51 protein-coding genes, 1 other RNA gene and 2 pseudogenes are annotated in these 56,106 nt (G+C 71.0%); 29 read left to right on the top strand and 25 right to left on the bottom strand.

The genetic code is table 11. The features are described 5' to 3' along the window. Positions 1-189 precede the first annotated feature (189 nt). Positions 190-2,292 carry a HelD family protein gene (locus tag ACYVK7_RS15980; protein WP_460888709.1) on the top strand — a complete coding sequence of 701 codons (2,103 nt, stop codon included), beginning with the start codon at positions 190-192 and terminating at the stop codon, positions 2,290-2,292. Between the two features lie 142 nt (positions 2,293-2,434). Next, positions 2,435-3,235 (top strand): helix-turn-helix domain-containing protein, encoded by an 801-nt coding sequence (locus ACYVK7_RS15975; RefSeq protein WP_460888708.1) that lies wholly within the window; start codon positions 2,435-2,437, stop codon positions 3,233-3,235. 86 nt (positions 3,236-3,321) lie between these two features. On the opposite strand, the gene ACYVK7_RS15970 is transcribed toward ACYVK7_RS15975, so the two are convergent. Then, entirely contained in the window at positions 3,322-3,984 is a 663-nt protein-coding gene (locus tag ACYVK7_RS15970) for a histidine phosphatase family protein (protein WP_460888707.1), read from the bottom strand. Between the two features lie 105 nt (positions 3,985-4,089). Here ACYVK7_RS15970 and ACYVK7_RS15965 point away from each other — a divergent pair, with 105 nt between their 5' ends. Both ACYVK7_RS15965 and ACYVK7_RS15960 read left to right on the top strand, forming a co-directional pair. After that, the gene (locus ACYVK7_RS15965; RefSeq protein ID WP_460888706.1) at positions 4,090-4,893 is read left to right on the top strand and encodes a C40 family peptidase; all 804 of its coding nucleotides are present in this window, start codon (positions 4,090-4,092) and stop codon (positions 4,891-4,893) included. Between the two features lie 432 nt (positions 4,894-5,325). After that, a complete protein-coding gene (locus ACYVK7_RS15960; protein WP_460888705.1) occupies positions 5,326-5,757 on the top strand; it encodes a roadblock/LC7 domain-containing protein in 432 nt (143 codons plus the stop codon). Positions 5,758-6,151: 394 nt separating this feature from the next. Here the strand turns inward: ACYVK7_RS15960 and ACYVK7_RS15955 are convergent. Both ACYVK7_RS15955 and ACYVK7_RS15950 read right to left on the bottom strand, forming a co-directional pair. Next, positions 6,152-6,703 (bottom strand): annotated as a pseudogene (locus ACYVK7_RS15955) (pyridoxamine 5'-phosphate oxidase family protein); the annotation flags it as partial. An 81-nt stretch (positions 6,704-6,784) separates the two neighbouring features. Next, positions 6,785-7,189, bottom strand: coding sequence for a pilus assembly protein CpaE (locus ACYVK7_RS15950; protein WP_460888704.1), 405 nt, complete (start codon positions 7,187-7,189; stop codon positions 6,785-6,787). A 36-nt stretch (positions 7,190-7,225) separates the two neighbouring features. Between ACYVK7_RS15950 and ACYVK7_RS15945 the strand changes: the two genes are divergently transcribed. The 4 genes from ACYVK7_RS15945 to ACYVK7_RS15930 all read left to right on the top strand — a co-directional run bounded on the left by ACYVK7_RS15945 (position 7,226) and on the right by ACYVK7_RS15930 (position 10,712). Continuing rightward, positions 7,226-7,726 carry a dihydrofolate reductase family protein gene (locus ACYVK7_RS15945; protein ID WP_460888703.1) on the top strand — a complete coding sequence of 167 codons (501 nt, stop codon included), beginning with the start codon at positions 7,226-7,228 and terminating at the stop codon, positions 7,724-7,726. A gap of 68 nt (positions 7,727-7,794) precedes the next feature. Continuing rightward, a complete protein-coding gene (locus tag ACYVK7_RS15940) occupies positions 7,795-8,706 on the top strand; it encodes a TrmH family RNA methyltransferase (RefSeq protein WP_460888702.1) in 912 nt (303 codons plus the stop codon). A 53-nt stretch (positions 8,707-8,759) separates the two neighbouring features. Continuing rightward, positions 8,760-9,692: a MerR family transcriptional regulator gene (locus tag ACYVK7_RS15935; protein ID WP_460888701.1), complete on the top strand. Its 933-nt coding sequence runs from the start codon at positions 8,760-8,762 to the stop codon at positions 9,690-9,692. Positions 9,693-9,737: 45 nt separating this feature from the next. Continuing rightward, entirely contained in the window at positions 9,738-10,712 is a 975-nt protein-coding gene (locus tag ACYVK7_RS15930) for a phosphotransferase (RefSeq protein ID WP_460888700.1), read from the top strand. Positions 10,713-10,747: 35 nt separating this feature from the next. Here ACYVK7_RS15930 and ACYVK7_RS15925 read toward each other — a convergent pair whose 3' ends face one another. Beyond that, complete coding sequence (locus ACYVK7_RS15925; protein ID WP_460888699.1) at positions 10,748-11,983, bottom strand: DUF1684 domain-containing protein; 1,236 nt, start codon at positions 11,981-11,983, stop codon at positions 10,748-10,750. Between the two features lie 108 nt (positions 11,984-12,091). On the opposite strand from ACYVK7_RS15925, the gene ACYVK7_RS15920 reads away from it, so the two are divergent. Continuing rightward, a complete protein-coding gene (locus ACYVK7_RS15920; protein WP_460888698.1) occupies positions 12,092-12,682 on the top strand; it encodes a helix-turn-helix domain-containing protein in 591 nt (196 codons plus the stop codon). Positions 12,683-12,924: 242 nt separating this feature from the next. Beyond that, complete coding sequence (locus ACYVK7_RS15915; protein ID WP_460888697.1) at positions 12,925-14,352, top strand: MDR family MFS transporter; 1,428 nt, start codon at positions 12,925-12,927, stop codon at positions 14,350-14,352. Between the two features lie 279 nt (positions 14,353-14,631). On the opposite strand, the gene ACYVK7_RS15910 is transcribed toward ACYVK7_RS15915, so the two are convergent. Beyond that, entirely contained in the window at positions 14,632-14,898 is a 267-nt protein-coding gene (locus ACYVK7_RS15910; RefSeq protein ID WP_460888696.1) for a hypothetical protein, read from the bottom strand. A gap of 201 nt (positions 14,899-15,099) precedes the next feature. Between ACYVK7_RS15910 and ACYVK7_RS15905 the strand changes: the two genes are divergently transcribed. Both ACYVK7_RS15905 and ACYVK7_RS15900 read left to right on the top strand, forming a co-directional pair. Continuing rightward, positions 15,100-15,234 carry a hypothetical protein gene (locus tag ACYVK7_RS15905; RefSeq protein ID WP_460888695.1) on the top strand — a complete coding sequence of 45 codons (135 nt, stop codon included), beginning with the start codon at positions 15,100-15,102 and terminating at the stop codon, positions 15,232-15,234. A 69-nt stretch (positions 15,235-15,303) separates the two neighbouring features. Next, positions 15,304-16,536 (top strand): cytochrome P450 family protein, encoded by a 1,233-nt coding sequence (locus ACYVK7_RS15900; protein WP_460888694.1) that lies wholly within the window; start codon positions 15,304-15,306, stop codon positions 16,534-16,536. A 194-nt stretch (positions 16,537-16,730) separates the two neighbouring features. Here the strand turns inward: ACYVK7_RS15900 and ACYVK7_RS15895 are convergent, their stop codons facing one another. After that, complete coding sequence (locus tag ACYVK7_RS15895) at positions 16,731-16,901, bottom strand: hypothetical protein (protein WP_460888693.1); 171 nt, start codon at positions 16,899-16,901, stop codon at positions 16,731-16,733. 271 nt (positions 16,902-17,172) lie between these two features. Here ACYVK7_RS15895 and ACYVK7_RS15890 point away from each other — a divergent pair, with 271 nt between their 5' ends. Together ACYVK7_RS15890 and ACYVK7_RS15885 are read left to right on the top strand one after the other, a co-directional pair. Further along, complete coding sequence (locus ACYVK7_RS15890) at positions 17,173-19,200, top strand: cytochrome P450 (protein WP_460888692.1); 2,028 nt, start codon at positions 17,173-17,175, stop codon at positions 19,198-19,200. 526 nt (positions 19,201-19,726) lie between these two features. After that, positions 19,727-20,538 (top strand): IS5 family transposase gene (locus ACYVK7_RS15885; RefSeq protein WP_460888691.1). Its coding sequence is split into 2 segments (ribosomal slippage): positions 19,727-20,066 and positions 20,066-20,538, totalling 813 coding nucleotides; the frame shifts between segments, so codons are not numbered across the junction. 15 nt (positions 20,539-20,553) lie between these two features. On the opposite strand, the gene rnpB is transcribed toward ACYVK7_RS15885, so the two are convergent. Then, an RNA gene (gene rnpB / locus ACYVK7_RS15880) (RNase P RNA component class A) lies at positions 20,554-20,952 on the bottom strand. Positions 20,953-20,993: 41 nt separating this feature from the next. Next, positions 20,994-21,119 carry a hypothetical protein gene (locus ACYVK7_RS15875; RefSeq protein ID WP_460888690.1) on the bottom strand — a complete coding sequence of 42 codons (126 nt, stop codon included), beginning with the start codon at positions 21,117-21,119 and terminating at the stop codon, positions 20,994-20,996. Positions 21,120-21,203: 84 nt separating this feature from the next. On the opposite strand from ACYVK7_RS15875, the gene ACYVK7_RS15870 reads away from it, so the two are divergent. After that, on the top strand, positions 21,204-22,031 hold the full coding sequence (locus ACYVK7_RS15870) for a YaaA family protein (RefSeq protein WP_460888689.1): 828 nt from the start codon (positions 21,204-21,206) through the stop codon (positions 22,029-22,031). A gap of 78 nt (positions 22,032-22,109) precedes the next feature. Next, positions 22,110-23,345 carry an MFS transporter gene (locus ACYVK7_RS15865; RefSeq protein WP_460888688.1) on the top strand — a complete coding sequence of 412 codons (1,236 nt, stop codon included), beginning with the start codon at positions 22,110-22,112 and terminating at the stop codon, positions 23,343-23,345. A gap of 36 nt (positions 23,346-23,381) precedes the next feature. On the opposite strand, the gene ACYVK7_RS15860 is transcribed toward ACYVK7_RS15865, so the two are convergent. The 3 genes from ACYVK7_RS15860 to ACYVK7_RS15850 form a co-directional block, all read right to left on the bottom strand. Next, complete coding sequence (locus ACYVK7_RS15860; protein ID WP_460888687.1) at positions 23,382-24,134, bottom strand: histidine phosphatase family protein; 753 nt, start codon at positions 24,132-24,134, stop codon at positions 23,382-23,384. Next, the gene (locus tag ACYVK7_RS15855; RefSeq protein WP_460888686.1) at positions 24,131-24,889 is read right to left on the bottom strand and encodes a zinc ribbon domain-containing protein; all 759 of its coding nucleotides are present in this window, start codon (positions 24,887-24,889) and stop codon (positions 24,131-24,133) included. The genes ACYVK7_RS15860 and ACYVK7_RS15855 overlap by 4 nt, the downstream gene beginning before the upstream one ends. 118 nt (positions 24,890-25,007) lie before the next feature. Continuing rightward, complete coding sequence (locus tag ACYVK7_RS15850) at positions 25,008-25,988, bottom strand: Nif3-like dinuclear metal center hexameric protein (RefSeq protein ID WP_460888685.1); 981 nt, start codon at positions 25,986-25,988, stop codon at positions 25,008-25,010. A gap of 133 nt (positions 25,989-26,121) precedes the next feature. On the opposite strand from ACYVK7_RS15850, the pseudogene ACYVK7_RS15845 reads away from it, so the two are divergent. Both ACYVK7_RS15845 and mtnN read left to right on the top strand, forming a co-directional pair. After that, positions 26,122-26,571, top strand: a pseudogene (locus ACYVK7_RS15845) (S-ribosylhomocysteine lyase); the annotation flags it as partial. Between the two features lie 137 nt (positions 26,572-26,708). Next, positions 26,709-27,437 (top strand): 5'-methylthioadenosine/S-adenosylhomocysteine nucleosidase, encoded by a 729-nt coding sequence (mtnN, locus tag ACYVK7_RS15840; RefSeq protein ID WP_460888684.1) that lies wholly within the window; start codon positions 26,709-26,711, stop codon positions 27,435-27,437. Here mtnN and ACYVK7_RS15835 read toward each other — a convergent pair. Further along, positions 27,406-28,344, bottom strand: a complete 939-nt coding sequence (locus tag ACYVK7_RS15835; protein WP_460888683.1) for a LysR family transcriptional regulator — start codon at positions 28,342-28,344, stop codon at positions 27,406-27,408. The two genes, mtnN and ACYVK7_RS15835, sit on opposite strands and share 32 nt — an antisense overlap. A gap of 162 nt (positions 28,345-28,506) precedes the next feature. Here ACYVK7_RS15835 and ACYVK7_RS15830 point away from each other — a divergent pair, with 162 nt between their 5' ends. After that, positions 28,507-29,823 carry an aspartate aminotransferase family protein gene (locus tag ACYVK7_RS15830; protein ID WP_460888682.1) on the top strand — a complete coding sequence of 439 codons (1,317 nt, stop codon included), beginning with the start codon at positions 28,507-28,509 and terminating at the stop codon, positions 29,821-29,823. On the opposite strand, the gene ACYVK7_RS15825 is transcribed toward ACYVK7_RS15830, so the two are convergent. Next, entirely contained in the window at positions 29,802-31,781 is a 1,980-nt protein-coding gene (locus tag ACYVK7_RS15825; RefSeq protein WP_460888681.1) for a bifunctional 3'-5' exonuclease/DNA polymerase, read from the bottom strand. The two genes, ACYVK7_RS15830 and ACYVK7_RS15825, sit on opposite strands and share 22 nt — an antisense overlap. Before the next feature lie 229 nt (positions 31,782-32,010). On the opposite strand from ACYVK7_RS15825, the gene ACYVK7_RS15820 reads away from it, so the two are divergent. Then, entirely contained in the window at positions 32,011-33,666 is a 1,656-nt protein-coding gene (locus ACYVK7_RS15820) for an HNH endonuclease signature motif containing protein (RefSeq protein WP_460888680.1), read from the top strand. A gap of 53 nt (positions 33,667-33,719) precedes the next feature. On the opposite strand, the gene aspS is transcribed toward ACYVK7_RS15820, so the two are convergent. From aspS to ACYVK7_RS15800, 4 genes are all read right to left on the bottom strand, one after another. Continuing rightward, the gene (aspS, locus tag ACYVK7_RS15815; RefSeq protein ID WP_460888728.1) at positions 33,720-35,024 is read right to left on the bottom strand and encodes an aspartate--tRNA(Asn) ligase; all 1,305 of its coding nucleotides are present in this window, start codon (positions 35,022-35,024) and stop codon (positions 33,720-33,722) included. Between the two features lie 452 nt (positions 35,025-35,476). Beyond that, entirely contained in the window at positions 35,477-36,559 is a 1,083-nt protein-coding gene (locus tag ACYVK7_RS15810) for a hypothetical protein (protein WP_460888679.1), read from the bottom strand. A 169-nt stretch (positions 36,560-36,728) separates the two neighbouring features. Continuing rightward, the gene (locus tag ACYVK7_RS15805; protein WP_460888678.1) at positions 36,729-37,316 is read right to left on the bottom strand and encodes an NADPH-dependent F420 reductase; all 588 of its coding nucleotides are present in this window, start codon (positions 37,314-37,316) and stop codon (positions 36,729-36,731) included. A gap of 96 nt (positions 37,317-37,412) precedes the next feature. Then, entirely contained in the window at positions 37,413-38,291 is an 879-nt protein-coding gene (locus ACYVK7_RS15800) for an alpha/beta fold hydrolase (protein ID WP_460888677.1), read from the bottom strand. Positions 38,292-38,465: 174 nt separating this feature from the next. Here ACYVK7_RS15800 and ACYVK7_RS15795 point away from each other — a divergent pair, with 174 nt between their 5' ends. Both ACYVK7_RS15795 and ACYVK7_RS15790 read left to right on the top strand, forming a co-directional pair. Beyond that, the gene (locus ACYVK7_RS15795; protein ID WP_460888676.1) at positions 38,466-39,149 is read left to right on the top strand and encodes a biliverdin-producing heme oxygenase; all 684 of its coding nucleotides are present in this window, start codon (positions 38,466-38,468) and stop codon (positions 39,147-39,149) included. Positions 39,150-39,222: 73 nt separating this feature from the next. Beyond that, on the top strand, positions 39,223-40,959 hold the full coding sequence (locus ACYVK7_RS15790) for an L-aspartate oxidase (protein ID WP_460888675.1): 1,737 nt from the start codon (positions 39,223-39,225) through the stop codon (positions 40,957-40,959). An 85-nt stretch (positions 40,960-41,044) separates the two neighbouring features. Here ACYVK7_RS15790 and ACYVK7_RS15785 read toward each other — a convergent pair whose 3' ends face one another. Together ACYVK7_RS15785 and ACYVK7_RS15780 are read right to left on the bottom strand one after the other, a co-directional pair. Beyond that, positions 41,045-41,725 carry a cytochrome b/b6 domain-containing protein gene (locus tag ACYVK7_RS15785; RefSeq protein WP_460888674.1) on the bottom strand — a complete coding sequence of 227 codons (681 nt, stop codon included), beginning with the start codon at positions 41,723-41,725 and terminating at the stop codon, positions 41,045-41,047. Beyond that, positions 41,715-42,047 carry a hypothetical protein gene (locus ACYVK7_RS15780; protein ID WP_460888673.1) on the bottom strand — a complete coding sequence of 111 codons (333 nt, stop codon included), beginning with the start codon at positions 42,045-42,047 and terminating at the stop codon, positions 41,715-41,717. The genes ACYVK7_RS15785 and ACYVK7_RS15780 overlap by 11 nt, the downstream gene beginning before the upstream one ends. A gap of 352 nt (positions 42,048-42,399) precedes the next feature. Here ACYVK7_RS15780 and ACYVK7_RS15775 point away from each other — a divergent pair, with 352 nt between their 5' ends. From ACYVK7_RS15775 to ACYVK7_RS15750, 6 genes are all read left to right on the top strand, one after another. Continuing rightward, the gene (locus ACYVK7_RS15775) at positions 42,400-42,963 is read left to right on the top strand and encodes an RNA polymerase sigma factor (RefSeq protein WP_460888672.1); all 564 of its coding nucleotides are present in this window, start codon (positions 42,400-42,402) and stop codon (positions 42,961-42,963) included. Continuing rightward, positions 42,960-43,892, top strand: a complete 933-nt coding sequence (locus ACYVK7_RS15770; RefSeq protein ID WP_460888671.1) for a zf-HC2 domain-containing protein — start codon at positions 42,960-42,962, stop codon at positions 43,890-43,892. Before ACYVK7_RS15775 ends, ACYVK7_RS15770 begins: the two co-directional genes overlap by 4 nt. A 47-nt stretch (positions 43,893-43,939) precedes the next feature. Then, positions 43,940-44,416, top strand: coding sequence for a group III truncated hemoglobin (locus ACYVK7_RS15765; RefSeq protein ID WP_460888670.1), 477 nt, complete (start codon positions 43,940-43,942; stop codon positions 44,414-44,416). Continuing rightward, positions 44,413-45,087 carry a helix-turn-helix transcriptional regulator gene (locus ACYVK7_RS15760; RefSeq protein ID WP_460888669.1) on the top strand — a complete coding sequence of 225 codons (675 nt, stop codon included), beginning with the start codon at positions 44,413-44,415 and terminating at the stop codon, positions 45,085-45,087. Before ACYVK7_RS15765 ends, ACYVK7_RS15760 begins: the two co-directional genes overlap by 4 nt. A gap of 149 nt (positions 45,088-45,236) precedes the next feature. Further along, complete coding sequence (gene gdhA, locus ACYVK7_RS15755; RefSeq protein ID WP_460888727.1) at positions 45,237-46,574, top strand: NADP-specific glutamate dehydrogenase; 1,338 nt, start codon at positions 45,237-45,239, stop codon at positions 46,572-46,574. An 86-nt stretch (positions 46,575-46,660) separates the two neighbouring features. Continuing rightward, complete coding sequence (locus ACYVK7_RS15750; RefSeq protein ID WP_460888668.1) at positions 46,661-47,674, top strand: LacI family DNA-binding transcriptional regulator; 1,014 nt, start codon at positions 46,661-46,663, stop codon at positions 47,672-47,674. A 14-nt stretch (positions 47,675-47,688) separates the two neighbouring features. Here the strand turns inward: ACYVK7_RS15750 and ACYVK7_RS15745 are convergent, their stop codons facing one another. From ACYVK7_RS15745 to ACYVK7_RS15725, 5 genes are all read right to left on the bottom strand, one after another. Continuing rightward, positions 47,689-50,073, bottom strand: a complete 2,385-nt coding sequence (locus tag ACYVK7_RS15745; protein ID WP_460888667.1) for a glycoside hydrolase family 31 protein — start codon at positions 50,071-50,073, stop codon at positions 47,689-47,691. A gap of 71 nt (positions 50,074-50,144) precedes the next feature. Further along, positions 50,145-50,966 (bottom strand): carbohydrate ABC transporter permease, encoded by an 822-nt coding sequence (locus ACYVK7_RS15740; RefSeq protein WP_460888726.1) that lies wholly within the window; start codon positions 50,964-50,966, stop codon positions 50,145-50,147. Positions 50,967-50,971: 5 nt separating this feature from the next. Beyond that, positions 50,972-51,904, bottom strand: coding sequence for a carbohydrate ABC transporter permease (locus tag ACYVK7_RS15735; protein ID WP_460888666.1), 933 nt, complete (start codon positions 51,902-51,904; stop codon positions 50,972-50,974). A 61-nt stretch (positions 51,905-51,965) separates the two neighbouring features. Beyond that, positions 51,966-53,261: an ABC transporter substrate-binding protein gene (locus ACYVK7_RS15730; RefSeq protein ID WP_460888665.1), complete on the bottom strand. Its 1,296-nt coding sequence runs from the start codon at positions 53,259-53,261 to the stop codon at positions 51,966-51,968. Between the two features lie 325 nt (positions 53,262-53,586). Continuing rightward, positions 53,587-54,555: a squalene cyclase gene (locus tag ACYVK7_RS15725; RefSeq protein WP_460888664.1), complete on the bottom strand. Its 969-nt coding sequence runs from the start codon at positions 54,553-54,555 to the stop codon at positions 53,587-53,589. A gap of 108 nt (positions 54,556-54,663) precedes the next feature. On the opposite strand from ACYVK7_RS15725, the gene ACYVK7_RS15720 reads away from it, so the two are divergent. Then, positions 54,664-55,281, top strand: a complete 618-nt coding sequence (locus ACYVK7_RS15720; RefSeq protein WP_460888663.1) for a VOC family protein — start codon at positions 54,664-54,666, stop codon at positions 55,279-55,281. Positions 55,282-55,537: 256 nt separating this feature from the next. Here ACYVK7_RS15720 and ACYVK7_RS15715 read toward each other — a convergent pair whose 3' ends face one another. Continuing rightward, entirely contained in the window at positions 55,538-55,828 is a 291-nt protein-coding gene (locus tag ACYVK7_RS15715) for a helix-turn-helix domain-containing protein (RefSeq protein WP_460888662.1), read from the bottom strand. Positions 55,829-56,106 lie beyond the last annotated feature (278 nt).

Genomic DNA, 56,106 nt, shown 5'->3' with positions numbered 1-56,106 from the left:
TGTCCTGAGTGGCCTGCCCGCGGCCGAAAAAGTGCCGCCCCGTCCGGCCGCTGAGCACTAGACTCGCCCGTCCGTTCCCACGAACCGCCGTGCCACCGTCACCGTCACCGTCACCGCAGAGCCACCCGCGGAGTCACCGCGGAGCCAACTGCGGACTCACCCGACACCCACACCCCTGGAGGGTTCCCCATGCCTGCCGACGTGTCCGAGCTCGACCAAGAGCGGGAGTTTCTCGCCGAGGCCCGGTCCCAGCTCGGCCGCATGCGGGAGCGGGTCGCGGCGCTGGACGGGCGCTACGCGGGCGACCGGGTCAGCGCCGAGGTGCTGGAGGCCACCCTCGCACGGCGGATGGAGCAGCTGACCGACGACCCCGAGATCCCACTCTTCTTCGGCCGCATCGACGTCGGCCGCAACGACACCGCGGAGGTAGGCGAGACCTTCCACATCGGCCGACGCCACGTCTCGGACCCCGACGGCGAGCCGATGGTCGTGGACTGGCGCGCCCCGGTGAGCACGCCGTTCTACCGCGCGACGCCCAAGGAGCCCATGGGGATCACGGCCCGACGCCGCTACGGCTTCGCCCGCGGCCACCTGACCGGGTTCGAGGACGAGCCCCTGGAGCACACCGACCTCACCGACGGCGACACCGCCCGCTCGGCGATCCTCGAGGCCGAGATCGAGCGCCCGCGCACCGGCCCGATGCGCGACATCGTCGCGACCATCCAGCCGGAGCAGGACGTCATCGTGCGCATGCCGCTCGAACGCACGCTGGTCGTGCAGGGTGCTCCCGGTACGGGCAAGACGGCCGTCGGGCTGCACCGCGCCGCCTACCTCCTGTACGCGCACCGGGAGCAGCTCACCCGTCGTGGCGTGCTCGTCGTCGGACCGAACAAGAGCTTTCTGCGGTACATCCGTGACGTGCTGCCGGCCCTCGGCGAGATCCATGCCACGCAGGCGACCATCGAGGAGCTGGTCGGCACCCACGCCCCGGTGCGCGCCACCGACCCGGCCGACGTGGCGACCCTCAAGGGAGACGGCCGGATGGCGGCCGTGCTGCGACGCGCCGTCTGGTCGCACGTCGGCACACCGCAGGACACGCTGGTGCTGCCGCGCGGCTCGTACCGCTGGCGCGTCCCCGCGTACGAGGCGCGCGAGGCCATCGATCAGATCAGGGCGCGGGACGTGCGCTACTCGCTGGGCGCGTCCCAGCTGCGGCACGCGCTCGCGCACCGCGTGCTCGTCCAGATCGAGGAGACCGGCGACGCGCTCGACGACAAGGCCTGGGACGTCCTGGCCCGGACCAGGCCCGTGCGCGACTACGCGGCGGCGGTGTGGCCGGCGGTCGAGCCGCGCAAGCTGCTCTTCCGCCTGTTCTCAGATCCGACGTTCCTCGCCGAGTGCGCCGCAGGAGTGCTCTCCGAGCCCGAACAGCTCCTCCTCGCCTGGGACCGGCCGCCCCGCACGGCCGGTTCGGCGCGCTGGACGACGGCGGACCTCGTGCTGCTCGACGAGCTGGCCGACCTCCTGGACCGGACGGAGTCGATGGCGCACATCGTCGTCGACGAGGCACAGGACCTGTCAGCGATGATGCTGCGCGCCCTCGGGCGGCGTGCCGCGACGGGCTCGCTCACCGTGCTCGGTGACCTCGCGCAGGCCACCACCCCGTGGGCGTCGAGGGACTGGGCGGACGTCCTGGACCACCTCGCCAAACCCGACGGGCACGTCGAGCAGCTGACGGCGGGCTTCCGCGTGCCCGCCGACGTCATCGAGCTCGCCGCCCGGCTCCTGCCCAGCATCGCGCCCGGGCTGGAGCCCCCGACCGCCGTCCGGCGCGCCCGCGGCCGGCTCACGATCACCTCGGCACCGCTCGACGACGTGCTGGCGGACGCCGTCCACCGGGAAGGCTCGGTCGGACTGATCGTGCCCGACGCCGCCGTGCCGCACCTCCGCGGCATGCTCGCGGCGGCCGGCCTCACCTTCGCGGTGGTCGGTGAGCGGGACGACACCCCGGATCTGACGGCCGAGGAGCTCGACACCGGGGAGCTCGATGCCTCGGAGTTCGATGCCTCGGAGTTCGACGCGCACCTCGACCTGGTGCCTGCATCGTTGGCGAAGGGCCTCGAGTTCGACCACGTGGTGCTGAACGACCCGGCGGGGATCGTGGCGGCCGAGCCCGACCACGCCACCGGCCTGCGCCGGCTCTACGTCTGCCTCACCCGCGCGGTGTCGTCCCTCGCCGTCCGGCACGACGACGATCTGCCGCCGGAGCTGGGTCTGGCCGCCTCCTCTTGAGGGACCGGATCGCGCGGTCGCCGTCGGCACGCTTGACTGTGTGCCAAGAACATGGTTTCCACTTCAGGTGTGCCGGCCACCCCGACCGGTACGCCGGCGGCCACGGGCTGACCGGCAGACCGGCCGACCGACAGGAACCGACGTGGCGTGGAGCACTCGGCAGATCGCGGAACTCGCGGGCACCACCGTCAACACCGTGCGGCACTACCACGAGTCCGGCCTGCTCGACGAGCCGGAGCGCAGGTCGAACGGCTACAAGCAGTACGGCGTGCCGCACCTCCTGCGGCTCCTGCAGATCCGACGGCTCCGCGACCTCGGCGTCCCCCTGGTCCAGATCGAGTCGATGGGGCGAGCCGACGAGAACCCGGTCGAGGCGTTCCGCGCGCTCGACGCGGAGCTGGCGGGGACCATCGAGCGGCTGCAGCGCGCGCGGAAGGAGCTCGCCCTGATCCTGCGGCACAGTGCGTCGGTCGACCTGCCCTCGGGCTTCGGCTCCGTGGCCCGGACGCTCCCGGAACGGGACAGGTCGCTGATCATGATCTATTCGCAGATCTACGACCAGTCGGCGCTGAGCGACCTCCGGCAGATCCTGGACGAGACGCCGCGCACCGACGCCGACCGCGAGTTCGACGACCTACCTGCCGACGCCGACAAGGCCACCCGGCGCCGCCTCGCCGAGCACTTCGCCCCGATCATCGCGCGGCTGCAGGAGGCCTACCCGTGGCTCAGCGACCCCGAGACCCGGTCCGTGAAGGCCTCGGGCACGGTCGAGACCACGATGATCGAGTCCCTGCGGGAGCTGTACAACCCTGCTCAGCTCGAGGTCCTGTACCGCGCCGACCTCATCATCCGGGGCAGGACGGACGAGCGGCTCGACGCCGACGACCTCGACGAACCTGACCAGCTGCACGGACCGGACGACGACGAACGGACGGAGCCATGACCGGACCGTGGCGAGCCTGATCGCGTCCACCCTCTTCATGACCACGTTCGTCGCCACGAACTGAGGCCCGCGGGCGGGGCCGGGCCTCAGTCCTCGACCGGCTCCCCCGTCGGGTCCTCGGCGGCCGGCGAGTCCAGCTCGGGTCCGCCGACCGGCCCGGCGGACCACGCGACGAGCCGCCAGCCGTCGTCCGGGTCACCGTCGATCTCCACCAGGCCCGTGTTGGCCAGCGCGGTCCGCTCGACGTGGTCGATGTCCACACCCGACACCCGGGCGCTCACCCAGGCGCGGATGGCAGCGCCGTGGGAGACCGCGACGACGTTGTCCTCGCCCCGCCCGGCGATGGCCGCGACGGCGGCGTCGTACCGGGCGAGAAAGGCGCGGCCATCCGGCCCGCCTGGCACGGCCCGGCCCACGTCGCCGCGCGCCCACGCGAAGGCGGTGCCGAGGTAGCGCTGGTGCGAGTCGTGGTCACCGGCCATCTCGAGCTCACCCGCCTCGATCTCCTGCAGTCCGTCCACGACGAAGGGCTCGATGCCACGCGCCCTGGCCAGCGGCGCGGCCGTGAACGATGTCCGGACCAGCGGTGACACCGCGATCGCGTCCACCTTGCGGTCACGGAGCGCCTCCGGGACGGCGGCGGCCTGACGGTCGCCGAGCGGGGTGAGCCCCGGGCCGGGGTGCGCGGTGTCGAGCAGCCCGCCGACGTTCGAGGGTGTCTGTCCGTGGCGAAGGAGCAGGAGTCTCATGGGCAGCATTCTCTCCGACCGGCCGAGCTGCCCGGCATCCGGTCTCTCGAGACGGTTCCGCCCACCGTGGCCGTTCCGTTACTCTTGGCTCGCCAGGAGCCTGATATGTCGTCTTCGATCGGAAAGGTCCCCGCTTTCATGGATCCCCAGTCCATCTCGGCCACGTCCCGACCTGTGCGTGGCCGTCACCGGGCAGCACGCGGCCCCGTCCTGACCCAGATCGCGCGAGCAGGCTCCGGACAGGCCGGCGCGATCACCGGTCGCGGTGCGGTCATCGCCGCGGCGGGCGGCGGCGTCCTGCTGTCGCTGATCGCTCCCCCCGCGCAGGCGGCCCCTCTCCCCGCGGTCAACACTGCGCTGGCCGGCAAGGCCGTCCAGGGCACGCTCAACACGGCCGACCTCAACGCCCTGACCACCCAGGCGCGCCAGAGCATGGCCACCGCGAACGTCGTCGCCGTCACTCCCAACGCGGAGCTGAAGGTCGAGAAGGCCGCGGTGTCGGTCGTCTCGGCCGCCGAGAACGAGGCGTACCAGGCGGAGCGTGCCGCCGAGGCCGAGGCCGAGGCCATCGCGCAGCGTGGTTCGGCAGTGGTGTCCATCGCCATGCGGTACCTCGGCGTCCCGTACGTCTGGGGCGGGACCACACCGGCGGGCTTCGACTGCTCCGGCTTCACGTCCTACGTCTACGCCCAGGTCGGCATCGACCTGCCGCGCACCTCGTCCGCGCAGCGCTACGCCGGAACCCCGGTGTCGTGGGCCGACGCGCAGCCCGGCGACATGATCTGGACCCCGGGACACATCGCGATCTACGCGGGCGACGGCATGCAGATCGAGGCTCCGGTCCCCGGCAAGAGCGTGCGGTACACCAGCATCTGGCAGTCCAACCCCACGTTCATCCGCGTCGGCTGAGCGACACCCGGCCACGGGCGTTCGACGCCCCGGCCTCGCACCGCCTGGCGCCGGGCGTTCGCCCGGGCGCCGGTTCCGGCCGCACCTCGCCATGTGTCGTGGCCCCTCGGAGCGCGTGATCAGTGCCGATCACGCGCTCCACACCCTGTGTCCGGCGCCCTGCCCCTCGTCTCCCGCGTCGATGCCGACCTGGCAGACACGGATTTCGGGATGAACGTGCGAGACTGCATCGTTTCCACCACCGCCCAGAGGGCTATCGTGGCCGCAGCGGCGGATCCCAAGCCGACGCCGCGACACCCCCGCCGACCCGTTGACCGGACGCGCCAGCATGCTGCACCGCGTCGCACGCATGTCCTTCGCCCCAGTTCCACAAGTTCAACCGGTCGCCTGACCGAACCCGTCCGCGGGAAGCAGGCGCCAGAGGAGCAAAGAGTGACCCTCAGTACCGAAGCAACGAATTTCGGGTGGCTGCTCGACAACTTCGTGCGCACCGTCCCGGGTAGCCGGCACACGCTCGTGGTCTCAGCAGACGGCCTGCTCATGGCGATGTCCGAGCGGCTGGACCGCACCAGCGGCGACCAGCTCGCCGCGATCGTCTCGGGCATGTCCAGCCTCACCCGTGGAGCTTCCCGGCAGCTCAACGGCGGCAACGTCCGGCAGACGATCATCGAGATGGACAAGGGGTTCCTGTTCCTGATGAGCGTCTCGAACGGGTCGGTGCTCGGCGTGGTCGCCGAGGGCAACTGCGACATCGGCCTCGTCGGCTACGAGATGGCGCTCCTGGTCTCCCGCACCGAGGGCACACTCACCCCGCAGCTCATCTCGGAGATGCGGGGCAGCCTGCCCGTCGACCGGCAGGTCTAGCTGCGACGTCCGGCGTGCCCGGGTTGCGGTTCGCGCGCCGAACCGCAACCTGCCCCGTCCGGGTTTCCGCTGCCCCTCGCCGAACCGCAACCTGTCCGTCCGGATGGCCGCTCGGCCTCGCCGAACCGCAACTTGTCCGTTCGGATGGCCGCCAGCCGAAGGTTGCGAGTCCATACGGGCCCCGACGCACGTGTTCCGTGCGGCTCGGCACCGTCGACGACCCACAACGTGCGGCTCGACGTCATCGCGCCGGGCGCTGCCTGCCTCAGCGCGAGCCGACGCCGTCCGACAGCTCCACGGCCTCGGGCTGCTCCGCCACTTCCGACAGCTCCACAGTCTCCGACAGCTCCACATCTTCCAGCAGATCAGCGTCGTCCAGCAGATCAGCGTCGTCCAGCGGGTCGACGTCGAACGCGGGCAGCCCGTCGATGCTCGTCCGGTTCTTGGTCCGCCGGAACTCCCGCTGCCCCGTCTCACCCTTGCGCTCGAAGTACGGCCCGATGATGTCCCGCTCCCCGTCGTACGACATCAGGGGCACTCCCCAACCGCAGCTGTCCGAGACGCGAGCGACGTCGACGACGATGACGGCGCGGGCACCCGGCACGTCGGTGAACCGGCTCGCCAGTGCGGCGTACCCGTCGTCGTACCGGGTCACGACGCGGCCGGTGCCGTGGAAGCGGACGATGTTCGGCGCACCCTCGAACGCGCAGAACATGATGGTGATCCGGCCGTTCTCCCGAAGGTGCGCGACGGTCTCGCTCCCGCTCCCTGTGCCGTCGAGCCACGCGAACGTGTGATCGTCGAGCACGGCGAAGGTGCCCGGAACCCCGCGCGGCGAGACGTTGACGTGCCCGTCCGCGCCGAGCGGCGCCGTCGCCACGAAGAACACATGCTGCCGTTCGACGAACTGGCGCAGCCGACCATCGATCCGCTCGTGCAGCTTCATGCCCGCATGCTGTCAGATCGTCGTCGCGGATCGTGCCCTGATCAGCACCTGGACGCGGTACGGGTCACCAGGCGGTACGGGTCAGCGGCTGAGGTCGATGAGGGCGAGCAGGGCCTGGCCGTACGCCTCGGCGGGCTCCGGCTCGGCGAAGACGTGCGTCCGCCCCAGCAGCTCGACCTCGACCTCGTAGCCGCCGTCGCCGCGGCGGAGCGCCCGGAAGCTCGAGCGCAGGAGGGCACGCAGCTGGTCCTCGCGCGGCAGCCAGAGCGCGTCCTCGATGGCTACCGAGTCCAGTGCCCACTCGGTGGTGCCGTTGAAGCCGAGGATCGTGCCCGTCGGGTACTCGTGCGCCTCGATGGTCATCGTGCTCACGGTGAAGACGTCACTCGTGAGCTCGGGCGCCTGGACCTGGAACTGGTCGCCGTCCGCCGGTGTCCAGACCAGGCCGGCGGCACGCAGCCTCGTCGCGAGCTCGGTGGAGATCATCGGCCTATTCTCCAGCACCGTGTCCGTGGCCGGCCGATGACCATGGGGGCGGAGCTGTCCGACTACTCGTTCAGCCTGACGGAGCGTGCCGACACCTTCCTGTACGGCCGCCGTGTCTGGGAGATGATGGCGGGCTTCTGGCCCGCGGCGGAGTCGATGTCGGACGATCCGCACGACCTCAGGTTCGCCCCGATCTGGCGCGCCGCACCCAAGGTCGTGTTCTCCCGCACCGTGACCGATCCCGGGCACGGCGCACGAGTCATCGACGGCTCGAACCTGGTCGAGGAGGTCACGGCACTCAAGGCCGCGCCGGGCAAGGACCTGCTGTTGACGGGCGGGGCGTCCCTGGCCGGACAGCTCACGGCCCACGGCCTCATCGACGAGCACCACGTGGTCGTGCACCCGGTCGTGCTCGGCGGAGGAAGGGCGCTCTTCCCCGAGCCCGCGGAACGCATGAATCTTGAGCTCGTCGAGTCACGGACGTTCGACTCCAGGAGCGTGCTCCTGCACTACCGCCCCGGCACCGCCGGCTCCTAGCGGCTCGGGCGGACGAGCCACGAAAAACGACTTGATCCTGACGTCGCGTCAAGGTGAACGCTGGACGCGTGACGACATCGGCCGGACCCGGGGAGCAGGACACCACCTCTCGTCATGGCGAGGGTGGTGCCCTGCGTGGTGGTGCCCTGCGTGGTGGTGCCCTGCATGGTCGTACCCTGCGTGGTGCCCTGATAGACCGCCGTGAGCACCCCCTCGCACGGCGCGTGGTCGACGTCCTGCGGTCCAGGAACCGGAACAGGAACCTCTTCGTGATCGACGACGAGGAGAACATCCTCCAGGCCGTTCGAGCAGGGGTACGGCTCGACAGCCTCTACCTCAGCGACACCGCGAGCGCAGCGGGTGCGAGGGCGGCCGCGCGACGTTCAGGGGCCCCGGTGCACACCCTGACCGGCCCGGTGAGCAGGGAGCTCTTCGGCGTGGAGAAGCGTTCCAGGGTGTTCGCGATCGCTCATGCCCCACGTCGCGCGACGCTGCCGGACCTGGACGGCCGGGGCGGCGACGTCGTCGTGCTCGACGGCGTCCGCCTCGCGGGAAACATCGGTGCGATCGTCCGGACCTCCTGTGCTCTGGGTGCAGCAGGGGTCGTCCTGCTCGGCAGCGGGCTGGACGACGTCCTCGACCGGAGGCTGGTCCGCGCCAGCCGCGGGCTCGTGTTCGCCCTTCCCGTCGTCCTCAGCACGCCGACCGAGCTTGAGCGGCACCTCGGTGACCAGCGGATCCCGCTGGTCACACTCGCCGCTGATGGTGCCGAGCACCTCGGGGACATCAGCCGCATCCGCGGCAGGGTCGCGCTGCTGATGGGCAGCGAGAGAGCGGGATCTTCTCGCGGGATGAGCGATCTGGCCACGCACCGGTTCGCGATCCCCATGACGCCACAGGTCGAGTCCCTCAACGTCTCGGTCGCGACGGCGCTGGCTCTCTGGGGACGGCGCGGGGCCCCGGAGTTGCACCTCTCGTAGCGGAATGTGGTCGTGTGGACCCACGTCCTGCCCCACCGAGGAAGGCTCCGCCCATGTACTCGTCCTTCATCCCGCCGCGCCAGGTCAAGATCGGTGACGCGGCGGCCTTCGCCGGCACGACACCGCGGGCGATCCGTCATTACCACGAGATCGGCCTGCTCCCTGAGCCCGAGCGGGGCAGCGACGACCGCCGTCGCTACGGCTACGAGGACATGATCCGGCTGCTGTGGATCCGCAGGATGGCCGACGCCGGGATCGCCCTGGACGACATCCGTGACGCCTTCGCCGACACCGCTTCCGCCGGTGCCGGCGACGACGGCAGCGACGGCGACGCCGACGGCGACATAGCGGGCATCCTGGAACGGGTGGAGGAAACCCTCGTCGCCCAGGAAGCAGAGCTGCGGCGACAGCGGACCGCAGTGCAGCGCATGCGCACCGAGGGCAGCAGGATGGGCTTGCTCTCCGACTTCGTCACCAGCCGCCTCAAGAGCCTGCCCGATGGCTCCCTACGCCAGGCAGACCTGGACAACCTGCTGGTCATCGAGCGGATCTTCGGCCCGCTCGGTGCGGCCGTCAACGCCTCTCGCTACATCGCCCTGGCCACCCACCCGGAGCTGCGGGAGGAGTCCGACCGGGTTGATGCCGCCGAGGAGGCACTCGATGACACGGTCGCTGTCGATGACCCCCGCGTGGCCCAGGTGGCTGCCCAACGGCACGCCTTCGAGAAGGCGTTCGAAGCAGTCATCGAGGAATCCGGTCTGGCACAGGAGGACGATGCGCTCTTCGACTCCTGGGACGCCTTGCACCCCGTTACCGGTGATGAGGGTGCGGACGAGGCCGGCCGAAGCTCCGGTAGGGAGCAAAGAACAATGAGCGCATTCGAGGCCACCGGAAAGATGCCCTACGACTTCTCCCCCGCCCGCCTGCGCTGCATACAGCTGGCCGGAGAGCTCGCGGCTCACGAGTACGCACGCGCCCGGCCGTAGGGTGTTGAACATGTCCTGCGCTCCCGCCGTTGCGGCCACCAGCCGATGAACCAGGGCACCCGTCCCGAAGAACTGCCGACTGAAGAGCTGCCTACCGAGGTCCTGGACGACGTGGCCCGTGTGGTCGGGGCAGAGGTCACTCTTCTCCGTCGCCTACCCGGAGGCGTCAACGGGGGTGCCGTACGCGTCCAGCTGGCCGGAGGTGCCGAGGCAGTGCTCAAAGCAGAGCCCCGGGCACACCCGAACCACCTGGACGAGACGTTGCGCGCCCAGAGAGTGGTCGAGCACATGCGTGGGCGCGGCTACCCCACCCCGGCCTGGCTCGCGGTGGGGGCCACAGCCACCCATGTCTGGCATCTGACGGACTTCGTCGACGCGGCCCCCACGCCGGAGCTGACCGCGTCGCTCATCGAGCAGCTGATGGAGATCATCGAGCTCCAGGCCGACCAGGCCACCGAGCGCTACGACCACTGGTCGTACGCCTGGCGGGTCGCCACCGGTCAGGAACTGGCTGTCACCGGACCGGACCTCGACGAGACGCCGGAGCAGTCGCGTCTTCGCCGGTCCATAGCCAGGCTCTCGGGCCATTCCTCCGTTGTGTCGAACTCCGTGGTGTCGGATCTGGTCGAGCGCCTGCGGCTCGTGTCCGCCGACGTCCCACCACCACGAGCGGCACCCGACATGGTCCACGCCGACCTCGCGACTCCCACCAACGTCCTGGTCCGTGACGGGGCGATCGTGGCGGTCGTGGACATCGGGAACGCGGGGAGCGGCACGCGGGCGATCGATCTCACCGCCCTCGCGTGGTACTCGTTCCGGGACCCGCTGCTGGACGGTGTCCGAGCGCGGCTGTGGAGGAGGATCCTCGACCTGGTCGGCTGGGAGGGGGCGGCGATGCTCGCAGCGGCGCACATCTTGCACATGATCGAGATCCCTGTCCGTCAAGGGCACCACGACGCCGTTCCAGGGGTGGTCGAGCGCGGACATCGTGCCCTCGACGAGCTGGACGCGCTTCGCTAGTCGGAGCCAGGTGCCGAAGATCCCCCAGCGTCGGATCAGCTGTCGTCGCTCACGTTGCCTTCGTCGGGCGGCGTCATGTTCGCGTACTCCTCGATCCGGTCGATGAGGCCGTCCTTGAAACCGAAGTACATCGCCACGGGCAGCTCTGTGCCGGACCCGTCGGGCATGTTGATGTGCAGCACGTGCTGCTGGAGCACCTCGTCGGGCTTCTGGAACTGACGGGTGATCTCGTACTGCAACGCGACGACACCCCCGCCCGACATCTGCTCGAGCTGCTCGAGGTTCTCCTCGATCGTCTGCTCGCCCTTGCCGTCGTTGTGCCAGACGGTGGCTGTGTCCGCGCACATCGCACGCATGCTTGCGAAGTCGAACTTCTCCAGGTGTCGCAGGTACTGGACTGCCTTCTCCGTCAGCTCGGGTTCCATGGTTCCGTCCTGTCCTTTCTTGTCGGGCTCTGTCTCCGTGCTCCTGTTTCTCTCGTCGAGGACGGGCGCACGTTCTCCGGCGTCGACGACGACCGGAAGATGGTTCGCTTGGGGCGGGATCGGGCAGGGAAACGCCGTGGAGAACACGTGGTGGGGCAGGATCACCTGGTTGAAGTCGACCCGGAGGGTGCTGCCCTCGTCCGGGGGGAGGATCAGCCATCGACCGATCTCGGGGGTGTCGGTGCCGCTGCTGGGATCGGTGAAGACCGCCAGCCGCAGGCCGGGGACGGACTCCAGCACCACCAGGGTGTGCTCCTGGCCGCCGATCTCGACGACCAGGTCGCCCGGAGCGGAGACCGTCTCCTTGCTCCGCGGGCTGGTCAGTCGCCCTACTTCGACGGTACGGCCGGGCACCGCCCGGTACTCGGCGTCGACGACCCAGCTCGGATCGTAGGGATAACTCGCGATCTCGCGCAGCCCAGTGAGAACCGGGGCAGCAGGGTCCCAGACGACCATGCCGTAGGTTCCGCCCCGTCCCTGGACGAAACACACCCGCCCGTCAGCGAGCTCCACCTGGGTGCCGGACTCCACGTCCACCGCACCGGTCACCGGCCGCCCGCCGATCGACACGCCGTCCGCAGCGGTGACGGTGAGGGTCAGGACCCCCGATGCACTCACCTCCCATCGACCAGGCAGGCCAGGCACCCCCGGTTCGAGATGCGAGACCATGCCCAGCTGGACGGTGCCCGCCTTGCCGCCCGGGCCGGCGACCTCCTCCCAACGGTTCTTCCGCCAGGTCGCATACTCCACCGGCGCACCCGTGTGGCCAGAGTCCTCGGTAGACATAGATCCTCCTGTTCCTGTTGACGCCCGGAACGAGCGCCTTCAGGTGCCACCCTGCGAGGGCGCAACAGGATCTTGCAAACATTGTTGCCGTTCTGGCAAACTCCAGCCATGAACGATGAGCAAGGCGGGGGCCTGGACGCCGTCGGGCCCCGGCTGCGAAACCTCCGCCATGAACGTGAGACGACGCTGGCCGAGCTGTCGGCCGCTACCGGCATCTCCATCAGCACGCTGTCCCGGCTGGAGTCCGGCTCCCGGCGGCCGACCCTGGAACAGTTGCTACCACTGGCGAGAGCCCACGGCGTCACGCTCGACGAGCTGGTCGACGCCCCCGCCACCGGTGATCCGCGTATTCACCTACGCCCGATCAGCTGCAAAGGGGGCATGACGGTCCTGCCGTTGACCCGGCGCCCCGGCGGCATCCAGGCCTACAAGTTCATCATTCCTGGAGCCCGCCCCTCGGATCAGCCCGCCCCCAAGACCCACGAGGGGTACGAATGGGCCTACGTCCTCAACGGACAGCTACGGCTCGTGCTCGGTGAACACGACCTGGTCCTCTCGCCCGGCGAAGCCGCCGAGTTCGACACCCGCACACCACACTGGTTCGGCGCCGCAACCAATCAGTCCGTGGAGTACCTCTGCCTCATCGGACGACAGGGCGAGCGCGCACACATCCGCGCCCGCACCACCTCGAAGAAATGAACTAGGTCGCCAGCCGGGCAACCTGCGAGATTTGCCGGACTGGCAAAGATCTTTGACGATCTCGCAGGTGCAGCGCCAGCCTTGTCCGTCAGAAGCAGGTCGCGTGCAACGTCGCTCTCGATCTCGTCCCATGCGCTGTACGAGAGGGCAGGCCCATGAGTGCCACGACTGACACATCCGACCACCTGAGCGATCCACCGACCACCGCGGCCACATCCGACGGCGCATCGAGTGACACCCCCGTGCCGTCACGCACCGACAAGCTCGCCCCAGGCCATCTCCGCGTCATCGCGCTGCTCATGGCGAGCGCGTTCACCGTGATCCTCAACGAGACCACGATGTCCGTGGCGCTGCCGCCGATCATGGCCGACCTGGGCGTGACCGCCACGACGGGCCAGTGGCTCACCACAGCGTTCATGCTGACCATGGCCGTGGTCATCCCCGCGACGGGCTTCCTCATCAACCGCCTCGGCACGCGCGGTGCCTACCTGCTGGCGATGGCGCTGTTCACTGCCGGCACCGCGCTGGCGATGATCGCACCAGGCTTCGCGTTCCTCGTCACCGGACGTGTGGTGCAGGCGACGGGTACGGCCATCATGACGCCACTGCTCATGACCACCATCATGACCATCGTCCCGCCGCACACGCGCGGCCGGATCATGGGCAACGTGACGCTGGTCATCGCTCTGGCGCCGGCCCTCGGCCCGACGCTGTCGGGTGCAGTCGTCGACCCCCTGGGCTGGCGCGGCGTGTTCGGCGTCGTCCTGCCGATCTCGGCGCTCGCCCTGGTCGCCGGCATCCTGTGGGTCCGCGACGTGTCCGACAAGGACGCGCACCACCTCGACCCGCTGTCACTGCTGCTCGCACTGGTCGCGTTCGGTGGTGTCGTCTGGGGCCTTTCCGGCCTGGGCGAGGCGGCGCAGCACGCCACGGCCGTCAACCCGTGGATCCCGCTCGGTATGGGCCTCGCGGTGCTCGGCCTGTTCATCTGGCGGCAGATCGCACGGCAGCGCACCGACTCCGCACTGCTCGACCTGCGCACGTTCCTCGAGCCGAACTTCCGCGTCGCCGTCATCATCATGGCCGTCGCGATGATGGCGATGTTCGGCACCATGATCGTGCTGCCGCTGGTCCTGCAGGACGCCCTCGGCATGGCGCCGCTGACCGTCGGCCTGCTCATGCTGCCGGGAGGCGTCGCGATGGGTGTGCTCGGCCCGGTCGTCGGACGCTGGTACGACAGGTTCGGCCCCCGGCCGATCATGATCCCCGCCACCGTGGTGGTCACGGTGGCGAGCGGGGCGTTCGCGTTCATCTCACCGACGACGTCGATCTTCTACGTCCTCGGCGCGCACATCCTGCTCATGGTCGGCCTCGCCTCCGTGTTCACGCCACTGTTCAGCGCCGCGCTCGGGGTGCTCAAGCCGCACCAGTACTCGCACGGTTCGGCCACCCTCAACACGGTGCAGCAGGTCGCGGGTGCCGCCGGTACCGCGCTCTTCATCGCGATCATGACCATCCGGGCGGCATCCCTGGAGGACGGCGGGTCGTCCGGCGCGGCGGCGATGGCCGAGGGCGCCGGTCTGGCGTTCGGGATCGGTGCCGGTGTCATGGCACTGACCATCGGGCTCGCCACGATGATCAAGCGCCCGGAGAGTGACGGCGCAGCCTGAATGCGCTGGTCAGAGCGTTAAAAGCGGACGAGCCGGTCTGTACGCCGGGTTCTCCCGGATGGTGTGCTGGTATGTCTCGCGGTGTCCGACAAGCTGGTTGGGCACCGCGAGATCGTTGGAACTTCGCTGTTCTGCCGGGTCCGGGGCGCGTTGGTGGAGGTGGCGTCGGATGGCCTCAGACGGCGGTCATGTGTACCCGATGTGTACCGAGCGGCTCTTCTATCGGACCGCGTGCAGGCTCGCCGCCGTCCGAGTGGGAACGGCCTTGTGCTTGGCTCTTCACTTCCGATAGAAGACCTCGTCGTCCTCGCTCGGTACGAGCGGCGCGAACTGCCGAAGCTCGGCGCCGCGGATCATCCACAGCCGGAAGAAGCCCTCTTCCTGGTCCATCACGAACAGTTGCGCCGCGTTCGGCTCGCGCCACGGCCTCTCGAAGAATCGCTGCCGGAGAGCATCGAGGTCAGCATGGTTCAGCGCACCCGCCCACACCTCGCACTCGGGCGCCTTCCACCCGCCCCATTGGTTGTCCTTCGCGCTGGTGAGCAACCTCAGGTACCCCACTCCGCCACGCTCAGGACTCGACCGGAGGGGAGCCTCCGTCCGCAGCCACTCGCTCAGCGCCTCCGCGTTCTCGGTGTCGTCATGTCGACCGAGATCATGACGTTCGCCTCCCAGCTCATAGCGATCGTTCTACCGGAGCGGACAGCAGGTCACCACAGTGTGGGGTCGAGCTGGCCCTGAGCGGTCATGAGCAGAGCGTGGGTCTCGCGAGAGGCGTTCCGGGTGCTGGCGTTCGCGACGGCGATGAGCCCGGACCTGGCCGCCGTGGGGAAGAGCGCCGCGTGTTTCGTGTTCTCTGCTGCCCGTGATAGAAACGCCTGATCGGGCGTCTACGCAGGTCGCCCCTGATTTCGATGGATAATTTAGATGAATGTCGACGGGTGGAGGGGCATGCCTGACCTGGAACCGCAGCGGAGCGGGGGCCGGGTCGCGCTGGTGGACCTGACCGGTGCAGAGGACATGACTGCGGCACTGCGCAAGCTGCAGGACCAGTGGGGGGCGGTGGCCCCCGTGGACCTGGAGCCAGGCGTACCGGGCTGGCTCGTGCTGGGGCACGCCGAGGTCATGGAGGTGATGCGCACCGAGAGCGTCTTCGCCCGGAACCCACGGCACTGGAGAGAGCAGCTACCACCGCAGTCGACCCTGCACGCCATCCTGTCCCCGACCGGACGGCGGAACCTGTACTTCTCGGACGGCGCGGAGCACCGGCGGCTGCGGCTCCCGGTGGACGAGGCGTTCGCCGACATGGACGAGGTCCGGACGGCAGCGCTCGTGCGCGTCGTCTGCGCCCGGCTCATCGACTCGTTCGCCGCCAAGGGCAGTGCGGACCTGATGGGCGAGTATGCGGCGGCGGTGTCGTTCCTGGCGGTGTCGGGCATGTTCGGGTTCGACGAGCGGCAGGGGCTCGACCTGTTGCGCTGCGCGAGCGAGATCTTCGGGCACGGCGGCGATCCCGTGTCAGCCCTGGTCCGGATGGACCAGATCGTGATGGACCACGTCATCGCGACCCGGGCGGAGCCAGGCCCGAACCTGACCGCCAGCTTCATCAAGCACCCGAGTTTCGAGGACGACACGGAGATCGTGCACTCCATGGTCGTGGCGATCTGCGCGGCCAACGAGATGCTCATCACCTGGATCGCGGCCACGCTGCGCCGCATGCTCACCGACCCCCGGTACACCGGCCGCGTCACCGGCGTGCGCCGCGGCCTGGACGACGCGATGGACGAGACGCTGTGGAGCGAGCCGCCCGTGGCGAACCTGCCGGCCCGGTACGCCGTGACCGACTGCACCCTCGGCACGGCGCGGATCCGCGCCGGCGACGCGATAGTGATGGGCGTGGCCGCCGCGAACAACGACCCGCGGGTACGCACCGCGGACGACCTCTTCGAGGCGAACAACCGGTCGCACCTGTCCTTCGGCGTCGGGCCGCACGCGTGCCCCGCCAAGCGCCCCGGGCGGCTCGTGGTCAAGATCGCGGTGGAGAGCCTGATGGAGCGGCTCGACCTGAGGCTCACCGACCCGGTGGTGAAGTGGGCGCCATCGCCGTGGTCGCGCTACCCGTCCACGCTGCCGGTGACGTTCACTCCCGAGCGCCAGGCCGCCCGCACGCCTGCCCGCGTCTGACCTGCCCCTGGAGCGTCAGACGGCATCGACGTGCGCCTTGCCGTTCACGCAAGTCTTCGTGCGCCATGCCCGCGCGGGGTTCGCCGTCGGGGACCTGCATCTTGAGCATGAACTCGAGGTTCCAGCGTGCCTCGTCGAGGATGTTGGCGACTCGATCTACCGATGCTCGGGACGAGCACCAGCGGCTGGGGGACTCAGGCCGTGCTGGCGAGGGTCTCCGGGTGCACCGGCGTACGGAACGTCCCGGTGCGCACCCAGGACTCGACCTCGTCCACCGCAGCCTCCCCGAGGCGTCGCACCTCCCCGCCGACCGACCCGGCAATGACGGTGTCGTTCGTGACGAACCGACAGGGGGTCTTCGACACCGGGGTCGGCGTGGCAGGCGGTTGCCGAGGCTGCCAGGTTGCGCCAACGGCGCACAAGACTACCCGCACCGCCACATGGCTGTCTCTTAGTCATTTCTTTACGCACTGGTCACACGGCTGCCTGGTATGCACGTTATGTTCAACGTTGTCCGTCGGTAACTAGATGGTGTCTCGGCTGAAGAAGGAGCCCCCAGTGCCTGACCACACCGGTAGATCCCTGAAGACGACAGACGCCGTCACAGCCAGTTCGGACCGCGAGTCCCGCCGCCGCGTGACCAAGCTGATCCGGCACCTGAGCACGCCCGAAGGGCGCGCCGACCCCCACGCCGTCTACGACGAGCTGCGAGCCATGGGCCCGGCGGTACGCATGCCGTGGGGAGCCTGGATCGTCACCTCGCACGGCGCGAGCCACGAGGTGCTCAGCGGATCCGGCTGGCGCACCGTGGACGCCGCCTGGCGCACCGCGCGCCAGCCGACGTGGGTGCGGCACCCGGGCCTGAAGTTCCTGCACGACTCCGCGCTCGGCACCAACCCGCCCGGGCACGCCGGGCTGCGCCGCAGCCTTGGCTCGTTCGTCTCGCCGCAGTCGGTCGCTGACCTCACACCGCAGATCGTCCAAACCGTCCACGAGTACCTCGACCGGTTCGATGCGGTGCTGCGCGCCGACGGCGAGGCGGACTTCGGGGCCCTGGTCGGCGACCGGCTGCCCATGGCGGTGCTCTGCATCGTTCTCGGGCTGCCGCGCGAGGACATCCCGCTGCTGTGCGAGATGAGCCGCATGCTCTCGAACGTGCACGACCTCGCGCCGAGCAAGGCGCGGATGGCGCAGGCCGACCGCGCGGGCAAGCTGTGGAACGCGTACTGGGAACAGCTCGTAGCCCAGCCCAGACCCCGGCTCACGGAGGACTCCCCGCTGGGAGAGTGGCTCGACACAGAGACCGACCCCGCGGTGCGCGCGGTGGCCGGCTCCCAGCTCAACGTCATGATCGAGGCGGGCCTCGAGACGACGACGTCCCTGCTGTCCGACGGCGTGGTGCAGCTCCTGCGCCGGCCCGACCAGGCCACGTGGATGCTCGAGCACCCGGAAGCCGTACACGGCGCCGTCGAGGAGCTGGTCCGCTTCGTATCGCCCGTACAGCTCATGACCCGGTACGCAGCGCAGGACACGGAGCTGCCGGGCGGCATCCCGGTGACAGCCGGGCAGATCGTGCACGCCGTGGTCGCCGCGGCCAACCACGACCCCGACGCCTACGACTCGCCGCACGACCTGAACCTCTCGCGCCCGCCCCGCCGCAACCTCGCCTTCGGCGTGGGCATGCACTACTGCCTAGGCGCGCCGCTGGCCCGTCTGGAAGCGACGACACTGTTCCCCGAGGTGCTGCAGCGGTTCGATCTCGAGTTCGCCGGGCCAGTGGGCTACGACGAGACCCTCGCCTTCCGCGGAACGCGTTCGGTGCCGGTACGGCGGCGACCCCGTCCAGCCGCGACCGCGGGTGCTGGTGCGGCGGTGGGTGCTGGTGCGGCGGTGGGTGCTGGTGAGGGCGCGTCCGCCGCCGGACCCGTCGTGGCCAACCGCGAGGACGCCGTGCTGGTGGTGACCCTCACGCGGCCCAACGGCGACAACCGGCTCGACCGAGCGACGCTGACCGCCCTGGGCGACGTGCTCACGACGCTGCCCGACGACATCGCCGCCATCGTGCTGCGCGCCGAAGGGCGCCACTTCTGCATAGGCGGCGACCTGGACGAGCTCGCCCAGCTCGCCACCAACGACCCCGACGGCTACCGGAACCTCGTCGAGCTCAGCGACGAGGTGCTGCGCGCCTGGCGCACCTGCCCGGCAGTGACAGTCGCGGCGCTGCACGGCAACGTCGCCGGAACAGGGCTCGGGCTGGCGGTCGCGAGCGACCTGCGCGTCGCCGCCGAGGACGCACGGTTCCGCGCGCCCGAGACGGTCGTCAGCATCCCGGTGGGTCCGAGCGAGGTGCTGGACCGCCTGGTCGCCGAGATCGGTTCCGGCTGGACCCGCGCGATGCTGCTGCTCGGCGATGCCATCAACGCCCAGGAGGCGCTGGAGGGCGGGCTCGTGCAATCCGTCGTCCCGACCGAGAACGTGTGGGCCGAGGCCAAGCGCCTGGCCCGGCGCATCGCCCGGCGCGACCGGGAGGCCATCCGCGTCACCAAGCAGACGATGGCCCGGCTTCCGCACGACGGTCCCGATCCGACGGAGGGCACCGACGTGTGGGAAGCACCACTAGCCCAGGCCCTGCGGCGCCGGATCACCCTTGGCAACGCGAGGTAGCGACTCCTCGTCGACGAAAGGCCGGCGGGGCCAGCGACAATGCTGGCCCCGGGACGGCGACCCGTCGACCCGGACGCCGGCAAGTTCACGTTCAAGGAGCACGCCGAGCACTGGCGGACGCTCCAGGTCCATCGCGGCAACACAGAGGACCAGGTCGACGTGGTTCTTGAGATCCGAACCTACCCACGGTTGGGACACCTGCCGCTAGCCCCGATCGACTCCGAGGACATCCAGTCGACTTCCACGATCTGCGTCACTACTACGCGAGCCCGCGCATCCGCCACGGCGCGTCCGTGAAGGCGGTTCAGGCACGACTGGCCACAAGGACGCGAGTGAGACCCTGGGCACCTACTGGTATCACCACGGCCTTCAGGCCAGGCGACCATGGCGCAACTGCGAACGTGATCTCGCGCCTGGAAGCCTCCGACTGATGCTCCGATGCAGGTCAGGGCCTTAAGACCTCGTTTCAGAATGGTCGGCGTGTCCGCTATGTCTGACCTGCGAGTTTGGGGCAGGCTGCGGGCTCGTGATCGAGGATTTGGTCCCTGACCGGCTGTGGGAGCAGGTCGCTCCGTTGCTCCCGGCGCCTCCTGCGCGGCCGTACCGACATCACGGGCGTCGGCGGGCTGATGACCGGGCGGCGCTGGCCGGGATCGTGTTCGTGCTGCGGCACGGGGTCGGCTGGCGGCAGGTCCCGCGGGACTCGCTGGGCGTCTCTGGCGTGACCTGCTGGCGCAGGCTGGCCGAGTGGACCGAGGCCGGTGTGTGGCCGCGGCTGCACGAGGCGGTTCTGGCCGAGATGCGCCGGGAAGGCCTGCTGGGGCTGGACGAGATGAGCATCGATGGCTCGCACGTGCGGGCGCTCAAAGGGGGGACCATGTCGGCCCGTCCCCGGTCGACCGTGGCCGGCCCGGGTCCAAGCACCACCTGATCGTGGACACGAACGGCACGCCGTTGCAGGTGTCGCTGACCGGCGGGAACCGGCACGACGTGACCCAGCTGCTGCCCCTGGTCGACTCCCTTCCGGCGATCCGGGGCGTGGTCGGCCGGCCACGCCGCAAACCCCGGATCCTGTATGCCGATCGCGGCTACGACTACGACAAGTACCGCCGCGAACTACGCGACCGCGGCATCACGGCGAAGATCGCTCGCCGTGGCGTCGCCCACGGCTCCGGCCTTGGCACCAAGCGGTGGGTCGTCGAACGCGGTTTCTCCTGGCTCCACCAGTTCAAACGCCTCCGTACCCGCTACGAGGTCCGCGCCGATCTCCACCTCGGACTCATGCACCTGGCCTGCGCCATCATCTGCTGGCGCAAACTCCCAGGCCGGTCATTCTGAAACGAGGTCTAAAAGCGGACGAGCCGGTCTGTACGCCGGGTTCTGTTCCCGCGCCGGGTTACCCCGGCGCGGGCGACGGTCATCCATCTAGGCCCTGCGTTGCCGCAGGGCTCGAGCGGTCTACCCGACTGTGCCTCTCCGAGGAGAGTCGGGCGGGCAGCCCTCAAACACAGTCTGTCTGACCTTGCTCCAGGTGGGGTTTACCTAGCCGCTACCGTCACCGGCAGCGCTGGTGGTCTCTTACACCACCGTTTCACCCTTACCCCAGGTCCTGAGACCTGGGGCGGTCTGTTTTCTGTGGCACTGTCCCGCGGGTCACCCCGGGTGGCTGTTAACCACCACCTTGCCCTGTGGAGCCCGGACGTTCCTCGGCGGGCGCCCGAGGGCACCCGACGCGACCGTCCGACCGACTCGTCCGCAGGTAGAAGAGTACCGCCAAGACTCCACACCGCTCGTCAGACCTCGACGCGGTAGCTCAGCGCGAGCTCGTCCCCCGACATTCCGCGGATTCCCCAGTTCTCCTTCGGGCTCTCCAGGATGACGACCTCCAGGTCCTCCGCCTCCAGCCCGAGCCGCGGCACGACGTTCGCCCCACACCGACCGGTTCCCGTACACCTTGATCTGGGCCATACGCGCTGACCCTGGCGGCGACTTAGGCTAGGCGGGTGCTCCTGCTCCTCCCGCCCTCCGAGGGCAAGACCCCCGCGCCCGACGGCGCAGCTCCCCTCGATCTGGACGCCCTGGTCCACCCGGAGCTCACCGCACGGCGCGAGCAGGTCCTGGCTGACCTCGCGCGGGTCAGCGCACGGCCCGACGCGACCTCCGTGCTCGGGGTCAGCGACGGGCTCGCCGACGAGGTGGCGCGCAACACCAGGCTCCACGCGGCGCCGTCGGCCCGCGCGGCGGAGGTCTACACGGGTGTCCTGTACGCGGCGGCCGGCCTGGCTTCGCTGCCCGACGGCGCGGCGGAGCGCGCCCAGGCGAGCGTCCTCACCTTCTCGGGGCTGTGGGGCGTCGTGGCGCCCGGCGATCGCATCCCCGCCTACCGGCTCAGCATGGGCGTCGGCCTGCCCGACGTCGGCCGCCTCGCCACGTTCTGGAAGCCCCACCTCGCCGAGGTGCTGGACGCGCGCGCCGCGGGCGACGTCGTCGTCGACTGCCGTTCCGCGACCTACGTCGCCGCCTGGAAGCCCCGGACGACGGGCGACGGCGCGGCCGAATGGGTCGAGGTGCGCGTGCTGCGGGAGACCGACGGGAAGCGGACCGTGGTGTCGCACAACGCGAAGCACACCCGCGGGGTACTGGCCGGGCACCTGCTGCGCCGGGAGCCCGAGGCGCGGACCAGCGAGGACGTGCTCAAGGCCGCACAGGAGCTCGTGGGCTCCGTGGTGCTCACCGAGATCGGGTCCGGCAAGGACCAGACGCTGATCGAGGCGAACCTGCTGGACGGGAAGCCCCGCGGCCCGCGCACGCTGGAGCTCGTGCTCGCCTGAGCGGCCCCCCGCCTTCGCTACGAGGCCCAGGGCCGAAACCCTGGCGCCGACGCCCGCCGACCGGTTGGATGACCGGTCATGACGACAAGGAGCCTGACGAGCGCCCGGGTCGCGGTGGCAGCGGCGTTCTTCGCGCAAGGCTTCGTCTTCATCGGCCTGACCACGCGGCTGCCCCGGTTCCTCGAACGCTGGGGCCTGGACGAGGTCACCCTGTCGCTGCTGCTGCTCATGATGGTGCTGCTCGCCGGCGTCGGGTCCCTGGTCGCGGAACGCGCGGCGCGGAGTGTCGGCAGCGCCCACACGCTGCGCCTCGGGCTCGCCCTGATGGTCGTCGCCGTGCCCGCGATCACGCTGGCGCCGGCGATCGGTGTGTTCGTCGGTGGGGTCGCGCTCTACGGGATCGCGCTGGGCCTGGTCGACGCCACCACGAACATGCAGGGCGTCGGCCTGGAGCACCGGTACGGCCGGCCCATCCTGCCGTCGTCCCACGGCTACTGGACCACCGGCGGAATCACCGCGGCCGTCGCGGCGCTCGCGACCGGCCACCTCTCCCCTACGGTCGCCGCGTTCGTGGCGGTGATACCCCTGGTGGTCTCCTTCGCGCCGTTCCTCCCGCACGTCGCGGCGGCGCCCGTGCCCGGAGCGCCGGCGCCGGGCCCACCCGTTCCGTGGCGTCCCATCTGGCTGGTCGGACTCGGGCTGGTCGTGTTCTACATGGTCGACACGACAGCGGCGACCTGGGGTCCCGTCTACCTCGCCCGGTCGTTCGACGCCCCCGGCAACCTGGTGGCGCTCGCGACGTTCCCCTACCTCGTGACCTCGATCGTCGTGCGGCTGTCCGGCGGCCGTCTGGTGACCCGGTTCGGCGTGGCGCCGGTGCTCCGAACCGGAGCGGTCCTCGCCTGCGGGGCGCTGGCCGTGGTGGCGCTCGCGCCGACGTGGCAGGTGGCGGTGGCGGGCTTCACGCTGCTCGGTGCCGCCGTCGCACTGGTGGCACCCCTCAGCTTCTCCGCCGCCGGGCGCATCGCCGCGGGGACGGCCGGCACCGCGGTCGACCCGCTCACCGGCACCGCGGGCGCAGCGACCCCGGAGCCCGACCGCGCCCGCACCGACGCCGTGATCGCCCGCTTCAACCAGTTCAACTACGTGGGGGCGCTGCTGGGGTCGGTGCTCACGGGGTTCGTCGGGGCGGACAACCTGCGGATCGGGTTCGCCCTGCCGGCCGTCCTGGTGCTCGCGCTCGTTCCGCTCGCCCCGGCGTTCGCGCGCGGGACGCTCACGCGCCCAGGTGACCGTGGGGTCGCTCGCCAGTAGCCGGAACCCCGGGCGCGGGCGGGAGAACGGCCCGGCTCAGCCGTCGGTCGGCACACCGGCGGCGACCACCTCGGAGGCGCCGTCCTCCCACAACCGCACCACCGACAACGACGCGGGCGGGACGCGCAGCCGCGCCCAGTGCGAGGCGGGCGCGCCCAGCGCCTGCCCGACAGCGGTCCGGATCTGCGCCACGTGACCCACCGCCACGACCGTGCGGCCCACGCCGCCGGCCAGCAGCTCGGTGAGGCCGGCCCAGACCCGCTCACCGAGCTGCGCGTACGACTCGCCGCCCGGGGGCTCGAAGGTGCCCGTCGAGCGCCACCGCACGAGCTCACCCGGCCAGCCCTGCTCGATCTCGTCCGCGGTAAGCCCCTCCCACTCCCCGTACCGGCACTCGGCGAACCTGTCCTCGGTGGTGACGTGCAGCCCGAGGCGCCGTCCGACGGCGGAGGCCGTCTCCTGGGTGCGCACGGTCGGCGACGCGACGAGCGCCGTCGGACGCGGCAGGTCGGGCCACAGGCCGCCGCTGCGCATCCCGCCCGTGGAACCCGCTCCGGTCCGCGCGGCTCGTCCGATGCGGAAGACGGCGTCGGCGGCCTGCGCGGCCTGCAGCCGGCCTCGAGCGGTCAGGGACGGCCCGGGGACATCAGACCCGGAGTATCCGCCGGCCTCCGTCAGCGGCGTCACCCCGTGCCGCAGGAGCACGACGGTGAGCGAGAGCGCGCCGTCGGGTCGTGTGGCCCGGACCAGCGGTCGCCCGCGCGGGTCTGACCCTGGCGCCTCGCTCATCCGGCGGCAGCGCCGGTCGTCGCGCCGGAGACGCGCACCAGGATCCGGCCGCACTCCTCGCAGCGCACCACGGCGTCGGGCGCCGCGTTCCTGATGGTCGCCAGGTCGCCCGGTGGGAGGTCCATGCGGCAGCCGTCGCAGCGGTTGCCGTCGAGCACCGCCGCACCCGTGCCACCCAGCTGCGTGCGGATCTTCTCGTAGAGCTTGACCAGGGCCGTGTCGAGCCCGTCGGCCGCCTTCGCGCGGTCGCCGGCGATCGCCTGGACCTGCGCGTCGATCTCGGCCCAGCCGGCGTCACGCTCGGCCTCGACCGCCGCCCGCTCCGTGACCAGCTCGTCGTTGGCGGCCTCGACCTTGGCCAGAGCATCCTCGTGCGCCTCGAGCCGCTCCATGACGTCGAGCTCGATCTCCTCCAGCGCCGCCTGGCGGGTCGCGAGCGAACCGAGCTCGTCGGTGAGCGCCACGGCGTCCTTGGCGCTGACGCCACCCTGGTCCAGCCGCTCCTGATCGCGCTGGGCGCGGTTGCGGACCTGCTCGACGTCGGACTCCGCCTTGGTGAGCTCGCGCTTGAGGTCGGCCACCCGGGTACGCGACTCGACGAGCGAGGCACGCAGGTCGGCGATGCGACCGTCGAGCTCCGTCAGCTTCGCGAGCGCGGGCAGGTTCTTGCGCTGGTGAGCGAGCTGCTGAGCGCGCGTGTCGAGCGCCTGGACGTCCAGCAGCCTGCGCTGGTCTTCGGGCGGTGCAGTTGCCACGGGAGGCGTCCTCTCGGTCGGGTTCTGGGGGCGGTCCAACGCTACCCCGCGCCCGCCCGCGCCGAATCCACCCGGCCCGTGGTCTGCCGGCGGGGCTGCGAGCTCGCGGTGCGAACTGTCAGCGCGACGGCACCTGGCCCGTCCAGGGGTCGGTCACGAGCTCGCTGACCCGGGTCTCGACCGCCAGCCCGTCGGCCGCGAGCGCCGCCGCGAGATCCTCGACGGCGTACCGCAGCCAGGGCCACTCGCTCGCGTAGTGGGCGGTGTCGACGAGGAACGGGGTGCCCGCCGGTCCGGGGGCGCCTGTCGCGCGGGCCTCGAACTCGGCCCGTTCGCGCAGCTCCGAGGCGGGGTGGTGGCGCAGGTCCGAGGTGACGTACACGTCCGCGGCGGCGGCGCGGACGGCGTCGAAGTAACCGTCGCCGGATCCGCCGAGGACGGCGGCGGTGGTCACGACGGCGTCCGGGTCGCCGGAGAACCGGATGCCCTGCGCGGTCGCCGGCAGCGCAGCGGCGACGCGGCGGGCGAAGGCGGCGAGAGTGACGGGTTCGACGAGTCTGCCGACGCGTCCGATGCCGCGGTCGGTCCCGTAGTCGGCACCATGGCCGTGGCCGTCCGTCTCGCCGGCGGCGCTCACCTCGAGCGGGCGCCGGTCGGTGATGCCGACGAGGTCGGCGAGGGCGTCCGCGACCCCCCGCGGGGCGGCGTCCGCGTTGGTGTGGGCGACGTGCAGGGCGCACCCGGCGGTGAGGAGCCGGTGCACCACCGATCCCTTGAAGGTCGTGGCGGCCACGGAGCTCACGCCCCGCAGGAACAGGGGGTGGTGCGTGACGAGCAGGTCAGCGCCCCACTCCAGGGCCTGGTCGACGACGGCGGTCACGGGGTCCACGGCGAACAGCACCTTGCGCACCGGGGTCGCGGGGTCGCCGGCGACGAGTCCGACGGCGTCCCAGCCCTCCGCCGTCGACGGCGGGTAGAGGCCGTCGAGCGCGGAGACCACCTGCGCCAGCGTGGGGTGCACGGCGGAACTGCCGGACGAGGCGCCCGGCGAGGCGGTGCCAGGGGCCGTGCCAGGGGTGGGGGTGTCGCTGCTGCTCACGCGTACAGCGTAGTGCGGGGCGGTCCGTGTGGCGCCGTTCACCGATCTGCCGCCGGCGGTGGAGCACGCCCGGTCGCACGTTCCGCGGGCACAGACGGATTAGGCTCGTACCGTGACCGAGTCAGCCCCCCGCATGAACGTCGAGTCGTTCAACCTGGACCACCGCGCCGTCGCCGCCCCGTACGTGCGGCTTGCCGACCGCAAGCAGCTCGCGGGCGGTGACGTGATCGTCAAGTACGACGTCCGGTTCACCCAGCCGAACGTCGCGCACCTCGAGATGCGGACGGTGCACTCCCTGGAGCACCTGTTCGCCGAGCACTCGCGCAACCATTCCGACGCCGTCCTGGACTTCTCCCCCATGGGCTGCCAGACCGGCTTCTACCTGATGCTGCAGGGGGAGCCCGCCTACGAGGACGTGCTCCGGCTCATCGAAGCGACGATGCGTGACATCGTCACGGCCACCGAGGTGCCCGCGGCGAACGAGGTGCAGTGCGGCTGGGGCGCGAACCACTCGCTGGCCGGCGCCCAGGAGGCGGCTTCCGTGTTCCTCTCGGCACGTGGGGTCTGGTCGCAGGTGTTCGCCGAGGGCGCGCCGGGTGACGCCTCGGCCAGCGACGCGGCCGCCCGGGATGCAGCCGCTCGTGAGGCAGCGGCTCACGACGCGGTAGCCCGCGAAGGCGCTGCCCGCCCAGGGCTCGCCGGCGACCCGGCCGCCGGGCAGTGAGCGCTCCCGCACCCGTCGCCGTCGTGCTCGTCGCGATGGACGACGAGGCCGCGCCCTTCCTCGGTCTGGCGTCCGCGGTGGGCGAGCCGGAACGTGTCGGCCTCGCCGTCCACCGGCAGATCACGCTCGCGGGCCGACCCGTCGTGCTGGTGCGCACCGGGATCGGCTTCGTCAACGCGACCGCGGCGGGCGCGAGCGCGATCCTCCGCTACGGCCCGGACGTGCCCTTGATCAGCGCGGGCAGCGCCGGCGGTCTCGCCAAGGACATCGCGGTCGGCGACGTCGTCCTGGGCGTCCGTCTCGTGAACGCGGACGCCGACGCCCGCGCCTTCGGCTACGTGCTCGGGCAGGTTCCTGGCATGCCGGAGGCGTACGACGCCGCCCCCGCGCTCGCCGACGCCGTCCGGCGGGCGGCCGCCGACGTGTCGGGGGCAGCCGACGGGTCGCTGACGCTGCGCGAGGGGATCATCGGGTCGGGCGAGAAGTTCGCCACCACCGAGCTCGCGCTGCGGCTCCGCGCGGACTTTCCCGACATGCTCGCCGTCGACATGGAGTCCGCGGCGCTGGCGCAGCTGTGCCACAACTTCGGCTCCGGCTTCGTGTCGGCGCGAGCGGTCTCGGACCTGTGCGCCCCCGACGGCACCGAGTTCCTGACCCACGTCGACGACGCGGCACTGCGTTCGGCCCAGGTCGTCACCGCGGCGATCGGTCTGCTGGCGGGCTGAGGTCCTGTCCGGCCGACCGGCCCGCGGCGGCGCGCAGCTGCTCCACGGCGCACGCGACGAGCGCGGCCTGACGCCGGTCCCCGCCGGCATGGACGACGACGCGGCGCGCGACGCGAGGGCGGACCAGCGGCTTGGCGACGAGCTCCGGGGAACGTTCGGGCACAGCCAGTCGGGGCAGCACCGTGACCCCGATCCCTGCCGCCACCAGCCGTAGCGCCGCCCGGTGGTCATCGAGCCGGGCGGCATAGCGCGGGGTGTACCCGGCGGTGCTGCACGCGCTCAGGACGATCCGCCCGATCGGGCTGTCATAGATGTCGTGGTCGATCCACGGCTGTTCCGCCAGGTCGCTGAGGCTGATCTCGGGGGCGTCGGCCAGCGGGTGCCCCACCGGCAGCACCGCGACCAGATCCTCGACGAGCAGCTCGTGACGCACGTAGCCGTCGAGACGGATCGCTGCGGCGTCCGCCGGTTCGGTACGGATGTCGAGGTCGGGCCGTCGGCGCCCGCGACCGTCCACCGGTTCGTTGAGGCTGACCTCGACGGTCAGGTTCGGCTGGAGCCGACGCACGGCGCGCACGACGTCGGGCATCCACCGCTCGGCCGCCGAGGCGAAACAGGCGATGGCCAGGTGCTGTCCCTGGCCACCCCGGAGGTCCGCCACCGCCCGCTCCAGGCGCCCGAAGTCGGCAAGGAGCGCCTGCGCCTGGTCGGCCAGCACCCGGGCGGCATCGGTGGCGGCGATACCGCGGCCCTGCTTCTCGAACAGGACCAGCCCGGTCTCCCGCGCGAGCGCGGCCATGTGCTGACTGATCGTCGCGGGCGAGTAGCTGAGGTTGCGGGCCGCCCCGTTGATCGATCCGGCCGCCAGGACCGCACGCAGGATCTCGAGCCGTCGTGGGTTGAGCATGAGGCCGACCGTAGGGCAGGACACTGCGGCGCGGCAGGGCGGACCGCGGTCGCGAACGTATGCCATGAGCGAACGGTCGACTGTATTTGTGTGCTTGTCCTGACGGTTTCGGGCGGCCGAGGATGAGGGTTGTCTGCAGCGTTTCCGCGTGGAGGGATGACCATGGACACGACGTTCTGGGCCGACGCCGACCGGCTCCTGATCCGCTACGGGCCGAGCTTCACCCCGCGGGTGATCGAGCGCGCCTCGGGCGCGTACGTCTTCGACCGTGACGGGACGCCGATCCTCGACTTCACGTCGGGTCAGATGAGCTCCATCCTCGGCCACGCGCACCCGGACATCGTGTCCACGGTGTCGAAGGCGGTCGCGTCGCTGGACCACCTCTTCAGCGGCATGCTCAGCGGTCCGGTTCTCGGGCTGGCCGGAAGACTCGCCGAGACCCTGCCGGACCCGCTCGGCAAGAGCATGCTGCTCAGCACCGGGGCCGAGGCGAACGAGGCGGCCATCAAGATGGCCAAGCTCTTCACCGGCCGCTACGAGATCGTCTCGTTCGACCGCTCGTGGCACGGCATGACCCAGGGCGCGGCCTCCGCCACGTTCTCCGCAGGGCGGCGCGGCTACGGTCCGCCCACCCCCGGCAACCTGGCCCTGCCCACCCCGAACGCCTACCGGTCGCCGTTCCGATCACCCGACGGGTCGTACGACTGGGAGGCCGAGCTGGCCTACGGCTTCGCGCTGGTCGACCAGCAGTCGGCCGGCAGCCTCGCCGCCTGCGTCGTCGAGCCGATCCTCTCCTCGGGCGGCATCATCGAGCTGCCACCTGGGTACCTACGGCGTCTGAAGGAGATGTGCGAGGAGCGCGGGATGCTGCTCGTCCTCGACGAGGCGCAGACGGGCCTGGGCAGGACCGGTGACATGTACGCGTTCGAGCGGGACGGTGTGACCCCGGACATCCTGACGCTGTCGAAGACCCTCGGCGCCGGGCTACCCGTCGCGGCTGTCGTCACGACCGCCGACATCGAACAGGTCTGCCACGACCGGGGCTTCCTCTTCTACACGACGCACGTCTCCGACCCGCTGGCGGCGGCAGTCGGGCTGACCGTGCTCGACGTCATCGAGCGAGAACGGCTCGTCGCCCGCGCCGCGACGCTGGGCGAACAGCTCGCCGCACGCCTGGAATCGCTCCGGGAGCGGTACGACGTGGTCGGCGACGTACGTGGCCGCGGTCTGCTCCAGGGCATCGAGCTGGTGCAGGACAAGCGGAGCAAGACTCCCGCTGACGCGCTGGGCAACGCCGTCACGTCGGCCTGCCTGGAACGGGGTCTGCACATGAACATCGTGCAGCTGCCGGGGATGGGCGGCATCTTCCGCATCGCACCGCCCCTCACGATCAGCGAGGACGACCTCCATGCCGGCGTGGACATCCTGGAGACCTCCCTCAAGGCCGTGCTGGATGATCAGTCCTTGGCGTCCGCGTAGCTCTCCGTCACGGCGACACTGAGCGGAAAGTCCACCGGGAAGTCGCCGAAGAGCAGGCGCCCGGCCTCGTCGGCGGCGGCGCGCACCTCCTGTGCCACGACGTCCGCCAGCGCAGCCGGTGCGTGCACTACCACCTCGTCGTGCAAGAAGAACACCAGGTGCGGCCGACGGGCGAAGGGCGCCGGCGCGAGGCCGGGCACGGAGTCGCCCGAGGCCTCGCCGACGGCCCAGAGCCGACGGCGGATGGAGGCGATCCAGCACAAAGCCCACTCCGCCGCGGTGCCCTGGACGATGAAGTTCCGGGTGAACCGCCCCCACGAGCGCGTCTGGCTGCGGGCACGCGACTGGACATCCGCGCCGGCGTCCTCGTCGAACGCGGAACCCTGGACCGCTGCCCAGGAGTCCCCGGGCAGCGGTGAGCTGCGGCCCAGACGGGTGGTCACCTTCTCCCCCCGCTCGCCGGCGCGGGCGGCCCGCTCGACGAGGTCGATCGCCTGCGGGAAGGCACGGGCGAGGCGAGGCAGCACCTGCGCGCTCACGCCCGTGGTGCCCCCGTACATCGCACCGAGCATGCCCACCTTCGCGTGCTCACGGGAGTCGACGACACCCGCCGCGACGATCCCCGCGTACATGTCGGTGTTCGCGCCGTCCTTGGTGCGGCCCGCCGCCGCCATGCGCTCGTCCCGGGCGAGCGCGGCCAGCACACGTGGCTCGAGCTGCGCCGCGTCGGCGACGACGAAGGTCCAGCCCGGATCCGCGACGACAGCGCGCCGCACGTTGTGCGGCAGCTGCAGGGCGCCGCCGCCGGTGCTCGCCCACCGCCCGGTCACCACCCCGCCGACCACGTACTCCATCCGGAACCGGCCGTCAGGCGCCCAGGTGTCGAGCCAGTTCCAGCCGTTCGCCGTGTAGAGGCGGTACAGACCCTTGTACTCCAGGAGCGGTGCGATCACCGGATGGTCGAGCTTCTCCAGCTCCCACTTGCGCAGGCTCCTGGCGCCGACACCCGCGTACTCCATGGCGCGCAGCAGGTCAGGATGCGAGTCGGGATTGAGCGTCGGCGGGGCATCGATGGCGCTCCGGATCCGGTTGGCCAGGTCCTCGAGCTTCGCCGGCCGGGCACCCGGCCGCGGACGCGGACCCAGTGCCTCCGTGAGGATCTGGTCGTGGATGTCGCCGCGCCACGGAAGACCGGCGTGATGCATCTCGGCAGCAGCGAGCGCCCCGGCCGACTCCGCCGCGAGCAGGAGCCGCAGGCGGCCGGGGTCGGTGCTGTCCTTGATCGCGAGCAGCTGTGCGGTCAGCTCGGCGGCGGGGTCGAGGGCGTTGGTGGGGTGGAGGGCGTTGATGGGGTGGAGGGCGTCCTGAGGTCCGGGGTGGTCCTGGCCTGATCCGGCCGCACTGGTCACGGTCGGAGTCGTCACGGTCGGACTGGTCACGGTCGGACTGGTGCCGGCGGAGCTGGGTACATCGGGGCCAGGTCCAGCCGGGCCAGGTCCAGGAAGGCGACGCTCGTCTGCTCGGCGGGCACTACCCGAACACCGCGGTGCGGTGATCTCGCCGAGGTCGAAGAGCGGTTCGGCACCCGGGTGCCTGTCGTGAGGCACCAGCGCGGCCGCCGTCGGGCCGCCGGGTGGTGGTACCGGTGCGAGACCGTCCCACGGCGTCGGGCCCGACTCGGCGAGTGCGGTGCGCGCCGACAGGGCCGACGCGCGGAGTACCGCGTGCGCGAGCCGCAGGTCGTGCGCCCGGTCGACCCGGATGCCGTCAGCGAGCAGCATGGGATACCACTTGTTGGTGTCGTCCCACGTCCACCGCGTGTGGTCCACCTCGGCCTCGGTCACCGCGTGCGCCAGCTCGGCCGCCTGGACGACCTGCTGCTGCCCCTGTGGCGCGCCCCCGTCGGACACCGGCTGGAGGCCGACGCCCGAGCCCTCTTCTGAGACGACCGTGTGCATGGGCTCAGTCTGCCGTGGACCACTGACACTCCACGTGACGCTCGACGTGACGCTCGACGTGACACCCGGTGCGACCGGCCGGCCGGTCGCACCGGTCGGCACGGTGGCGGGCTCACCCGTCACGGACGGTTATCCACAGATTTCAAATCTGCCTCGCAGTGGGTACGTCTGTTCGATACGGTCGCTACTGCCGGCACACCGCCGGCACGAGACCTTGGGGGTGAGCCGAATGGTGCTGACACAACCGGACCCGGGCGCGCCGACCGGCTCCCGCTCGCTTGAAGACGTCGTCGCGGATCTCGAGTCCCTGACCCGCGAGCTCATCGACGTGGCGGGCCCGACTGCGCTGAGCAGCGACGCCCTCGGCAGTGGTTCTGGGATCGGCTCTCGCCTGACTGTCACATCCCCTCTGCTGCGCACCCTGTCCGCACAACTGGACGTGCTCCGGATGACCTGGTTGTACCGGATCGAGGCCGACGGGATGTGGGCGCTCGACGGTTCGCGCACGTTCCGGACGTGGCTCGCTCGCCGGGAGAAGGTCACACTGCGCACGGCGTCCAGAGAGGTCCGTACGGCCGAGCGCCTGCTGGAGCACCTGCCGGCCACGCTCGCTGCCGCCCTCAGCGGACGGCTCGGTATGGACCAGGTGCGGACGATGGTCGACGTCGGCCCGACGTCCGAAGAACGACGCAGGGCGCTGCTGACTCCGGTGGACGTCACCGCCGCGGACGTCACGCCGTCCGACCCGACACCGTCCGACCCGACACCACCCGAGGTCAATACCTCCGACGGCAACGGCCCGGAGACCGGTGACGACGCCCCTGGCGACGATTCAGGGGAACCCGTCGGGGGCTCCGCCGACGGCACCGAGGACGGCACCGCCGACGGCGGCGAGACCGCCGCGCCCGGACCGACCGGCGAGGAGCTGCTGCTCGACCTGGCCGACCAGCACGGGCCTCTCGTCTTCCGACGGTTCGTGGACCGGTTCGCCCGGGTCGCCGACCCCGCGTCCGACGAACGTGGCTACAAACAGGCCTCCGAGCGGGAGCACCTCGACGTGGCCAAGACCTTCGGCGGCTATCACGTCGAGGGCTTCCTTACCGATGAACACGGTGAGGCCCTCCGTGCGGCCATGGACTCCGTCATGGGTGCACCCACGCCGGGCGACGACCGCACACCCACGCAGCGACGCGCCCAGGCGCTCGCTGACCTCGCTCGCACGGCGCTCGACAACGGAGCTACCGGGACCGGCGCCGCAGTACGACCGCACGTCACCGTCACCATCTCCTGGACGGAGCTCACCCGGCTGACCACTGCGTTCGCTGCCCGCGACGGTGCAGGTCCCGGGAACGGCACCACGGACCGAACGGGAGACGAGCCCCGCGCCGACCGCCTGTTCGACACGCCGACAAGCCTCACGGACGTCACGGCGGCGCCGGCACGGTTCGGCATCTCCTCGTCGCTCGTTCCGACCGCCACACTGCGACGTCTGCTGTGCGACTCCGCGGTGACACGCGTGGTCTTCGGGCCTGACGGGCAGGTTCTCGACGTCGGGCGATCACAGCGCACCGTCAACGGACAGATGCGCCGTGCCGTGATCGCTCGGGACAAGCACTGCGTCTATACCGACTGCACGCAGCCAGCCGGACACTGCGAGGTCCACCACGCCGAACGTCATTGGGCCGACGGTGGGGAGACCAGCGTCCGAAATTCCGCCTTGCTGTGCTACCACCACCACGACCTGGTCGACACCACCGGTATCACCATGCGCTGGACGGGGAACCCCGGCGGCGAACGGCACTCCGGCTGGACCCTCACCGACCGGCACGGCCGCGTGATCACCTCGGCCGGCTCCCTTCCGGATGCGGCCAGGCGCGCGGCATGACCGCACCCGGGCTGAGCCTCCACGGCACGGTGCTCCTGTCCCTGGTCAGCACGCTAAGGCGCCAGGCGGTGCAGGTCCCGCGGGAACGGCGTCACCTCCCGGACGTTGGCCGCCCCGACCAGGCGCGCCACCCAGCGCTCCAGCCCGATCGCGAACCCGCCGTGCGGCGGCATCCCGTGCCGGAACGCCGCCAGGTACGAGGCGTAGGCCGCCGGGTCCTCGCCCCGCGCCTCGATCGCCGCGACGTAGTCGGCGTACCGGTGCAGACGTTGTCCTCCGGTGACCAGCTCCAGCCCGCGGAACAGCAGGTCGAAGCTGTTGCTCCACCGCGCCTCCCCGGGTGCGGTGTCCGTACCCGTACCCGGGCCCGTTCGGGCAGGACGGGCGAACGGGTGCGTGTAGAACGGCCGCTTCGCCATGGGGTAGCCCTCCACGGCGACGAACTCCGACCCGTGCTCGGCCCTCGCCCACTCACCCAGTGCGCGTTCGTGCTCCGGTGCAAGGTCCGGTTCGTCGGACGGCGCGCCGACGAGCGCCAGGGCGTCGGCGAAGTGGATCACGGGGATCTCCGCGGGGACCTCAGGCACCTCGATGGCGAGCCGTTCGGCGGCGCCGGAGGCGCGTACGGCGTCGGCCATCCCGGCGAGCACCTCACGCAGCACGGCGAGCACGTCGCGATGGTCGCGCACGAACCCGAGCTCGACGTCGAGCGAGCGGTACTCCGCCAGGTGCCGCACGGTGTCGTGCGGCTCGGCCCGGAAGACCGGACCCACCTCGTAGACGCGCTCGAGCACGCCGACCATCTGCTGCTTGTAGAACTGCGGCGACTGCGCCAGGTACGCAGGCCGGCCGAAGTAGTCGACCTCGAAGACGTTCGCCCCGGACTCCGTGGCCGTGCCGACCAGCTTGGGGGTGCAGATCTCCGTGAAGCCGGCCGCGTCGAGCGTGGACCGGAACGCGCCCAGGCTCGTCGCCGCGACCTCCCAGCGTGCCCTCTGCGCCGGATGGCGCCATGCGACCGCCGCGTGGTCGAGGAGGGTCGGTAGCGCGGCCTGCAGCGTTGGCCGCCACAGCTCGACCGGTGGAGTTTCCGCCGCATCGGTGAGCGGCGTGATCACGGGTTCCGTCACCTCGACGCCGCCAGGGGCCTGCGAGTTGGCGGTGACCGTTCCGGTCACCTCCACGGTGGTCTCCTCGGGCGGAACCGTCCCCGCGCCCGCACGCACCACGATCTGGGCAAGGCCGGTACGGTCACGCAGCACGAGGAACGTCACGGTCGCGAGCTCGCGACGCCGGTGGACCCAGCCCTGCAGGCGCACCGCCGATCCGGCGGGCACAGCAGCAAGGTCGTGCGCCAGGGTTCGGACGACGGCGCCCGCCGGTCCGCCCGACGCAGCACCCGCGGCTGCGGGTACTGGTGCAGGTGCAGCTGCGGGTGCGGGTGCGCCGATGCCCGTCTCGGACGTGGCCGGCGATGACAGAGGTGACGGCGAAGGTGACGGCGTACGTGACGGCAAAGGTGGTCTCATCATTCCTCCTTCAGAGCGAAGGCCCTGGAGGAGCGGGCGGGGGCTAGGTCGCGGTGCCACCACTCCTTTGCCGGGAGATCCCGGCCTCTCGTCGGTACGCCGCACGCGCGGGCCGAGCGTTCGCCCGGTGGTGCCAGGCCGAGGGTCGTCACGCCTCACGTTCGCCACCACGAACGTTATGCCCGACGGCGGGGCGTTCGCCACACCATTGACGAGCCGGACACGACGGCGGGGCCCCGACCTCAGTCGGGACCCCGCCGAGAGTGCCGGCCGAAGGCTGCTCAGCCCCAGCCCTGCTCGTTCTGCTGCTCGCCACCCTGCTCCTGCGAGCCGTACTGGCCACCCTGCTCGCCCTGACCACCCTGCTCCTCAGCGCCGAACTCGGACCCGCCCTGGGACGAGCCCTCACCCTGGCCGTACTCGCCCTGCGAGGAGCCACCGCTCTGCCCGTAGGAACCGCCCTCCGACGAACCCTCGCCCTGTCCGTAGGACTCCGACGAACCGGACTGTCCGCCTGACGACTCCCCGTACGAGGAACCCCCCGACTGCTCCGTCTGGCCGTACGACGACCCCTGGGACTCGCCGCCCCCGCCCTGCCCGTACGAACCGCCCTCCGACGAACCCTCGCCCTGTCCGTAGGACTCCGACGAACCGGACTGTCCGCCTGACGACTCCCCGTACGAGGAACCCCCCGACTGCTCCGTCTGGCCGTACGACGACCCCTGGGACTCGCCGCCCCCGCCCTGCCCGTACGAACCGCCCTCCGACGAACCCTCGCCCTGTCCGTAGGACTCCGACGAACCGGACTGTCCGCCTGACGACTCCCCGTACGAGGAACCCCCCGACTGCTCCGTCTGGCCGTACGACGACCCCTGGGACTCGCCGCCCCCGCCCTGCCCGTACGAACCGCCCTCCGACGAACCCTCGCCCTGTCCGTAGGACTCCGACGAACCGGACTGTCCGCCTGACGACTCCCCGTACGAGGAACCCCCCGACTGCTCCGTCTGGCCGTACGACGACCCCTGGGACTCGCCGCCCCCGCCCTGCCCGTACGAACCGCCCTCGGACGAGCCCTCGCTCTGCCCGTACGACTCACCCTGGGACGACGACTCGCCCTGCCCGTAGGAACCACCCTCGGAGGACGACCCACCCTGGCCGTACCCGGACGACTCCGACGACTCCGACTGGCCGTACGACGAACCCTCCGAGCCCTGCTGCGACTCGCCGTACGACGAACCCTCGCCGCTCTGCGTCCCACCCTGCGAGCCGTAGCCCTCGGACGTGTTCTCGTTCGAGCCGAACTCCGACGTCGACTCCTGGCCCTGCTGGCCGCCCTGCTCGGGCTGCCCGTAGTTCTCAGTCATGACTGCTCCTCGCATACGTGGCGTACGTGCGCGGAGGTGTGCTGAAGTGCATCCCCCTGCGGGACCGGGTGAAAACCCGCGCCCAAATGCAACGTACCCACGCCACAGAGGGACCGCCACAGGTACCCGGAACTACCGCCGTGTAAGCCGGAAGCCCTCGCTGCCCGGGTCAGCGCACCACCGCGAACCCTCCGGTCCACGGCACAGCGTCACCCAGCGCGAGACCGAGCTGCAGGAACCCCACGGCCTCCAGCTCCCTGGCACGAGCCAGCGGTCCGACGTCGATGCCACGCGCCCCCGAGGCCTCGACCACGTCGAGCACCGACGACTTCGCGTCGACGTCGTCCCCGGCGGCGAGGACCGTCAGCGGCACCGGAGCCGCGTCGTGGGCCGTGAGCTCACCGGACGTGACCGTCGCGGCGAAGCTGGTGTTGAAGGCCTTCAGCACACGCGACTGGGGCAGTCGCGTGCTCAGCTCGGCGGCGGCGCTGCCCGCCCGGATCTCCCGGCGGCGACCATCGGCCAGGTCCACGGGATTCGTGATGTCCACGACGACCTTGCCGGCGAGCTGGTCGACGTACCGCGCCGCGACGTCGCCCAGCGCCTCGTACGGCACGGCGAGCACGACGACGTCGCCCGTGAAGGTCTCGACACGCTCACCGTGCGCCACGCTCTGCACCGGGGCACCGCCGCGCGCGGCCAGCGCCGAGATGGCGGTACCCATGTTCCCCGTGCCGATGATCGTGAAGCCCCTCATGGCCCCAGGCTCACACGAGGCAGCGCCACCCGCAGGCGACCGTCACCCGCGACCGATCTGTCACCCGCGACCGATCCGTCCCCCGCAATCGATCTGTCACCCGCAATCGATCCACTGCCGCACGGCCTGCCCCACGGTGGCGGCATCCTCCAGGGGGGCCAGGTGGCCCCGCCCCGGGAGGTCCACCACCTCGGGGTCTCCGGGAAGCGCCGCCCTGAGCCGCGCGGCCTGCTCGAACGGGATCCACGGGTCGTCGACGCCCCAGCCGATCCGCACCGGGCAGCGCACCTGGTCGAGCCGGTCGACGATCGGCGCGGTGTGGTCGGGCGAGAGCTGGGCGATCTGGCGGTAGAACGCGGCCTGCCCGGCCTCGTCGAGCCAGGGCTGCGCGAGCGCCTCGACGACGTCGTCGGACAGGTGATGGTTCGCCGCGCCTGCGATGTACTCCCGGACGAGAGCCGCGTGCAGTGGGCCGGGCACCGCCGCGAAGACTGCCTCATGCTGGGCCACGAGCCGGAAGAACGGCGACCCCCACGGGTCCAGCGTCACGATGTCGAGCAGGAACAGGCTCGCGACCTCGACGCCTTCCAGGAGGTGCGCGCCCAGCGCCACGGCTCCCCCGATGTCGTGGGCCGCCACGTGCGGCCGGTCCAGCGACCAGTGGCCCAGCAGCGCCGCGAACCGCTGCCGCTGGGCGACGAGGTCCACCGGGTGGGTCGGCTCCTTGGGTGACGCGCCGTACCCGGGCATGTCCCAGAGGAACACGCGATGGTCCTCGCTGAGGGCACGGGCGACGGGCGCCCACACGTGCGCCGACCACGGGGTGCCGTGGCAGAGCACGACGTCGCCGACCGGTGCCCGGCCCGCCGGTTCGAGCACGTAGGTGGCGACGCGGGCGCCGTCGGTGCCGTCGAGGTCGACGAAGTCGGGTGCGGGCAGGGTCGGCCGGTCTGCGGCAGGCTCTGGAGCAGGCATGCGCCGACGGTAGGTCGTCACACGCGGTCGGTCCACAACGGGCCGGTGCCGAAGGGGAGGAGCAACGAGGAGCATGACGGCTCGGCCAGAGGTTAGGTTCTCCTTACCTGGTTGCTATGCTCGCCACGTGATGACATGTTGTCAGCACCTTGCCCCCGCTTCGGAGGAGAGTCCATGAGCCTGGCCGTCGAGGAAGACATCCCGCTGTCCGCCCTGCTCCGCGAGGGAACGCGCGCCGACCACGGCGCCGCCAACTCCGAGGACTTCATCGAGAAGCTTCTATCCGGCGCGCTGGACCGGGCCGCCTACGCCGACCTCTCGGCTCAGCTTCTCGTGGTCTACGAGGCGCTCGAGGAGGCCAGCGCCGTCGTGCGTGACGGGCGCGGCGCCGGCCTCGTCTTCAACGAGCTCACGCGGGTGCCGGCGATCGAACAGGACCTCTCCTTCCTGTACGGGCCCTCCTGGCGCGAGAAGATCCGCATCCTGCCGGCGACCAGGGAGTACGCGGACCGTGTGCGCGAGGTCAGCGGCAGCCTGCCGCACTATGCCGCACACTCCTACACCCGCTACCTGGGCGACCTGTCGGGCGGACAGATCGTCAAGCGCATGATGAAGCAGCACTACGGCCTGGACGGCGACGGGGTGGCCTTCTACACCTTCCCGGACATCCCCAAGGTCAAGGTGTTCAAGGACGCGTACCGCGGTCAGCTCGACGACCTGGCCCTGGACACCGACGAGGTGGCCACCACGCTCGCCGAGGCGCACCATGCTTTCCACCTCAACCGCGTCGTCTTCGCCGCGCTGGCGGAGATCCACTGCGGAGCCGACCTGACCGAGCCGACCCTGCCCGCCCGATGACCCATCTCACATGATGAGAATCCACACAGCCTGAACCTGTCACGGATCGCGCCTTCCGGTGGTCGGATTGAGTATGAACATCACCGAACGTCGGATCTCAACGACAGTGCTGGTCATCGGGACGGGCGGGTCAGGGCTTCGTGCCGCGATCGAGCTCGCAGAACAGGGTGTCGATGTGCTGGCGCTGGGCAAGCGGCCGCGTATGGACGCCCATACCTCACTGGCCGCGGGCGGGATCAACGCGGCACTCGGCACGATGGATGCTGAGGACTCCTGGCAGCAGCATGCCGCCGACACGATCAAGGAGAGCTACGGTCTGGCCAACCCGCACACGGCCCAGATCGTCGCGCAGGGCGCCGGCCAGGGAATCGCCGACCTCGAGCGGTACGGCATGGCCTTCGCCCGGGAGGACGACGGCCGCATCTCGCAACGGTTCTTCGGCGCCCACACCTACCGCCGAACCGCGTTCGCCGGCGACTACACCGGCCTGGAGATCCAGCGCTCCCTCGTGAACCGGGCAGCTCAGCTCGACATCCCGATCCTCGACTCCCTCTACATCACGCGCATCCTGGTACACGACGGCGTCGTGTTCGGCGCGTACGGGTTCGACCTGACCGACGGCACGCCGCACCTGATCCACGCCGACGCCGTGATCCTGGCCGCGGGCGGCCACAACCGGATCTGGCGGCGCACCTCCTCCCGCCGCGACGAGAACACCGGCGACTCGTTCCGCCTCGCCGTCGAGGCCGGAGCACGCCTGCGCGACCCGGAACTCGTCCAGTTCCACCCCTCCGGCATCCTCGAACCCGAGAACGCCGCCGGCACCCTGATCTCCGAGGCAGCGCGCGGCGAGGGCGGCATCCTGCGCAACGCCCTGGGCGAACGCTTCATGCGCAACTACGACCCCGAGCGGATGGAGCTGTCCACCCGCGACCGGGTCGCCCTGGCCGCCTACACCGAGATCAAGGAAGGGCGGGGCACCGAGAACGGTGGCGTGTGGCTCGACGTGTCCCACCTGCCGCGCGAGACGATCATGTCCCGCCTGCCGCGCGTCTACCAGACCATGCTCGAGCTGCAGATGCTCGACATCACCGCCGAGCCCATCGAGATCGCCCCCACCGCCCACTACTCCATGGGCGGCGTCTGGGTCCGACCCGAGGACCACAGCACTGAAGTCGACGGCCTGTACGCCATCGGTGAGGCATCTTCCGGCCTGCACGGCGCCAACCGGCTCGGTGGCAACTCCCTGATCGAGCTGCTCGTGTTCGGCCGGATCGTCGGCCGGGCCGCCGCGGCCTACTCGGCAGGCCTGGAGACGCAGCGCCGGTCGCACGACGCCGAGGCCCAGGCCCGCGCCGAGATCGCCGACCTCCTGGCCGCCGACGGGCACGAGAACGTACGCGCCCTGCAACGCGCAGTACGCAACACGATGACCGAGCACGCCGGCGTCGTACGGGACGAACAAGGCCTGATCGCGGGCCTGCGGGAGCTCGACGAGATCGAGGTACGCGCCAAGGACGTCGGCATCCACCCCGACATCGCCGGATTCAGCGACCTCGCGCACGCCTTCGACCTCAAGGCGTCACTCATCGCGGCACGAGCCACGCTCGAGGCCGCCCGCGAACGCCGCGAGACCCGCGGCTGCCACAACCGCTCGGACTACCCCGACCTCGACCCCGCCCTGCAGGTCAACCTGGTCTGGTCCCCGCGCACGGGTGTGGTCCGTGAGGAGATCCCGGAGGTCCCCGAGGAGATCGCAGCCCTGATCCGGGCAGAGGAGACCTCGACGGAGGGCAAGCTGGTCGAATGACCCACCACTGACAGCCTCGTTGAGTGCGGGATATCTGCCCTCCTGGCGGTCCAGGGAGGGCAGATACCCCGCACTCAACGGGCGATCAGTTCGGGTGGCGGTTCGTCCAGGTCGGCCAGACCCGGGCGGCGTCCGCGCGGCGGAGGTGGCCGCCCAGGTGCATGGCTCGCCAGACACCGCGGTAGCCGGGCAGGATCCCGGACGCGATGATCACATGGCCGACGACGACGGGCGTCACCAGGTACGTGGCCCACCGGTGCACCAGCAGGAACCAGACGAACGCCGGGCCGCCGCTGACCAGCGCCAGCCCGACGCCTGAGACGACGAGGGCGAGCAGCGTCACGACGAGCACCAGGTTGGCGATGCGCTGCCCGGGGTCGAACCGGCCCTCGTGCCGCGCGAACCGACCGGTGAGGACCGCGGCCGGCCAGCGCCGGAACCAGGCGGCGTCGCCGCGGTCGAACCGGACGGAGTCCCGCCAGAAGGTGCGCCACCCCCGCGCGCCGACGGCAGCGGCCAGCACCGTCAGCCCCGCAAGGACCCAGCCGGTGGCGGTGTGCAGCTCGGCATCCGAGGCCCCAGTGGTGCGCGCGAGCACGCTCGGGCTGCCCTCCTGGCCCAGCTCCAGCCACCACCCCGTGGCCAGGAGCACGAGGACCGTCACGTAGACACCGGCGTGGAACCAGCGGGCCGGCCGGCGGTTGCGCTCGACGATGCCCGCCAGCTCGGCGCCCTTCGGCTCGGCGCCCCTCGGCTCAGTAGCCATCGCTGGTGTCGGTGTCGCCGCCGGTATCGCTCTCCGTGCCGCCGGCGCCGACGGTCACCGTGACCTCGGCCTCCACCCCGGCGGGCGAGTGGTCGGCGTTGCGCAGCGACGCGTTGACCACGTGCTCGCCCTCCGGCAGGTCGGTGATCTCGACGCTGTCGCTCTCGACCACCTGGTACTCCTGGTCGTCGCCGTCGAAGAAGACGTGGACGTGGTGGGCGCCGGAGTCCGTCGGGCCGAGCTCCTCGCTGGAGGCGAGCTCGACGGTGAAGGGCACCTCGACGGTGTCGCCGTCCTGCGGCGAGGTGATCTCGAGGGTCATGCCGCCTCCCTCCGCATCGCCACCAACGCCGGGCCCACCCCCGTAGCCACCACCGGTCCCGCCGTCTCCCCCACCGCAGCCCGCTGCGAGCAGGACGGTCAGTGCCGCTCCGGCGACGAGCCTCGCTCCTCGTGGTCTGTGCCCGCGTAGTCTGAACATGGTTCCTCCTCGTCCGGTCCCAGTTCCGGTCCCAGTTCCGGTCGTCCCAGTTCCGGTCGTCCTCGCTCTGGTAGTCCTCGTAGGGCTTCCGTCACAGGTCCTTACGTCGCGTGGCGCCCGGACGGATCTCTCGCCGGACGGCGCAATCCGGGAAAGGGAGATCCACGAGCGGTACGTGTGCGTAGGAAAGGACATGACGGCATCGGACGAGGCGCTCCTCGCCGGGATGGCCGCGGACGACCCGGACGCGGCTGCCGTGTTCGTGCGCCGTCACCAGGCGCGGGTGTACGGGCTCGCGCTCTTCGTCGTCGGCATCCCCGCGGTCGCCGAGGAGGTGGCCCAGGAGACCTTCGTGCGCGCGTGGCGGCACGCCGACGCCTTTGACCCGCGCCGTGGCCGCGCCACGACGTGGCTCCTCGCGATCGCCCGGCACGCAGCGATCGACGTGCTGCGTGTGCGGCGTGACGTGCCCGTCGACCCCGTGGTCATGGCGGAGACGGTCACCAGGGGGACGGTCTCCGACCCCGACCGCCTCGCCGAACGCGTGGTGACCGGCACCACCGTGAACGCCGCCCTCGCACGGGTCCCGCGGGACCAGGCGACGGCGGTCGTGCTCGCCGCGGTCTTCGGGCTCAGCGGAGCCGAGATCGCCGAACGGACCGGGGTACCGCTGGGCACGGCGAAGACCCGCATCCGCCTGGGGCTGCGGCACCTGCGCGACGAGCTGAAGAGCACCCGGGAGGTCGAGACACCATGACGACCGAGCCGTGGACGACGGGACGGTGCGCCGAGCTGCGGGACGCGCTCACCGAGGTGGCGCTGGACGTCGCCGACGGCACCACGCGCGGCATGGTGATGGCGCACCTCGCGACCTGCGAGAGGTGCCGGGACGACCTCGCGTCGCTGGCCGGCACGGCCGACGAGCTGCTCCTGCTCGTCCCGGAGCGGGAACCCTCCGCGGGTTTTGAGAACCGCGTCCTCGCCCGGCTCGCGCCCGGACGGGACGCGCGCTCCTCCGCCGCGCCGCGCCCGGCCGACCGATCCGCCGGGCCGGCCGGCTCGCCCGGCCGGGCCGCCGGCCGTGTCGAACCGGCCCGCCCGGCCGCCGTCCGGCGGCACCGGGCACGGAGGGTCGTCCTCGCGGGGGTCCTGGGCGTGGGGCTGCTCGGCGTCGGCGGCGCGGGGGTGTGGGTCGCCACGGAACCGGACCGCGACCTCGCCGCCGCCTACCGCACGACGCTCGACACGGCGGACGGCCGCTATCTCGCCGCGGCCGATCTCGTGACGGACGAGGCGTCCGGGAGCCCGGCGCGGTCGGTCGGCACGGTCTTCCTCTACGAGGGCAACCCGTCCTGGGCGTACGTGGTGGTCCGCGACGGCGCGGCGCCGAGCTACACGGTCACCGTCACCGTCGCCGAGGACTCCGGAGCCCAGCACTCCGGAGCCCAGGACACCGGAACCGACGACACAGCAGCCGACGACCGGGCCGACGCCGCGGACCGCTACCCCTACGGGTCAGGTCGCACCCCCGCACCAGGTACTCGCGAGGTCTCGCTCGGGTCGTGCGTCGTGGACGGCGGCACATGCTCGGCCGGTGGCGTGCTCGACGTCGCCGTGCACGACGTCGTGACCGTCCGGCTGACCGCACCGGACGGGACGGCGTGGGCGACCGCAGAGCTCTCCTGATGCTTTTAAAAGCACTCAACCACTTTTTATTCAGGTACGCTGACCACATGGCAGACCTAGCGGTTCGGGCCGATGTCGAGCAGATGGTGACGGCGTTCTACGAGTCGGCGTTCCAGGACCCGTTGATCGGCCCGGTGTTCACCGAGGTCGCGCGGCTGGATCTCGAGCATCACCTGCCGATCATGTGCGACTTCTGGGAGACGGTGCTGTTCAACGCCGGCCTCTACCGGCGCAACGCGCTGCAGGTGCACTTCGCGCTGAACTCCAGGCACCCGCTCGGTACCGAGCACTTCGAGCGGTGGGTGAGCCTGTGGACCGCCACGATCGATGCCCGGTTCTCCGGGCCGGTCGCGGAGCGTGCCAAGCTGCAGGCGGGCCGGATCGCCGAGTCCATGCAGCGGCGCCTGGCCGGCCGGTCGGGCAGCCTGCTCGAGACGATCGGGCGCCGCGAGGGCATGGCCCCCGCACCGAAGATGCCCGCTCCGAACATGCCCGCACCGAACATGCGGGGATCAGTCCGATGACAGGACGAAGCGAGGACTACCACGCCGCACTCGCCTCGACCAGCCGCCGGCAGGTCCTGGACGTCCTGCTGGCGGCGCCCGAGCCGCTGGACGCCACCGGCGTCGCCGAGGCGCTGGCGCTGCACGTCACCACCGCGCGCTTCCACCTGGACCAGCTCGCCGACGCGGGTCTGGCCCGGCGTCGGCCCAGCGCGGAGAAACGACGCGGACGGCCGCGCATCCTCTACGCGCCGGCCGGGGCCGCGCACGACTCCGATGCCCGCGAACAGCTCATCGGGGTACTCGCCGACACGCTGGCCCGCGAGAACGAGCCGGCCGCCGACGCGACCCGCGCGGGCCGGCGGTGGGCCGACACCTTCGACGAGCCTGCCGCCGACAGCCCCGTCGCGGGCCTGGTCGAGGTGCTCGACCGCATCGGGTTCGACCCGGAGCCGGCGCCGGACGAGCAGGCGATCCGGCTGCACGCCTGCCCGTTCCGCGGCGCCGCACGGGAACACCCCGAGGTCGTGTGCTCGGTGCACCGCGGCCTGGTCCAACGGCTGCTCGAGAACACCGGGCCTGCGGCCCAGCTCGTGCCCTTCGTCGAGCCTGAGCTGTGCCTCATCACCCTCGACCGGCCGGCGGCGACGGCCGCCACGACCCGACGGCCATCACGCACCGCTCCCGATTGAAATGCGGCTTGTCCTTTCTATCACCGACCAGAGGCCGGGTCGCACCACTCGTCGTGCCAAACCGTGGGACGCCAGGACGACCTCCTGACGCCAGTGCGTATCGTGTCGCTGCCCTTGCACCGCCCGAACGGAGAAATCGCGTGCCCCACTTGGACGAGCGCCTCATCCCGGTCTTCGACGAGGTCATTACCCGCAATCCCGGGGAGACCGAGTTCCACCAGGCCGTCCGTGAGGTCCTGGAGAGCCTTGGCCCGGTCGTGGCCAAGCACCCCCAGTACACCGACGCCGAAGTGATCCGGAGGCTGTGCGAGCCCGAACGGCAGATCATCTTCCGGGTGCCGTGGACCGACGACTCCGGGCGCGTGCAGCTCAACCGCGGGTTCCGCGTCGAGTTCAACTCCGCCCTCGGCCCGTACAAGGGCGGCCTGCGCTTCCACCCGTCCGTGTACCTCGGGATCGTGAAGTTCCTCGGCTTCGAGCAGATCTTCAAGAACTCCCTCAGCGGGCTGCCGATCGGCGGGGCCAAGGGCGGCAGCGACTTCGACCCCAAGGGCCGCAGCGAGGCAGAGATCATGCGGTTCTGCCAGTCGTTCATGACCGAGCTGTACCGCCACCTCGGCGAGTACACCGACGTGCCCGCGGGCGACATCGGCGTCGGCCAGCGCGAGGTGGGCTTCCTCTTCGGGCAGTACAAGCGGATCACCAACCGGTACGAGTCCGGTGTGCTCACGGGCAAGGGCCTCAGCTGGGGCGGGTCCCAGGTGCGCACGGAGGCCACCGGGTACGGCACGGTCTTCTTCGTCAAAGAGATGCTCGCCCACGCCGGGGACTCCTTCGACGGCAAGCAGGTCGTCGTGTCCGGCTCGGGCAACGTGGCGATCTTCGCCATCGAGAAGGCCCACCAGCTCGGCGCCCGCGTGGTCGCGTGCTCCGACTCCAACGGATACGTCGTCGACGAGGCCGGCATCGACCTCGACCTGCTCAAGGAGATCAAGAACGGCCACCGCGGCCGCGTCGCCGACTACGCGGAGCGCCGCAGCAGCGCACGGTACGTCGCCGGCGGGTCGATCTGGCAGGTGCCCTGCGACATCGCGCTACCGTGCGCCACGCAGAACGAGCTGAGCGCCACCGACGCGAAGAGCCTCGTCGAGAACGGCTGCCGCATCGTCGCGGAGGGGGCCAACATGCCGACCACACCCGACGCGATCCGGTTCCTCCGCGACGCGGGGGTGCGGTTCGCCCCTGGCAAGGCCGCGAACGCAGGCGGCGTCGCCACCAGCGCGCTCGAGATGCAGCAGAACGCCTCGCGCGACTCGTGGAGCTTCGAGCACACCGAGGAACGCCTCGCGGAGATCATGCGGGGCGTCCACGACCGCACGCTGGAGACCGCCGACGAGTACGACGTGCCCGGCGACTACGTGGCGGGCGCCAACATCGCCGGCTTCACGAGGGTCGCGGACGCCATGCTCGCCCTCGGCCTCATCTGACGACCGGCCGTCCGGCAGGCTACCGGGCACCGCTCGCCGCACCGGCCGGCGCCGGGCGGTGCGCGCGCCGACGGTAGCCTGCCGTCATGGACCGGGTGACCCTGCAGGACGTCGCGGACCGCGCGGGCGTCTCGATGAAGACCGTGTCCAACGTCGTCCGCGGCTACCGCCATGTCAGCCCAGGGATGCGGGAGCGCGTCCAGGCGGCGATCGACGAGCTCGGCTACCGGCCGAACAGCACCGGCCGCAGCCTGGCCACCGGCCGGTCGCGCATGCTCGGGCTCGCGTTCCCCGACCTCCGGCGCCCGTACTTCGCCGAGCTCGCGCACGTGTTCGCCCGCGTGGCGGCGGCCCGCGGGTACCGCATCCTGCTCGCCGAGACCGGCGCGACGGCCGACGGCGAGCGCTCCGTGCTGCGCGACCGGGAGCACGGGATCATGGACGGGATGGTCATGCAGCCGCAGGCGCTCGCCGCCCGCGACCTGGACGAGCTGCGCCACGGCATGCCCGTCGTGTTCCTCGGTGAGGACCCGCAGCCGGCGGACGCCGACCAGGTGGCGATCGACAACGTCGCCGCCGCCCGCGACGCCGTCGGCCACCTCGTACGGACCGGACGCCGCCGCATCGGGTTCCTCGGCCACGAGACCGGCCCCGCCTCCTACACGTCCGCGCAACGGCTGGAGGGCTATCGCGCCGCCCTCGCCGACTCCGGCCTCCCCTACGACCCCGACCTGCTCGTACCCCGCGGGTCCGGCGACGCGCCCGGTGCCGAGCAGGCGCTCGACGCCGCGCTCGGCGCAGGACTCACCCTGGACGCGCTCCTGTGCCGCGACGACCTCGCCGCCATCGGCGCGCTGCGCGCCCTGCGCCGGCGAGGGCTGGACGTCCCGGCCGACGTCGCGGTCATCGGCTGGGACGCCATCGAGCTCGGCGCGAGCACCGTACCGAGCCTGACCTCGGTCTCACCGGACACCCGGGCGCTCGCGGAACGCACCCTCGACCTGCTCCTCGACCGCCTGGGCGGGTTCGCGGAACCGGGCCGGCACGTCACGGTGGGCCACCAGCTCCTGTTCCGCGAGAGCGCCCCGCGGCTCCCCTGACGGCTGAGCTCCGGTCAGCCCCCGACCACCGCCAGCTGCTCGACCAGCGCCGCGCGCACCGGCTCCGGCAGGTCCACGGCCGCGAGCTCCGCCAGCCTCTCGGTCGCGGTCCGCTCGCTGCGCACGATGTCCCATGCCTCCAGCTTCTCCGGGTTCCCGGCCTGCGCGGACTCCAGGATCACGCGTGCCGCCGCGCGGCGGTCCGTGCCGACACGGAGCGGGCCGCCGCCGACCCGCACGACCGTCTCCCCCGCCGTCGGCGCGGAGGCCGTCACGCTCCACCGCCCGTCGACGCCGCTCACCTGGGCCGGCACACCGTCGACCGTCACCTCGCCCTCGGGCAGTGCCGCCAGGAACGTCGCCGTCCACTGCCGCTCGGCGGGCAGCACGGTGGTGTCCCCCACCGCGGCGATCCGGAGCTCGCCGCGTTCCCGAGCCCAGGACAAGGCGGTCCGCGCCGCGGGACCGCCGCCCTCACCCACGGAGTCGTCCTCGGCGTCCTCCGCCAGGACCAGCTCGCCGGAGGCTCCCGGGGCGACCAGCACCTCGAGCGCCGCCGGGTTGCGGGTGGCGTCGAGGTCGGAGCCCGCGTCGAGCGGCAGGATGCCGCCCGCGCGCAGCAGCACCGGGATGGACTCGTCGGTCCGGTGCATCTCCACGGTGCGGTCGCCCTGGTAGACGGCGCCGGTGAAGATGTCGGTCCACAGCCCGGCGGGCAGCCACACCCGCACGCTCCCGCGCAGGGACGCGGCGTCCCGCGGCGAGGTGATCGGCGCGACCAGCAGCTCGCTGCCGAACGCGTACTGGTTGGGCACGGTGTACGCCTCGCGGCGCCGCGGCTCCAGGTGGTACATCGGCCGGACCAGCGGCACGCCCGCCGCGGCACGGTGGTTCATCGTGTGCAGGTACGGGATCATCCGGTGGCGGAACCGCAGCGCGTCGGCCATGGCCGCGTGGTGCTCGGGCGGGAAGACCCACGGCTCCTTGCGGATGAACGGGTTGTTCGCGGAGTGCAGCCGCATGATCGGGGAGAACACGCCGAACTGCACCCAGCGGGTCGCCAGCTCGTCGTCGCGCACGCCGCGCGTGTGCCCGCCGATGTCGTGGCTCCACCACGAGTAGCCGATGTTGGCGGCGGTGGCGGTGAACTCGGGCTGGAACGCCAGGGACGCCCACGAGACGACGGCGTCGCCGGAGAACCCGACCGCGTACCGGTGGCTGCCGGGGCCCGCGTAGCGGGAGAACGTCATGCCCGGCCCGTCGTCCCTGGCCGCGTCGATGTGGTGGTAGTGGTTGAGCACCCACAGGGGGTCCACGCCGGGCAGGCCGGAGGTGCGGCCCTGCTGCCAGTCGATCCACCAGAAGTCGACGCCCTGGGCCTCCAGCGGGTGGTGCAGCTCGCGGAAGTAGGCCTGCAGGAAGACCGGGTCGACGGGGTCGAAGGGAATCGGCTCCCCGCCGTCCGGGTCGACGCCCATGGCGCGGGCCATGGCGGGGTACGCGTCCTCGAAGGCGCGGACGCCGTCGGCCGGGTGCAGGTTCAGCGTGGTGCGCAGGCCTCGTTCGTGCAGGGTGCGCAGGAAGCGCTCGGGGTCGGGGAAGAGCGTGGGCTCCCAGGAGTAGCCCGTCCAGCCGTTGCCGAACTCGGGCGGCACCGACCCGACGCGGTGCCAGTCCATGTCGATCACCGCGACGGACAGCGGGATGCCCTCGTCGTCGAACCGGTCCATGAGCGCCAGGTAGGACTCGTCGCTGTACGGGTGGTAGCGGCTCCACCAGTTGCCGAGCGCCCAGCGCGGCAGCCGCATCGGGTGCCCGGAGACCTCGTACAGGTCCTGGACCGCGTCGGTGTAGTCGCGGCCGTGAGCGAACACGTACAGGTCCTGCCGGCCGGGAACGCGCGAGCCGACCCAGCCGTCGTCCTCGAACAGGAACGACGCCGAGTCGTCGACGACGGCGATCCCGTCGGGCGCGACGACCCCTGGCTCGAGCTCGGTGCGGCCGTCGACGTCGTCCAGCGTGCGGGCCGTGCCGCCGAGGTCGCGCGTCGGTTCGCCGTACCGCCAGCGCCCCGCGTCCTGCCCCAGGACCTCGACGACCAGCCCGCTCGCGGAGAACTCGCCACCGTCGTAGCGCAGCCGGGCACGAGCGGTGGTGAGCACCACGCCGTCGCCGACCCGTTCGACGGCGAACTCGGCGGCGGGCAGGTCCCGGCGGATCGCGAACGCGGAGGCGCGGTCCTCGAAGCCGCCGTCCGTCGAGCGCTCGAGGCGGAAGACGCCGTCGGACAGGACGGTGATCCGCCAGCCCGTGCCGTGCACCTGCTGCTCGGTCCGCGCACGGGGCGCCGCGTCCGGCAGGGGCCGGATGACGGGCAGGCTGTCGACGATCTCTGACATGAAACTCCTCGTGCTCAGGTGGGTGCTCGGGTTTGTGCTCGGGTCTGTGCCCAGCTCGGCACTCGGCCGACTCAGTGCTTGACGGCACCCTGCGTCACACCGCTGATCACCCAGCGCTGCGCGAACAGATAGACGATGATCGTCGGCGCCATCGCCATCAGGTACGACGCGAAGGCGACGTTGTAGTTGGTGCCGAACTGGCTCTGGAAGATGTTCTGCACGACGGGCAGGGTCTGCAACGTCGGGTCGGACGTGATGAGCGACGGCATCATGAAGTCGTTCCAGGACGCGAGGAACGCGAAGATGCCGACGGTCGCGTTCATGGGTCCCAGGAGCGGCAGGATGATCCGCCAGAAGATCTGCCAGGTGCTCGCGCCGTCGATGCGGGCGCTCTCCTCGAGCTCGATCGGGATCGAGCGCAGGTACGCGGTGTACAGCAGCACGCTGAAGGAGAGCTGGAACATGGCGTGCAGGATGCCGACGCCGACCGGGTTGTCGAGGCCGGCGAACGCCGTGAGCTGGATCTGCGGCAGCGCGACGACCGGGAACGGCAGGAACAGCGCCACCAGCAGGTAGATCATCGACCAGCGGAAGAACCGGTGCGACCAGTTCCGCGCGATGGCGTAGGCGGCCAGCGAGCTCAGCAACAGGGTCAGCACCACGGCGAGCGCCGCGACGCCCACCGAGATGCCGAACGAGACCGGGAAGCGGGTCAGCTCCCAGGCCTCGGCGAAGCTGGCCGGGTTGAACGGCGCCGGCAGGGAGAACGCGTTGCCGTCCGCCGACTGGGCGCTCGACTTGAACGCCATCGACAGGGTCACGTACAGGGGCACGAACACCGTGAGCGTGGCGAGGCCGAGGACGATCGTCAGGGGCCAGTTGGTGCGGTTCACGGTTTTCACAGCTGGACCGCCTTTCCACGGGTGGCGACGATCTGGGCGACGGAGATGAGGGCGGTGACGATCAGGAACACCGTGGCGTTGGCCATCTGGTAGGCGTAGTCGCCGCCGGTGAACCCGCCGAAGATCGTCATGGCGACGCTGCTCGTCGCGGTGCCGGGCCCTCCGCCCGTCAGACCGACGATGACGTCGTACACGCCGAGGTAGCCCTTCACGCCGAGGATCGTGTTGATGAGGATGAAGCCCGCGATGAGCGGCACGGTGATGGACCGGAACTGCCGCCACGGGGAGGCGCCGTCGAGCGCGCTGGCCTCGTAGAGGTCGCTCGGGATCGACGTCAGTCCTGCCGTGTAGACGAGCAGCGCCCCGGGGATCGTCTGCCAGGCGGACACGATCACGATGGAGAGCCAGGCGAGGTCCGGGTTGCCGAGGATGCTCTCCTCCAGCGGCCCGAAGCCGACGGCGGTGGCGAGCGCGGGCAGCGAGTTCGAGAACAGGAAGTTGAACACGTAGGCGACGACGATGCCGGAGACCACCATCGGGATGACGAAGACGGTGCGGAGCGTCGTCGCGAAGCGGATCCGCCGCGACAGTGCCACGGCGAGCGCGAGGGCGATCACCTGCGCGACGACGACGGTCACCACCGCGAAGCCGAGCGTGAACCCGTACGACTCGAGGATCCGCGGGTCGCTGAACAGGGCCGCGTAGTTGCGCAGGCCGAGGAACGACCAGTCACCGAACCCGACGTAGTCGGTGAGGCTGTAGAAGATGCCGATCAGGGCGGGGACCACGACGAACGCCGTGAACACGAGCAGCGTGGGCACCAGGAACAGGTAGTACACCGGCTCGACGCCGCGTCCGCTGCCCGTACGGCGGGCCGGCGGGCCGGCCTCCGCCACGGAGGGCACGGGCAGGGTGGCTTGTGCGGTCATCGTCGCTCCTCGCTGAGCTGGGCGATCTGGTTCGCCACGGATTGATACAACGTTGTGTCACTCATACGGTGGCCTCCCGTCCCGCGAGGCGGCGCCAGTCGGCGTCGAGCTGGCGGAGCATGCCCTCGAAGTTGCCGCTGCGGATGGCCGACTGCAGGTAGTTGCCGAGCGGGATCGACGTCGGCACGAACGTCCCGGCGCCCTGGTAGAAGGCCGCGCGGTCGACGTAGTCCTGGAGACCCGCCAGGCGCTCGTCCCGCTGCGGCGGGGCGTCGGTGAGCGTCGAGTACGCCAGGTTGTCGGCGTTGTAGGCGTTGATGATCTCCGGCCGCATCAGGAATTCGACCAGCTCGCGTGCCTCGTCCTGGTGCCTCGACGCCGTGGGGATCCACAGGCCGAGGTCGATGTTGACCCTGGCCTGCCGCTCGTCGGGGTTCTCCGAGACGGGCAGCGCGAACGTGCCGACCTCGAGATCGGGGTCGACGATCGCGATCTGGCTGAGCGCCCACGGGCCCTGCAGGTACATCGCGGCCTCGCCCTTGCCGAACGCGAGGTTGCCGTCGGCGTACGCCCGCACCGCATGGTCCTTGTTGAAGTACGAGGAGATGGTCTTCGCTCGCTCCATCGGCACGGCGAAGTCCTGCTCGAACGAGACGTCGGAGTCCGGGCCCACGTCGGTCCCGAGCTCCTTCATGCGGCGGAAGAACTCCCCCGGCGCCACCAGACTGCCGACCGAGTAGTCGAACAGGCCCTGCCAGAGCGTCCAGGTGTCCCGGTCGGTCGCGTAGATCGGGGTGACGCCGGCCCGGGTGAGCTCGTCGCACACGTCGACGAACTGGGACCAGGTCTCCGGTACCGGCAGCTGGTGCTCCGCGAAGATCTTCTTGTTGTAGATGACGCCGGCGGCGGCGAGCGAGTACGGCAGGACGCTCGTGCGGCCGGGGTAGGTGGCGTACTGGTCGGTCAGCACGCCGATGTCGGTCCGCACGGTCCGCGCGGACGGCAGGTCGGACAGGTCGCCGAGCACCCCGCGCTTGAGGTACCGGGCGAGCTCGAGGTTGTCGTTGAAGCAGCCGACGTCGGCAGGCTCGTTGCGCACGAACTGCGGCGCGATGGCCACCGTGGAGTCGTGCACGACCGTGATGCCGGGACGCGCCTTCTCGAAGCGGCGGAGCAGCTCGTCGAAGTACGCGATCACCTCCTGCTTCTGCTCGTAGAAGCGCAGGGTGACACCGCCGCCACCGGCGGCTCGGGAGGCCGGCGCACACCCCGCTGCGCCGAGTGCGACGAGGGCCGCCGAGCCGGCGAGGAACGAGCGACGGTTGAGCGAAACGGAACGACTGGGACCTGAACTCACGCTGCATCTCCCTTGATCACTGCGACTCGCGGAATTTACAGCGCTGTAAATTCCTGCGTCAAACGGGTGTCGGCGGGCGGGACGGGCCCGCCAGGGTCGGATCGGCCCCGGGACCGGCCCCGCTCGAAGCCGACTGCAGAGTTGGTCGCGGCCCGCGCCGACGAGTGCAGAGTTGGTCGCGGTTCTCCGGCCTCTCACCGCGACCAACTCTGCAGTCGGCGTCGACGGCAGCGACAATGTCTGCAGTCGACGGCGGGCCCGGGCGCTGGTCGCATGGCCGACGCCTCTCAGCCGGACGATCCACCCAGGACATCAACCCGGGACATCAGCCCCGGAAGGCGCAGCGCCCCCCACCGTCCCACCAGTCGAGCACCCGTGTGCCGTGGAACGTGAGCCACCTCGAGGGCTCCCCCGCCGGCACGTCGACCTCGAACCAGACCCGCCCCGGGAGTCGGCCCTGCTGCAGCCAGGTCCCGTCCGGACGACGGGCGGTGCGCACCACCTCGACCGCATCGGCGAGCCGCTGATCAGGCCCGGCGCCGTCGTGCAGCGCCGCTGCGCGGAAGTAGTCCAGGGCATGCAGGGCGCTGCAGACGTAGCGGAACGGGTAGGCGAACCAGGTCGCCCAGGGACCGACGAGCTCGCCCGTGGACAGCCGGCGCAGCAGCCGTCGTTCCAGCAGGTACTCCTCGCCGGCCCGCCGGGCGGCGCGCAGTTCGTCGCTCCCGCCGGTCACCGCCTCGTAGTACAGGAGGCCCTTCAGGGAGTTGAGGGTGGAGTGGAACGACGAGCGGGTCGAGCCCTCGACCCACTCGCAGTTCCACCCGCCGTCGGGCAGGCGGTGCTCGACGAACCACTGGGCGATGCCCGGGACGTCCGCGCCGAGCCATGCACCGTTGGCGAGCGTGAAGCCGTTGATGCAGCAGTCGACCTCGCCGTCCCAGTAGGGCAGGTCGTCGTACTCCCACCGGCTGTTCGCTGCCAGCTTCTCGGCCGTGCCGGCCAGCGCGGCGGCGTCGAGGCCCCAGTCGCGCAGGGTGTTGAGCGTCCAGGTCGTGGCCGTCCAGGGCTGGCCCTCCTCGTCGCCCTGGAAGTCGGCCGGGAAGTACGCTCCGCCCGCCCACTGCCCGTCAGGGTCCTGCCGTGCGAGCAGGCCTGCGCCGAGACCTTCGGTGGCGACGCGGGCTCGGGTCGCCCGCCAGACGGGCTCCGGCGCGTCCGCGAGGTCACGCTCGACCTGCCAGCGCAGGGCCGGGTCGGTGTCGAGCATCCAGTCGAGCAGCGCTGGCGACATGGTGAGAAGGCTACTTTTCAGCGCGCGGGTCCGCCAGATCCTGGCCTGTCAGGGACCGGTCAGGAATCGAGAAGCGCCCGGAGCCGCGCCGAACCTAACGTGATGGGCATGGCACACATCGACTCCGTCACCCTCGAGGTGACCGACCTCAGCACCGCAGGTTCCTTCTACGACGCCGCGTTCGACCTGGGCGACCGGCTGCACCTCCGCGAGACCGACGCACCGACCAGCGGCTTCCGCGGGTACCACCTGTCACTGATCTCCTCCCAGCCGGGCGACGTCAACGCCCTGTTCGACTCCGCCGTCGCCGCGGGGGCCACCGTTCTCAGGCCGGTGGCCAAGTCCATGTGGGGCCACGGCGGCGTGGTCCAGGCACCCGACGGCGCCATCTGGAAGCTCGCGACCTCGGCCAAGAAGGACTCCGCACCGGTCTCCCGGAAGGTCGACGAGATCGTGCTGCTCATCGGGGCCGACAACGTGTCGGCGAGCAAGAAGTTCTACGTCGAGCGCGGCCTGACCGTGGGTAAGAGCTTCGGCTCGTACGTCGACTTCACGATGGGCGCCAGCCCGATCGGGTTCGGCCTGTACAAGCGTGGCGCCCTGGCAAAGGACGGCGGGGTGGCGCCCGAGGGGACGGGCTCGCACCGGATCGCGATCAACAGCGACCTCGGCGAGTTCACGGACCCGGACGGCTTCGCATGGGAGCCGGTTCGGGTGAGCCGGTAGGGGTGAGGGCTGCCCGCCAGTCGAACGTGATCTCCGAGTACACGCCTCCGTCGTTACACCGGGCATCCACCAGGTCGTACAGCTGGAACTCCTTGACCGGACAGTTCAGCGCGTCGCACTCCGCGCGAGACGCGAAGTCGTCCGGGCTCACCGACGCGTTCGTCTTCGGATCTACCGTCCATCCATTGATATGGAGCCCCTGCCCCCACCTCGCACGCAGGACCGGCCGCCCGCCCTCTGTGAACCTGTTCGGTGGTCAGGACGCTGGACCAAAAAGCCGCCCCCGCTCGAGTGCGTCGGCCTGGCGGAAGCAGTCCAGTGCGGTGACTTGACCGATGATCGGCAGCAGGTGGCGCCAGATGCGGGAGGCTGTGGCCTGGGAGACGCCGAACAGGTCACCCGTCAGCTGCTGAGCAAGGTTGTGCCAGGCCGTGATCAAGCCATCGACACGGCCTTGCCGAACGGCATCACGATGGCTTATTGGCCCCAGGTCAACGCGCTGGCGGCCGGAGTGGACCGGCCAACAGCGGGCGATCAGCTCGGCCATCTGGGCACGAGTCAGCCTGGCAGTAGAGCGGTAGCGCATCGACCCGTCGTTCGGCTCGACTGGTGGTCTCGACAACCCCGATCCAACAGACACGAGGACCATTGCGCTACCTGCCGAACCACGCCCTGCCCCAGCAACGATGCTGGTCAAGCCGCTACGAGACCGCTCCCGAGCCTCGCACGCTGAATAACGCTCTTAGACCTCGTTTCAGAATGACCGGCCTGGGAGTTTGCGCCAGCAGATGATGGCGCAGGCCAGGTGCATGAGTCCGAGGTGGA

The organism is Promicromonospora xylanilytica, assembly GCF_054782895.1.
The sequence above is the reverse complement of the archived record's forward strand: the minus strand, read 5'-3'. Positions and strand labels throughout refer to the sequence as shown.

Excerpts from the sequence above, each read along its gene's own strand:
- ACYVK7_RS15835 (WP_460888683.1), bottom strand. The coding sequence starts at position 28,344 with ATGCTCAACCCACGACGGCTCGAGATCCTGCGTGCGGTCCTGGCGGCC.
- ACYVK7_RS15735 (WP_460888666.1), bottom strand. The coding sequence starts at position 51,904 with ATGACCGCACAAGCCACCCTGCCCGTGCCCTCCGTGGCGGAGGCCGGC.
- ACYVK7_RS15805 (WP_460888678.1), bottom strand. The coding sequence starts at position 37,316 with ATGAGGGGCTTCACGATCATCGGCACGGGGAACATGGGTACCGCCATC.
- ACYVK7_RS15950 (WP_460888704.1), bottom strand. The coding sequence starts at position 7,189 with ATGATCTCCACCGAGCTCGCGACGAGGCTGCGTGCCGCCGGCCTGGTC.
- ACYVK7_RS15715 (WP_460888662.1), bottom strand. The coding sequence starts at position 55,828 with ATGGCCGAGCTGATCGCCCGCTGTTGGCCGGTCCACTCCGGCCGCCAG.
- ACYVK7_RS15745 (WP_460888667.1), bottom strand. The coding sequence starts at position 50,073 with ATGTCAGAGATCGTCGACAGCCTGCCCGTCATCCGGCCCCTGCCGGAC.
- ACYVK7_RS15945 (WP_460888703.1), top strand. The coding sequence starts at position 7,226 with ATGACCATGGGGGCGGAGCTGTCCGACTACTCGTTCAGCCTGACGGAG.
- ACYVK7_RS15980 (WP_460888709.1), top strand. The coding sequence starts at position 190 with ATGCCTGCCGACGTGTCCGAGCTCGACCAAGAGCGGGAGTTTCTCGCC.
- ACYVK7_RS15770 (WP_460888671.1), top strand. The coding sequence starts at position 42,960 with ATGACGACCGAGCCGTGGACGACGGGACGGTGCGCCGAGCTGCGGGAC.
- ACYVK7_RS15765 (WP_460888670.1), top strand. The coding sequence starts at position 43,940 with ATGGCAGACCTAGCGGTTCGGGCCGATGTCGAGCAGATGGTGACGGCG.
- ACYVK7_RS15785 (WP_460888674.1), bottom strand. The coding sequence starts at position 41,725 with ATGGCTACTGAGCCGAGGGGCGCCGAGCCGAAGGGCGCCGAGCTGGCG.
- ACYVK7_RS15865 (WP_460888688.1), top strand. The coding sequence starts at position 22,110 with ATGACGACAAGGAGCCTGACGAGCGCCCGGGTCGCGGTGGCAGCGGCG.
- ACYVK7_RS15780 (WP_460888673.1), bottom strand. The coding sequence starts at position 42,047 with ATGACCCTCGAGATCACCTCGCCGCAGGACGGCGACACCGTCGAGGTG.
- ACYVK7_RS15810 (WP_460888679.1), bottom strand. The coding sequence starts at position 36,559 with ATGACTGAGAACTACGGGCAGCCCGAGCAGGGCGGCCAGCAGGGCCAG.
- ACYVK7_RS15760 (WP_460888669.1), top strand. The coding sequence starts at position 44,413 with ATGACAGGACGAAGCGAGGACTACCACGCCGCACTCGCCTCGACCAGC.
- ACYVK7_RS15965 (WP_460888706.1), top strand. The coding sequence starts at position 4,090 with ATGTCGTCTTCGATCGGAAAGGTCCCCGCTTTCATGGATCCCCAGTCC.
- ACYVK7_RS15725 (WP_460888664.1), bottom strand. The coding sequence starts at position 54,555 with ATGTCGCCAGCGCTGCTCGACTGGATGCTCGACACCGACCCGGCCCTG.
- ACYVK7_RS15820 (WP_460888680.1), top strand. The coding sequence starts at position 32,011 with ATGGTGCTGACACAACCGGACCCGGGCGCGCCGACCGGCTCCCGCTCG.
- ACYVK7_RS15800 (WP_460888677.1), bottom strand. The coding sequence starts at position 38,291 with ATGCCTGCTCCAGAGCCTGCCGCAGACCGGCCGACCCTGCCCGCACCC.
- ACYVK7_RS15720 (WP_460888663.1), top strand. The coding sequence starts at position 54,664 with ATGGCACACATCGACTCCGTCACCCTCGAGGTGACCGACCTCAGCACC.
- ACYVK7_RS15775 (WP_460888672.1), top strand. The coding sequence starts at position 42,400 with ATGACGGCATCGGACGAGGCGCTCCTCGCCGGGATGGCCGCGGACGAC.
- ACYVK7_RS15930 (WP_460888700.1), top strand. The coding sequence starts at position 9,738 with ATGAACCAGGGCACCCGTCCCGAAGAACTGCCGACTGAAGAGCTGCCT.
- ACYVK7_RS15825 (WP_460888681.1), bottom strand. The coding sequence starts at position 31,781 with ATGCACACGGTCGTCTCAGAAGAGGGCTCGGGCGTCGGCCTCCAGCCG.
- ACYVK7_RS15905 (WP_460888695.1), top strand. The coding sequence starts at position 15,100 with ATGAGCAGAGCGTGGGTCTCGCGAGAGGCGTTCCGGGTGCTGGCGTTC.
- ACYVK7_RS15795 (WP_460888676.1), top strand. The coding sequence starts at position 38,466 with ATGAGCCTGGCCGTCGAGGAAGACATCCCGCTGTCCGCCCTGCTCCGC.
- ACYVK7_RS15790 (WP_460888675.1), top strand. The coding sequence starts at position 39,223 with ATGAACATCACCGAACGTCGGATCTCAACGACAGTGCTGGTCATCGGG.
- ACYVK7_RS15900 (WP_460888694.1), top strand. The coding sequence starts at position 15,304 with ATGCCTGACCTGGAACCGCAGCGGAGCGGGGGCCGGGTCGCGCTGGTG.
- ACYVK7_RS15935 (WP_460888701.1), top strand. The coding sequence starts at position 8,760 with ATGTACTCGTCCTTCATCCCGCCGCGCCAGGTCAAGATCGGTGACGCG.
- ACYVK7_RS15860 (WP_460888687.1), bottom strand. The coding sequence starts at position 24,134 with ATGAGCGAGGCGCCAGGGTCAGACCCGCGCGGGCGACCGCTGGTCCGG.
- ACYVK7_RS15970 (WP_460888707.1), bottom strand. The coding sequence starts at position 3,984 with ATGAGACTCCTGCTCCTTCGCCACGGACAGACACCCTCGAACGTCGGC.
- ACYVK7_RS15920 (WP_460888698.1), top strand. The coding sequence starts at position 12,092 with ATGAACGATGAGCAAGGCGGGGGCCTGGACGCCGTCGGGCCCCGGCTG.
- ACYVK7_RS15925 (WP_460888699.1), bottom strand. The coding sequence starts at position 11,983 with ATGTCTACCGAGGACTCTGGCCACACGGGTGCGCCGGTGGAGTATGCG.
- ACYVK7_RS15830 (WP_460888682.1), top strand. The coding sequence starts at position 28,507 with ATGGACACGACGTTCTGGGCCGACGCCGACCGGCTCCTGATCCGCTAC.
- ACYVK7_RS15750 (WP_460888668.1), top strand. The coding sequence starts at position 46,661 with ATGGACCGGGTGACCCTGCAGGACGTCGCGGACCGCGCGGGCGTCTCG.